The sequence below is a fragment of the Rhodopila sp. genome (assembly GCF_965277165.1).
Classification (GTDB): domain Bacteria; phylum Pseudomonadota; class Alphaproteobacteria; order Acetobacterales; family Acetobacteraceae; genus Rhodopila.
Genome location: NZ_CBDICE010000006.1, coordinates 1 through 56,189, shown reverse-complemented (window position 1 = coordinate 56,189; position 56,189 = coordinate 1). Strand labels below are relative to the sequence as shown.

Here is a 56,189-nt window from a genome sequence, read left to right as displayed (position 1 = left end):
CCCCCCCGCGCGAAAGCTCGCGAACACGCTCGTGACGAGATCGGCATAGGCCGCGTCGTCGGCGCCCTGCATGCCGGAGCGCGCGTTGTCGGCGAAACGGGTCTCCGGCGAACGCCCTGGCAGCACCAGGCGCACCCGAACATTGAATTGCTCGAGTTCCAGCGCAAGCACCTCGGTGAATGCGTTCACCGCCGCCTTGCTCGCGGTGTACGCAGCGAGCATGGGGATCGATTTCAGGGTCACGCTCGAGGTGACGTTGACCACAACACCGGCCTTGCGCTGCCTGAACTGCGGCAGCACCGCCTGCGTCACAGCCATCGTGCCGAAGGTGTTGGTCTCGAACAGTTCACGCACGGTCGCCATCGGGATGACCTCGAACGGCCACGCCGCGCCGAAGCCGGCGTTGTTGACCAGAGCGTCTATCGGCCCCGCAGCCTCGACGGCTTGACGAACGCTCTCCGCATCAGTGACGTCGAGCGCAAGCAAGCGCAGATGCTCTGAACCAGGCAGCAGGTTCCCGCGCGGCGTGCGCATTGTCGCGACAACCTTCCAGTCGCGATCAAGAAAGTATTTTGCGGTTTCAAGTCCGAAACCAGATGAGCATCCGGTGATCAGTATGGTTTTCATGGGGCCTCCTGAAGGTGGTTTGCGGTGCCGAGACATAGATTGCCAAAGCCGGACCTTCTATGCTCTAAAGTCCAATATCCGTTAGCAAGAGTCCGGAAATGATTGACCCACTCGCGGAGGTCGTCACGCTGCTTCAGCCGGGTGCCCGGTTCTCGAAGCTCGTTGTCGGCTCGGGGCCATGGCACATCCGCCGCTCGGATGCCGGACAGCCGTTCTACTGCGTGGTCCTCGAGGGCGCGTCCTGCCTCGTGCTCGATGAGCACGACCCGATCGAGCTTCGGTCGGGCGACTTCGTCCTGGTCCCGGCGGCTTATGGTGTCGCGATGTCCAGCCTCGTGGCTCCCTCGGCGGAGGTCCCCGAAACCGTGCCCGTCGCGCTGGCCGGCGGCGAATTCAGGATCGGCGACCCCGATGGCCCGACAGACCTGCGGATGCTGGTGGGCCATTGCAGCTTCGACTCCCCGGATGCCGGATTGCTGGTGTCGCTGCTTCCTCAACTCGTGCATGTGCGTGGCGAGCCGCGACTCGCCACCATCGTGCAGCTGATGAGAGGCGAGTTCCGCGAGCGGCGTCCGGCGCGCGAGGTCATCCTCGCCCGCCTGCTCGAGGTTCTTCTCATCGAAGCGCTCCGTTCGGCGACGGGGACCGCGGCGTCGCCCGGGCTCGTGCGCGGGCTCGCCGACGATCGGCTTGCCACGGCGATACGGCGCATGCACGAGAGCCCGACCAAGGCGTGGACGGTCGCGAAGTTGGCGAAGGAGGCCGCGCTCTCTCGTTCGGCGTTCTTTGAGCGGTTCAGCCGTGCGGTGGGTATCGCGCCGATGGCGTATCTGCTGGCCTGGCGCATGGCGTTGGCAAAGAACATGCTTCGGCGGAACGAAAATGCCATCGCCGAAATCGCCGAACGCGTAGGCTACGGCTCCAGAAGCGCGTTCAGCGTCGCATTCACCCGCCATGTCGGACTGCCGCCTGCGCGCTACGCGCGCGGGCCAGCGGAATCGTGACGCTTCCTATGCTTGTTCCAGCCGTTTTTCGCCGCTCCGCAATCGCCCGCGAACCACCATACGCCGCCCTCAAACCCACGGATTCCTCGTCCTGCCTGCCTCCGGAACAGCAGTCGGGTCGGCCAAATGCCGATCCAACGCCGCCGTCACCGAAGGCCGGCAAGTATCATCCGGCACGTATTAGCCAGCGAGTATCGTGCGGCCAGCGCCATCCGACCCCCATCCGGCCGGCTACGCCTTGCGGCATGCCCTCCCCGCATGCTTATCTCCGCCAATGCCCGGAACATTACCGGAACCATTCGCCACCTGGTTCGCCGCCCAGGGCTGGACACCCCGGCCGCACCAGTTGGCGATGCTGGATGCCGCCCGCGCCGGTGAAAGCGTTCTGCTGATCGCCCCCACCGGCGGCGGCAAGACGCTGGCCGGCTTCCTGCCCAGCCTGGTCGACCTCGCCGCCAACCCACGTCCTGGCCTGCACACGCTGTATGTCAGCCCGCTGAAGGCGCTGGCCACCGACATCGCCCGCAACCTGACCCGCCCGGTGCACGAAATGAGCCTTAACATCGGCATCGAGGCCCGCACCGGCGACACCCCGGCCAACCGCCGAGCCCGCCAGCGCGCCACCCCGCCGCAAATCCTGCTGACCACGCCGGAAAGCCTCGCCGTACTGATCTCCTTGCCGGACGCGCCGGCGTTCTTCGGCTCGCTCGGCTGCATCGTCATGGACGAGGTCCACGCCCTCGCCGGCACAAAGCGCGGCGACCAACTGGCGCTCGGGGTCAGCCGCCTGCGCACCATCGCCCCCGCCGCCCGACGCATCGGGCTGTCGGCGACCGTCGCCCATCCCGGCCCGATCCAGGCCTACACCGGCGCCCCAAGCCGCATCGAGGTCGCCGACGGCGCTCCACCCGAACTGCGCATGACCCTGCCCGATGGCCGGCTGTCCTGGTCCGGTCACATGGGGCTGGAGGCGGCCCCCAAGGTCATCGACCAGATCCGCCGCGCCGCCATGACCATCGTCTTCGTCAACACCCGCGCCCAGGCCGAGCTGATGTTCCAGGCACTGTGGAAGCTGAACGACACCACATTGCCAATCGCCCTGCACCACGGCTCGCTGGAGGTCGCGCAGCGCCGCAAGGTCGAAGCCGCCATGGCCGCCGGATCACTGCGCGCCGTGGTGGCAACGTCCTCACTCGATCTCGGCATCGACTGGGGCGGGGTCGACCAGGTGATCCAGGTCGGCGCCCCGAAAGGCGTTTCCCGCCTGCTGCAACGGGTCGGGCGCGCCAACCACCGCATGGACGAGGCGTCGAATGCCATCCTGGTGCCGGCCAACCGCTTCGAGGTGCTGGAATGCGAGGCCGCCATCCTCGGCGTCGCCGCGCACGAACTGGACGGCGACCCGCCCCGCCCCGGCGGCCTCGACGTGCTGGCGCAACATCTGCTCGGGCTGGCCTGCAGCACCCCCTTCCACCCCGACCAGGCCTACGCCGAGGTCACCTCCGCCGCCCCCTACGCGGCACTGTCCCGCACCGACTTCGACGACGTGCTGCGCTTCGTCGAGGACGGCGGCTACGCGCTCCGCGCCTACGACCGCTGGAAAAAACTGTTCCGCGACAGCGAGGGCCGCATGCACGTCCGTAACGCCCGCACCGCCGCCGCCCACCGGATGAACATCGGCACCATCGTCGAGGCGCCGGTGCTGAAGGTCCGCCTCGCGGCCAAGCGCGGCCCGGGCGCTTCGCTTGGCGAGATCGAGGAGTATTTCGTCAACATGCTGCGCCCCGGCGACACCTTCATGTTCGCCGGCCGCCTGCTGCGCTTCCTGCGCATCCGCGAAATGGCGGCCGAGTGTGCGGAAGGCGGCGACGGCGACCCGATGGTGCCGGCCTATGCCGGCGGCCGCCTGCCGCTAACCACAAACCTGGCCGACCGCGTGCGCGGACTGATGCAGGACCCCGACAAATGGGACCTCTTCCCCGACCAGGTGCGCGACTGGCTTCGGCTGCAGCGCGGCGTGTCCCGCCTGCCCGGCCGAACCGACTTGCTGATCGAGACATTTCCCCGCGGCGACCGCTGGTACCTCGTCGCCTACTGCTTCGAAGGCCGCAACGCCCACCAGACGCTGGGCATGCTGGTGACCAAGCGCATGGAGCGGGCCGGCTACGCCCCGCTGGGCTTCGTCGCCACCGACTACGTGCTGGGCATCTGGTCGGCCAACCCGCCGCGCAACGTCGCCACGCTGTTCGCCGAGGACATGCTGGGCGACGACCTGGAATCCTGGATGGCCGACAGCTCGATGCTGAAGCGCACGTTCCGCAACGTGGCGGTGATCGGCGGCCTGATCCAGCGCAACCTGCCGGGGGCGGAAAAGAACCGTCGGCAGGTGACGGTGAACAGCGACCTGATCTATGACGTGCTCCGCCGCCACCAGCCCGACCACATCCTGCTGCGCGCCACCCGCGCCGACGCCGCCACCGGACTGACCGACGTCGGCCGCATCGCCGGCATGCTGGCTCGGGTGAAAGGCCACATCGTGCACATGGTGCTGTCGCGGGTCTCGCCGCTGGCGGTGCCGGTGCTGCTGGACATCGGACGGGAAAGCGTGCGCACCGACGACGACGAGGAAGCCTTGCTGGCCGAAGCCGAAGCCATCATCGCCGAGGCCACCGGCGAGGCCGAACCGCCCGCGGCGGGGCGACAGGTGCCGGCGGTGCATCGCGCCAACCTCGCGCGCCGATCCTCCGGCGCGCAAAAAACTCTGGTCCCGCGCCGCGCCGCCACCCGCCAGTCGGACATGTTCTCATGACCACCGCCGCGCCGATCCATCTGGCGGGTGAGCGCCTGATGCTGGACCCGATGGGCGCCCTGTTCTGGCCCGAGCAGCGCCTGCTCGCGGTATCCGACCTGCATCTGGAGAAAGGGTCCTCGTTCGCCCGCCGAGGCATGCTGCTGCCGCCATGGGACACTCACGCGACGATCGACCGCCTGACCCTGCTGCTGCGCCGCTGGTCGCCACGCACCGTGGTGGCGCTGGGGGATTCGTTCCACGATGCGTTCGGGTCCGCCCGCCTGCCGGCCACCGAGGTCTCGCGGCTGAACGCGATGACCGGCGCGCACCGCTTCATCTGGGTGCAGGGCAACCACGACCCGACGCCGCCGGCTGGTCTGGGCGGCGAATGGATCGCCAGCTTCGAAGCCGGCCCGATGGTGTTCCGCCACCAGGCGATCGCCGCCGCCGACGCCGGCGAGGTGGTCGGTCACCACCACCCGAAGGCAACCGTCCCGGCCCGTTCCGGCTCGGTCTGCCGCCCCTGCTTCGTGTTCGACGGCCGTCGCCTGATGATGCCGGCGTTCGGCGCCTACACGGGCGGGCTGGACGTGCGCGATGCGGCGATCAACCGCCTGTTCCCGCGCGGCGGGCGGGTGTTCTTGCTGGGTCGGGACCGGTTGTTCAGTTTTGACATCAGCTGGGGAAGCGCGATGCGGGCGGGGTAGATTGGTCAGCCGCGGCTGCCGGTTCAACCTGTCGCGATTCAAGGAGCAGTGGGCAGAAGCGGGCGGGCGTTGCGGGCACCGTTGATCGCGCCCGTTTGGTGGTTTTGACCGCCGAGCTTTGCTAAGAGGTTGTGATGGGCGAACGTCAAACCAGACTCATCAACCGGGCCGCGCATAAGATCAAGACACGAGCGGTGACGTAGGAGAAGCCGATGAGCGACTATGACACAGACATTCTGATCTGGTCGGAACGCCAGAGCGGGCTGCTGCGACGGCTCGCCGGCGGCGAGCAGATAAACGACAAGGTTGATTGGGAAAACGTCATTGAGGAGATCGAAAGCGTGGGCAACGAGCAGCTTCACGCTGTCACCTCGCTTTTGGTGCAGGCCTTGGTCCACACGCTGAAGGCTGAAGCGTGGCCACTGTCGCGCGAGGTGCCGCACTGGCAATCCGAAGCGCGGCGGTTTCGCGACGATGCAGCAGACCGCTTCGCGCCGTTGATGCGGCAGAGGATTAACTTGGCAAAGCTTTATCGTCGGGCTCTACGCGTCCTGCCCGAGACCATTGACGGCCAGCCGCCGTTGCCGGTGCCGGCTATCTGTCCGATGTCGCTGGATAATCTATTGCAGGACGGCCCGTAAAACAGGCGTACTGATAGCTGATCCAGATGGGGGGGGGCGCTCGGGGCGCCTAGTCTAGGATGGCTGCTATCACACTGGGAAGGATTAGGAGTATTCCCGAGGGACTGACGACTACTGAAACTCCCTCGGAGAGGCGCCCCCATAAATTCTCGGGTCCGACCCCTTGTTGACCTCAAGTCACGTATTGCGTGGTGACAAAAGGCCCGCGACCTCATCATAAGGGACAACATAATCAACGGCAGAAATAATACGCCCATTAGTCACAGCGATAAACTTGAGGCTGATGTAGACCTTTACAGGAGTTGCCGAGTAAGTTCCGGTCAAAATAATGGCCGCGTTCTGGGGAGGCAGGATCGCCTTTTGATTTCGCGACAGCAGAAACTCGCCTTCATTTTTCTGCAGACTTACCGCATTTCGCAGTCGGATTTCCGAGGTAGCATATCCGTCCTGAACCAGGCGCGTCCGGGCCATGTCCGCCACAAGATTTCCCAGAGCGGAGCTTTGATCGAGGTTTTGCACATCTGAAAGCGACGTGACAACGAGTGGCGCGTCTCGGGGAACTTCCGGTGTCGCAGCTACGATCCGATCGACAGCGCGGTAGGTTAGGACGCCGAGGTCGCTAGTCCGGCTATCAGGAATCGCCGAAACGCTGCTTTCGCAACCGGCCACTGCCAAGCTGAGCATCAGCGGCAGGATCGCCACCAACCCCGAAATATTAACGCGCATTTATTGCCTCACTTTTAGTCTATTGATCGTAACGAAGGAGCCGGGTGGGCAGCGGTGGAGGTGACAGGTAAAGTGCCTCGTCACGATCGCGGACGTAAACCGGCTCAACCAATTTCATCACCACATTGCCGTCGACCTTGGCAGTCGCACGAAGAATAGCTTCGCTGTTCGACGTGTGGAGGTCTCGACCACTCCAATGCACCACGTCCACCCCGAGGCTTACGACAGTCGCGTTATATGGCGACGACGCGATTGTCCCGTGTCGTCGCAGGATGTCGGCTTGCAGTTCTTCCCCTGCCTGGCGGAGAAACATTGAATCTGGCTGCACAGCAATGAAAATTGGCCGTGGTGCAACGAAGCCTTGCGATGCGAGTTCTGAAGCAACCTCATGAGCGGCGTTCTTCCAATCTCGGACAGTGTTCTCGGTGCTCTGAAAGCTTGGAAGCTTAGGCTCGACCATGGGTTGATGGCAGCCCGCCAGCGTGCATGCAAAGGCCGCTAAATGAGATAGGCCACGAAGTCGCATTATCTCGCAAATCAAATAGTTACGGTATCAGTTTCATAACCATGATTGGTTAGCGATGGGTTAACGTTACGCAAAGAACGGTGAGAAAAGTTGCGCAAAGAACGGTGAGGCGAACCAAATGTTGCGTTGTATGCTCAGCTGAGTCCCTACTACTGCAGGCGCTCAATATGTTGAAGGCCGAGGCGTGGCCGCTGTCTCGCGATGTGCTGCACTGGCAGTCTGAAGCAAGGGTGTTTCGCGCTCAGGCGATCAACCGCTATACGCCGTCAATGCATCAGCGAATTGACCTCGCCCGGATCTACCGACAGGCGCTGCGGGTGACGCCTGAAACAATCGACTGCCAGCCCCCGTTGCCGGTAGCGGATGACTGTCCGATGATGCTGGACGATCCGCTAGGCGACGGCCCGTAGCGCCAACTGTCGCCGAAACGGGGCGCATCGGCTCGATACCTTGCGCGCTCGGTACGGGCTTATCCACCGGGCGTTGAGCCTGTCGACGTGGACCGTTATCGGTTTACCAGCTATGGGCAAGAGCATCCGCACAGACGAGATTTCCGTCTAACGACTGCTGGATGGTCTCGCCGCCGAACAATGGTATCTCACCGATGATATCTCACTCGCGCGCCAACTTGGTCGCTTCTAAGCGTATATCTCCCGCCAAGAGCCATCCGGCCGAAACGGTATTATGTAGCAGCAGCCGGCGGTTGCTACCTAATACCGGGCCGAAACCGCACCAAACTCGGCCGAGCGCGGGACGTTCGGCAGCACTAAACCCTGATTTCACCCCTCCGCGAACACCCCCTCCATCGCCCGCCGATACCGATAAGCCTCATCCCCCACATCCACCCGCACATCCTCCCACGTCACCGCCTGACCGGCCGCCACATCCCGCACCAGCGGCACCCGGCTCGCCAACCCGATCGGCAACCCACCGCAACGAACACTATCCCCCGCCGTCATCAGCTTGCCCCACACGCAAGCACCACCCTCACCATCCAGCACCTCCCCGGCCCGCAGATCCCGCTTCGCCGTCGAAACCACATCGCCGCGGAACCCGCTCGGAGCCCCCGTCGCCTCCTTGCGCAACGCCGCCGACAGGATCGAAACATTCAGCTCCAGCCCGATCAAATGAAACGGCCGATACAACGCCGAGACCCGGCCCGAGGCATCCGTCACCACCCCATACTCGGCAAAGCACCGCCGCGCGTATTCGTTCGGCGCCTCGAACACCACGAACACCCCCCAACGCAGGTCGTTCTTCACCGCACCGCCATCCCGATGCACACAGGAGATCACCTCCACCTGCCCGGCATGGTGCAACCCCCCTTCATTGCCCGGCCGCAGCCTTTCGGCCAACTCATGCGTGCCCACCGGGGGAAACACCAACCCGTCCGGCGCCGGCGTCAGTCCCGACGCGTTCGCCACCGCCGCCATCTCGATCGCCGACTTGGTACCGTCAAGAAATGAGTTGAACATCTGCGGGTTCATCCCGCCAACCTTCGCCCGCTCCGCTGTCAGCCCGTAATACGGCCACACCGTGTCCGGGGTCGAGGCATGATACTCCGGCAGATACTTCGTCCCCTTGCCGGCCGCCACGACACGGAACCCGCAAGCCCGAGCCCAATCCACCAGCTCGCAAATCAGCGCCGGCTGATCGCCATAAGCCAGGCTGTAGACCACCCCCGCGGCCGCTGCCTCGCGCGCCAGCAGCGGCCCGGCCAGCACGTCGGCCTCGACGTTGACCATCACGATATGCTTGCCTTCGCGGATCGCCCGCCGGGCATGGGCGATACCCGCCGGAGCGTGCCCGGTCGCCTCCACCACCACCTCCACATTCGGTGCCGCAATCATCGCCCCGGCGTCGTCGACGAAGCGCGTCGCCGCGATGCGCTCCTCGGTCCAGCCCACCCCCCGGCACGCCGCGCGGGCGCGATCGGGCGAGAGATCGGCGATCGCCGCGACCTCCAACCCCGGCGTGGTCGGCACCTGGGACAGGAACATCGACCCGAACTTGCCGGCCCCGATCAGCCCGACCCGCACCGGCTTGCCGGCCTCGGCACGCTGTTGCAGCAGACGATACAGGTTCATGACGGTGCTCCATCGGGCTGTTGGTCCGCCACTTCTACCCGCCGAGGCGCACGATGCGAACCGCCAAGATCAGGCCGCGCCATGGCCCGACGTCCAGCGTCGCGCCCAATAGCGTCAGGCCCAATAAGCCGGCTGGCGGCGGGATCGCTCGAACGCATCGACGATACGCGGTCGCATCCTCACCGCTCGCGCCGCCAGGAAGCCGGTGACCAGGCCAACCGCGTAGCCGTGGCGTCCAGCCGGCCCGCCCAGCTGCGTCAGCAGATGGCTCGCCGCCACGCCGTCGTTCAACACCCCTAGTCTCTCCTGCAACGCACTCAGCCGGCGGATAAAGCGATGCGACGCTTTGCCCTGATACAACGTCGCGAACATCTCGGCGGCATAGCGTGCCCGCTTCGCCCGCAGCCGCACCCCGTGCAAGCTCGGGATGTCCAGATCATCGATCTGCTTGCCTGACGAAACCAGCTTCTTCCAGCGCTGCTGCAACACCCGCCCGGCAAATTCCGCCAGGCTGGCGGCCCTGTCAGGGACGCTCCCAACCGAACCGGTCGCCGCATCGGGCACCGCGCCTATCGGTGAGCCACCCGCCGCATCATCGGCCGCCACCTCCGAAGCAACGTGGCAGAACCGCGCCGAGACGAGCCAGGCGAGCTCGACGCCCAGCAAGCGGAATGCGGCACTCTCCAGATACCCGGCCAACGCGGCCTGCGACTCCCGCCGCCGTCGTTCCGCCGCCGCGATCAGCCGCCGCAGGCGGTCATCCTCCGGCAGCGACTGCTGGATCGCCGGAATGGTCTCCTCGGCAAACACATCCCAGTCCCGCGTCGGCCCCAGCCGCGCACTCAGGTGCTTCAGCGCATCGTTGACCGGGCCCAAAGCGCCGCCGGGAAACGCCCCCTGAAAGATCGACACCGCCGACCGCGCCCGGCGAACCGCGACACGCATCTGGTGCACCGCCTCGGTCGCATCGCCATCGCGGCGCACCGCCAGCGGGGCGTTGACCAGCACCACGTCGATCAGGTGACCCAGTATGTGCATCAGGGCATCGGCCACGCTCAACGGCCCGGTCGGCAATTCCGGCGCACCGCCATGCCGAGCCGCGGCCGGGCGTCCGGTCGCCAGCGCCACCCCGTCCGCCGCCAGGGACGTCAGCGGCACGCCAGCCGGCACCGCACCGGCGATCAGCCGGGCAATGTCACCAACCGCCTGTTCCTCACCGCTCAGCCAGATCCGTGCCGCCGGCCGCTCCGCCGTCACCGACCGCAGAATCCCCTTCGCCACCGTCACCGTCACCGCCCGACCGCCAGATTGGTGCACGCTCGCGGTCTGCCGCCCCTCGAACGCCGCTAGCGGAGCCAGCGGCGAAGGCAGCGCAGCCAGATCCGGCGCTTCGGCCACCACCGGCACCGGTTGACCCGGCAGCCACGTCGCCGCCCCCGGATAGACCCGCTCGAGACGCTGCACGCCCCGGTGTTCGGCCAGAATCATGCCCTCGGCCAGCAACCCACGTTCCGGGCTGTCGTGCCAGACGATCTTCAGCGCCTGGCTGCGCGGCCGGCCGTCACGGCACGCCAAAAGCGGCTTCAGCCGCGACAGCGTGGCGACCGCCTCCGCGTCGGTGGCAAGCTCCAGTTCCATCAGGATAAACCGGTGCCCTCCAGCATCTGCGGCGTCAGGAACCGCACCAGCCGCCCGCCACCCTCGCGCAGGTCCCACCACGACCCGGCAACGACGAACTCGGCCAGCGCCCCGGTCGGAAACCCCGCCGCCAAGGCGCGCTCATGCTCGCCGCCGCCACGCATCGCCCGCGGCCCGACCAGGGTCATCGCCAGATCGTGCATGCCGGGATTATGACCGATCAGCAGCACACTGCGCACCGTCTCGGCCACCCCGTGCAGCGCCGCGGTAAGCTGCACAGGGTCGGCCAGGTACAGGCTATCCATTGGCTCGACCAACGGCGTGTCGTCCCACGGCTCCAGCGCCTCCAGCGTCTCGATCGTGCGCCTTGCGGTGGACACCAGCACCACATCGGGCGCCAGCCCAAGGTCGCGCATGGCATGGCGCATCACCACCACCGCGCGCCTGCCGCGGGCATTGAGCGGACGCTCCCGGTCGGGCACCGAGGCGTCGTTCCACGACGACTTCGCGTGGCGCAAAAGCAAGAGTTGCCGCATGACAGTCCCATCCTGCCATGCTCGCTGCGTCTTGTCCTCCCCCGAGTTGTGCCGGTCCTGCGATGTTCAAACCCCGAATCAGCGCCATCTGCGATCGATAACCGAAGGGCAGCGACATGGCGGTCGATACGTTGCGAATAATACTGGGCGACCAACTTTCCGCCTCGCTGTCAGCGCTATCCGATCTCGATCCGGCGGCCGACATGGTGTTGATGGCCGAGGTCATGGGCGAATGCACCCATGCGCCGTACCACCTGAAGAAGCTGGTACTGGTGCTGTCGGCGATGCGCCATTTCGCCCGCGCTCTGACCGAACGCGGCGTGCGGGTGCGCTACGTCGCGCTGGATGATCCCGACAACACCCAGACGCTGCGCACCGAAGTCGGGCGCGCGGTCGCCGCCCTGAAGCCGCGCCAGGTCGTGGTCACCGAACCCGGGGCTCACCGGGTGGTCACCGACATGGCCAACTGGACCGAATGTCTGGAAATCCGCCCCGACACCCGGTTCCTCTGCTCGATCGCGCAATTTCGCCGCTGGGCCGCCGGGCGCAGCGGCTTGCGCATGGAGTTCTTCTATCGCGAGATGCGCCGGCGCAGCGGATTGCTGATGACCCCGGACGGCCCCGAGGGCAATCGCTGGAACTTCGATGCCGAGAACCGCAAGCGCCTGCCGCCCGGATTACCGGTCCCCCCCATTGCCGAATTTCCCCCCGACAGCATCACCCGCGACGTGATTGCCCTGGTGCGCGATCGCTTCACCAACGGCTTTGCCGACACCAAAGGCTTCGCTTTCCCGGTCACCGCCCACGACGCCGAGGCCACGCTGGCCGACTTCATCGCCCACAGGCTGCCTGGGTTCGGCGACTGGCAGGACGCGATGCGTAGCGACGCGCCGACGCTGTTCCACGCGGTGATCTCGCCGGCGCTGAACCTCGGCCTGCTGGATCCGCTGGCGGTCTGCCAGAGGGTCGAGACAGCATACCGAAGCGGCGCGGTGGCGCTCAATGCCGCCGAGGGGTTCATCCGCCAGATCATCGGATGGCGCGAATACGTGCGCGGGATCTACTGGCTGAAAATGCCGCAATACGCCACGCTGAACGCATTGCAGGCGACCCGCCCGTTGCCCGACTTCTACTGGAATGGCGCGACCCCGATGGCGTGCATCAGCCAGGTGGTGGGCCAAACCCGCCGCGACGCCTACGCCCACCACATCCAGCGCCTTATGGTCACCGGCAATTTCGCACTGCTGGCCGGACTGCACCCCGATGCGGTCGATGAATGGTACCTGGCGGTCTACGCCGACGCCTATCAGTGGGTGGAGATGCCGAACACCCGCGGCATGGCCCTGTTCGGCGACGGCGGCATCGTCGGGTCGAAGCCGTATGCCGCATCCGGCGCCTACATCAACCGAAACAGCAACTATTGCGCCGGCTGCGCCTATGATGTGAAGCAGGCGACCGGTCCGGCGGCCTGCCCATTCAACTTTCTATATTGGGATTTCATCGCCAGGCACGCCCAGCGGTTCGCCTCGAATCCCCGGATGGCGATGCCGCTCCGCAACTGGCAGCGCATGGCGCCGCAACGACGCGACGCGATCCGCGCCCAGGCCGCGGCTTTCCTGGTTCGGCTGGACCATCCGCAAACCCCGCGAGACCAAACCGTATAACGCCGCTCAGGTCACCCCAGATCGATCCACGACAGGTGGCCGCCCTTGCCGGCGCCGGTGTCCAGGAACACCGCGGTTCCACCCAGCGCACCATTTCGCATATACGGCCGGCCGTCGCTGCTGCGGCGATCGTGGCCGCAATAGACCGTCAACCCATCCGGGATCCGGTCCACCCAGCGCAGACTTCGCTCAGGGTAACCATCGGACTGCATGCGACCCGTCGGCTCCCCGTACAACGCCCGCGCCAGCGGCCCGTGCGGCCGGTCCAGCCCGTGTTCGGGCGATGGCTGTTGCAGCATCTCGGTGTGGAACCCGCCATGCACGAACAACGCCGAACCATCACGCAGCCAGGCCGGGGCCTCGGCGACCAGGCGCACCGTTTGTGCCTTCAGCGTATCGTCGAGCTGGCCGATGGTGGCCTGCACCACCGGATCGATCCGCACGTTATCGCCGGACAGCGCGCGCGCCAGCTTCAGATCGTGGTTACCCAGCAGGAACAGACCACGGCCGCGCTCCACCAGCGCAAACATCATGCGCAGCGTCGCCGCGCTGTCCGGGCCATGGTCCGCCAGGTCACCCAGCTGCACGATGAACCGGTCGGTGGCGATGGCGTAGGCGAAGCCCGTGGCATCACCATGCACGTCGCCGACGACTCGAACTTGCGCACCAGCAGGGATGGCGGGATTGGTCATCGAACTATCATGTAGATAGATCGAAATGGCCCACCATCCAGGCAATTGGTCGCGACCGCTGATTTCAGCCCGATGAACGAATATCCACGTATGCGCTGAGCGCGCGGTTTCGCCCCGCCGCGAGATCAACGATCGGGTTGGGATAGGTTTCGCCCAAAGTCACGCCGGCCGCCTCCAGCACCTCCGCCGGGGCTTGCCAGGGGGCATGCAAATGGCGGCTGTCCAACCGGCCCAGCTCGGGCACGAATTGGCGAACGTAGTCGCCGTCGGCATCGAATTTGCGGCCCTGCAGCACCGGATTGAAAATGCGGAAATACGGTGCGGCGTCGGCGCCGCAGCCAGCGACCCACTGCCAGTTGCCGGCGTTGCTGGCCAGGTCGGCATCGACCAGCGTGTCCCAGAACCAGGCCTCGCCGTCCTGCCAGGGGATCATCAAGTGCTTGATCAGAAAACTGGCGACGATCATCCGCACGCGGTTGTGCATCCAACCGGTCCGCCAAAGCTGGCGCATCCCGGCATCGACGATCGGCACGCCGGTGCGGCCCTGCTGCCAGGCCGCCAGCGCCGGCTTGTCGTCGCGCCACGGCATCTTGCCGAATTCCGGCTTCAGCGGCGCCTCCGGCAGGTCGGGATGGTGCCACAGCAGGTTGGCACAGAACTCCCGCCACAGCAGTTCGCGGATGAAGATCTCGCGGCCTTTGCCGCCGCTTCCCCGATGCGCCATGTGCCAGAGTTGAACAGGGGAGATTTCGCCGAAGTGCAGATGCGGCGACAGCATCGACGTGCCGTCCCCCGCCGGCCGATCACGCGCGGCGGCGTACCCCCGCAGGCCGTGTTCCAGGAACGCCTCGGCCCGTTGCATCGCACCCGTCTCGCCGGGCGTCCAGGTGTCGCGCAGACCGCTGGCCCAGTCTGGCTTGGCGGGCAGCAGGCCCCAGTCCTCCAGCCGCTCCGAGCGCGGCGGTTTGGCAGCCTTGATCGCGGTTGGCGCCGGCAGCGGCGACTTCGGCCCGCCCAGCGCCAGACAGGCGTTGGCGAACGGGGTATAAACGCCATAGGCGCCCCCGCTCTTGGTGCGCACCAGGTCGGGATGGAACAGCGTGGAGGTGCGCATGCGAGCCACCTTGCCGCCAAACGCCTCGGCCACCGCCTGGTCCACCCGGCGCGCCCACGGATCGCCGCTGCCGCCGGTGAAAAGGTCGGCCGCACCGGTCTGACCGGCAATTTCGCTAATGATCGCGATGCTGTCGCCGCGGCGCAGCGTCAGATGGCCGCCGCGCTCGGCCAGCGACTGGCGCAACGAGGTCAGGCTGTGGTGCAACCACCAGCGCGACGCGCCGCCCAATGCCCAGCGATCGGCGGCGGAATCGTCCAGGATGAACAGCGGCAGCAGCGGGCGCCCGGACTCGATGGCTGCATTCAGCGCGGCATGGTCGGCCAGCCGAAGGTCATTGCGAAACCAAAGGATGGCGGGGGAGGTTGTCGGCATCGGGCGGATGTGGGGACGCTTTCGCGCGCGTCCACATCGAGGGTCCACTCTCTCCGGCGATCCGTGCCCCCCGCCCCAGGGCGCCCGCCTCACATCGCGCGCAGCAGACCCAGGCGCCGAATCAGCCACGGCATCGTCAGACCCTGCACAAAGATGGAAAACGCCACGACCGCGAACGACACCACCAGGATCTCCTGCCGTTCCGCCAGATTGAACGGCAGCGCCAGTGCCAGCGCCAGCGCCAGCGCGCCGCGCAGCCCGCCCCAGACCAGCACGTGCTGATAGCGGGCATCGATCCTGGTGCGACTGCGGGCAAACAGCGCGGCAAGCGGATAGACCGCCAGCGCCCGCCCCAGCAGCACCAGCGCCACCGCGACCGCAGCCGCTCCGGCCATCGGCAGGATCGGCTGCCGCGCCTCGTTGCTGCCGATCAGAATGAACACCAAGGAATTCGCCAGGAACGCGGCGTATTCCCAGAACGCCAGCAGATGGGTTCGGCCGCCTTCCGAGATTGCGCGCATCCAGCCAACATTGCCGACCAGCAGCCCAGCGGTCAGCGACGCCAGCACACCCGACATATGGAAGTGTTCGGCGGTCAGGAACGATCCGTAGGCAGCGATCGTGGTCAACGTAATCTCGACCAGATGATCCTCGGTCCGCCACGCCAGCAGCAGAACCGCGCCAGCCACCGCAAGGCCGCATATGACGCCTCCGGCCACCGTGAACAGCAACGAACCGGCAATCGCCAGCGGCGTCATCGACGCTCCGGCGGCGATCGCGGCAATCAGCGAGAAGCCCACGGCGGCGGCGCCGTCATTCAACAGGCTCTCGGATTCGACGATCATGCTCAGCCGCGGCGCCACGTTCATTTCCCGGAACGCGGCGATGACCGAGACCGGGTCGGTGGCCGCGATCAGCACGCCAAACAACGCGGCGCCAGGCCAGGCCCAGCCGACGGTGTAGTGCATGCCCGCGGCGACACAGGCCGCGGCGATCACGACGCCCGGAAACGCCAGCCCGAGGGTCAGCGGAAGTTCCCGGCTAAACGCTGGCCATTTCAGTTGCAGCGCTGCCTCGAACACCAGCGGGGGCAGAAAAATGTTGAAGATCAAGTCACGCGTCAGCGGCAATTCCACCGTCTTCGGCAGCAATGCGAGGCCGATACCGGCGATCACCAGGCCGACGCTGTACGGCAGCCTGAGCCGACGCGATAACATGGCAACCACCGAAGCGATCAGCAAAAGTAGTCCCAGGCTGTAGATCGAGAAGTGTGGCAAGCGACCCTCCGATTTGCGGCCACGCCTTATCGAGTAAACCAGGCCCGCTGTCTGCGCCCGACCGATTTTTCGCCCGTCACCACGATGCCGGCGCATGGGATTGTCGGATGACGATGACGATTATTCATTCTATCGCGCCCGGCCCCCCCGATCACGAGCGCCGCTCGGTCTCCAGTCCCAGGTAGATCCGCTGCACGTCCTTGTCGTCGGCAAGCGCGGCGGCCGGTCCGTCCAGCACGGTGCGCCCAGTCTGCAGCACATAGGCGTAGTCGGCCACCTCCAGCGCCAGCTCGACAGCCTGCTCCGCCAGCAGCAGCGTCAGGCCCTCCTGCCGTAGCCGAGCCAGCGTCTGATACATCGACTCGATGACCGCCGGCGCCAGCCCCAGGCTTGGTTCGTCCAGCATCAGCAGCTTCGGGTCGCTCATCAACGCGCGCCCGGTCGCCAGCATCTGGCGCTCGCCGCCCGACAGCGTTCCGGCGCGCTGCCGGCGCCGTTCCGCCAGCCGGGGAAACAGCGTGAATACCCGATCCAGCAGCGCCGGCACGCGCCGCTTATCGGCCAGCACGGTGGCCCCCAGCCGCAGGTTCTGCTCCACGGTCTGCTGCACGAACAGCCGCCAGCCCTCGGGAGCCAGCGCCAGGCCAGAAGCAACGATGGCGAACGCCGGCGCGCCGGTGATCGCCCGCCCCTGCCAGGTCACACTGCCCCCGGCCGGCGGCACCAACCCGGCAATCGCGTTCAGCGTGGTGGTCTTTCCCGCGCCGTTCGACCCAAGCAGGGCGACCACGGCGCCCGCTGGCACCGCCAACGAGACGTCGCCGACCCCGACAAGATCACCATATCGGACCTGCAGCCCGGATACGCTGAGCAAGGGCACGCTGAGCAAGGGCACGGTCATCGGGCTTGGCCCACCCGTGTCATCGCCTGCCCAACCCGTGCCGGCGCCATCACATCCGCACCCGTTTCATATGGTGGCCGAGATAGGCGTCCACCACCGCGGGATCATCCACCACCGCCCGAGGCTTGCCCTGGGCGATGACCTTGCCTTGATGAAACACCACCGCCCGTTCCGCCAGCGACAGGATCACCTCCATGATGTGCTCGACGATGACGATGGTGATCCCCAGCCCCTGGATCCGACGCACCAGTTCGATCGCCAGCCGCACCTCAGCCGGAGTCAGCCCAGCCAGTGCCTCGTCCAGCAGCAACAGCCGCGGTTCGGTCGCCAGCGCCCGCGCGATCTCCAGCCGCTTGCGCCCCGGCGTTCCCAGCGACCGGGCCGGCGACCCGGCCACAGGCGCCAGACCGGTGAACGCCAGCACCTCCTGAGCTTTGCGCACCGCTTCGGCACGCCGCGGATAGCGCAGGAAGGCGCCGACCATGACATTTTCCACCACCGTCATGTCCTCGAACGTCACCGGCACCTGGAACGTCCGAGCCATGCCCAGCCTGGCGTGCGCCTCGGGGCTGGTCCGGGTGACGTCCTGATCGAGAAAGCGGATGCTCCCTGCCGTGGGTTCGGCATCACCGGCCAGGCAATTGAAGAACGTGCTCTTGCCAGCCCCGTTCGGCCCGATCAACCCGACGATCTCGCCTTCGGCCACATCTAGGTCGGCCGCATCCACCGCACGGAACGCGCCGAACGCCTTGACGATGCCGCGCGCTTCAAGGAACACGCACCACCCCCCTGGAAGCCCGACGCTCGGTCAACCCATCCCACAATGCCGCCACCCCGCCCGGCTGGAACCGCGCCACCAGCAGAATGATCGCGCCGTAGACGATGAAGGTGATGCCGGTGCCGCCGCCGCCGAACATCGCGTTGGTGGTTTCCTCCAGCGGGATCAGGATCACCGCGCCGACCAGCGGCCCGAACAGCGTCCCCGCCCCACCCAGTGCCGCGATGATCACCATCTTGATCGAGACCAGAAGACCCAGCGCGCTGTCCGGATCGATGAAGCCGACCATCACCGCATAGAGCGACCCCGCGATCGAGGTGAACCCCGCCGACAGCAGCAGCGCATACAGCTTATAGCGCAGCACCGGCACCCCCAGGCTGCTCGCCGCGCGGTCGCCGCCGCGGACCGCCGCCAGGTAATACCCCATCCGGCTGCGCTGCATTTGCCACGTCAGCGCCAGCAGCACCACCAGAACCGTCAGGAACAAATAGTGGTAGGGAATCGGGCTGATGAACGACAGGTCCCACCACCCGCGCGGCACCGGCGGCCCCATCAACCCCACCGCCGCCCCGGTCAGCGGCCAGTTGGCCACCAGAATGTGGAACAACTCGGCCGCCGCGATCGTCGCCATCGAGAAATAGTGCCCGCGCAGACGGAACGTCGGCGTGCCCACCAACGCCGAGATCGCCATCGAAACCACCACACCGATCGGCGCCCCCGCGATCGGCGGCCATCCCAACTTTGTATAGACAACTAGCGATGCATAGGCGCCGGCACCGAAATACACCGCATGCCCCACCGAGACCTGCCCGGCATAGCCTCCCAGCAGATTCCACGCCGAGGCCGAGATCGCCGCCAGCAACACCAGCGCCCCCACGCGCTGCAGGAACACGTCCTGCACCGCCAGCGGCCACGCGGCGATGGCCAGGAAAGCGATGACGATCAGCGGCCAGTTCCGCATCGCTCAGTTGGTTCCCAACAGGCCCTGCGGCCGCACCCACAGCACCACCAGGAACAGCGCATAGACCACCACATCCTGATAGACCGCGCCGATCAGGTAGGCCGACAGCGCCTGGATCACGCCAATGCCCAGACCGGCGATCAACGCCCCCGGCACGCTGCCGAAGCCACCCAGGCAGACCACGACGAAGGCGATCAGCGACAGCGATTCGCCCACCGTGGGGGAGATATAGAAGAACAGTGCGATCAGCGCCCCGGCCACCCCGGTCGAGGCCCCCCCGATGCCCCATGCGATCGCCTGCATGCGGTCCGGCCGGATGCCCATCAGCATGGCCGCGCTGCGGTCTTCGGCCACCGCCAGCAGGCGGCTGCCCAAGGCGGTTCGGGTCAGCACCAGATGCATGCCGGCGGTAATGACGAGCGCCAATACGCCCCCCAGCAGCCGCGACGCCTCGATCCGCAGACCGCCGATGGCGAACGTGCCGCCGACCAGATTGTCCGGCAGCGAGACGAAATTGGCGGTGAACGCCCAGAACGCGGCATAGCGCAGCACCAGCGCCAGCCCGAACGTGCCTAGGATCTGCGCCAGCATCGGGCCCTTGGCGACATGGCGGATCAGCCCGAGATAGACCACGACACCCAGCACGAACATCAGCGCCGCCGCGCCAGGAATAAAGAAGATCGGCCCCAGCTTCAATAAAGTGAAAGCGAAGAACGCCGCATACATCGCCAGCATGACAAAGTCGCCGTGGGCGAAGTTGACCACGTTCATCATGCCCCAGATCAGCGTCAATCCCGAGGAAAACAGAGCGTACACCGATCCCATCAGCAGGCCGCTGACCACCACCTGCAGCAGGATCACTGGGTTAAGCCCCCCTGGTTTGCCAGCCGCTATGATGAAGGATGACGAGTGTGGCGACAAGCCATTCGCGCGCGCCACAAAACACCGCGTCAGTGGCCATTTAATATGATCACGTCATTGTTGCTTTATTGGCAAAACCATCTTCGCCAAATTCGGCAACGAGGCGACATGGTGTGTCCTGCCGTCGTCTCGCGGGTTGTGGTGGCCCAGGCTCGGAAAGACCGCTCGAAGGCGCATTGCCCGCTCGGGCGGTCTTTTCGTGCCCACAGGCGATGAACATCGCACCGCATCCTGTGTATGCTATCCGCGGTCGAAACCCGCTGCCCGGATAGGAATGCCGCCCTGATGGTCCTGCCCGCCGAGTTCTCCCTGATCGCCCGCCACTTCCGTCCGCTAGCCGGCCCCGGCGCACTGGACCTGCGCGACGACGCAGCACTACTGACCCCGCCGCCCGGACGCGACCTGGTGCTGACCGCCGACGCCATGGTGGGCGGTGTGCATTTCCTAGCCGACGATCCCGCCGACCTGGTCGGGCGCAAGCTGCTGCGAGTGAACCTGTCCGACCTCGCCGCCAAGGGCGCGACGCCGTTGGGCTACCTGATGACCGTCTCGACCCCCAAGGACACGCCGGACACATGGTTTGCCTCCTTCGCGGCCGGACTCGCCCAGGACCAGGCGCATTACGCCGTCACCCTGCTCGGCGGCGATACAACATCCACGCCCGGGCCGATTTCGCTGTCGCTGACCATCATCGGCCACGTCGCGCCAGGCGAGGCAGTCCACCGCTTCGGCGCATCGGCCGGCGATGAAATCTGGGTAACCGGCACGATCGGCGACGGTGCCCTGGGACTGGCCGCGGCGCACAGCCGCCTCGCCGACCCGACCGGATTTCTGTTGGACCGCTACCGCCTGCCGCAACCGCGGGTCGGGCTGGCGCTGGCCGGCGTCGCTTCGGCCGCGATGGATGTTTCCGACGGGCTGGTGCAGGACCTTGGACACCTTTGCGGCGCCAACCGGCTGGCGGCCGAGATCTTCGCCGATCAGGTGCCGCTATCCGATGCGGCCCGCGCAGCCGGGGCGGATTGGCTGGAAACCTGCCTCACCGGAGGCGACGATTACGAGCTGCTGCTGGCAGTCCCGCCCACCCGCGCCGACAAGCTACGAGCGGCGGCGGCGGCGCGCGCCATCCCGCTCACCCGGATCGGCCACTTCCATTCCGGCCCGGCCGAGGTCATGGTGCGCCAGGCAGGCGGAGAACCGCTTGCTCTGAAACAGCGGGGCTGGAGTCACTTCTAGAGTGCGATCGCTTTTGGTGGCATTAGCAAACGCGTGAGTCGCTCTCTCGAACAATGAGCAAAGCATTATCGTTCAGTCTGAACCGACAATGCTCCGGCCGAAACTGCGCGTTCGAGAGGTTAGACCGGCTGCAATGAACAAGAATGTCTGGCTGCTGTTCGCCTGTCAGGCGCTGACCAGCGCGGTGATGTCGGGGCAGACCGTGATGGCCTCGCTGGTCGGCTACAAGCTGTCCGGCACCGCGCTGAACACTTTGCCAATCGCGATCCAGATGGTCGCGGTGATGGCCGCCTCGGTGGTCGCCGGCTATGCCTTCCCCCGCTTCGGCCGGCGCGGCGGATTCTGGCTGGGCTGCGCGATTATGATGTGCGGCAGCATGACCTTCGCACTGGGCATCTACACCGGGAATTTCGTCATTTACTGCCTGGGCGCGATCCCCGCAGGACTGGGCTTCGGCATCGCCCAGCACCTGCGCTTCGCCGCGGCCGAGGTCGCCGATCCGCACGCTAAGGCCCGAGCCATCTCGCTGGTGCTGGCGGGCGGCGTGGTGGCGGCCATCATCGGGCCCGAGGTGGTGAAGCGCACCAACGCGCTGATCCCGGACGACGTGTTCCTGGCCACATATCTTTGTCTGCTGGTGCTGCCGGTGATCACCGCGGTCCTGCTCAGCTTCGTGCGGGTCCCGCCGGCGCCGATCAGATCGAGCGTTCCGGTGCCGTTCCGCGCGATCTTCGCCCGGCCCGACTTCGTCACCGCGGTGGTCAGCTCGCTGGTCGGCTACGGCACGATGATCCTGGTGATGGCGTCAACCCCGCTGCAAATGCTGATGTGCGGCCTCGGCGTCGGCGCCAGTGCGGACGTGATCCGAGTGCACTCGATCGCGATGTATTTGCCCGGTTTCGTCACCGGGCGGCTGATCCAGAAATTCGGCGTGCACCAGATCATCATCGCCGGCGGCGTGCTGACACTGGGCTGCGTGGCGGTGAATGTTTACCAGCCGCCGCTGCTTGCAACCTTCATGATCGCCCTGGGGCTGCTCGGCCTGGGATGGAATTTCATGTTCGTCGGTGGGACGACGATCCTGACCACGGCGTATGCACCCGAGGAACGGGTCCGGGTGCAGGCAACCCACGATTTCATCGTGTTCGGCAGCGTCGCGCTGACCGCGGTGACCTCGGGCGCGGTGCAGGCGACCGCGGGCTGGGAAGCGTTGAACCTGACCGCCGTGCCCCCGGTGCTGATCGCGTTTGCCGTGGTCGGCTGGCACTGGGTGGCGCGATCCCGTCCGGCGGTGCTCAGACCATCAACATTCTGACCAGGCCAGGGCACCGCGGCAAGTTGTTCCGTATTCGGTTTACGCCTGATCTGCCCCTTGAACACCCGAGGCGAAGCATGAACCCATACCTTGCTGATATCGTGGTCTAGGCAGAGCGCCCAGGTGAGCTCCGGCTCCGCCGCGCGGCCGGCAACCTGGTCAATGACGCGCAAGGCGATATCGCCCGCGACGCGTCGCCACCACCGGTCAGGCCAGGAACTGCGCCAGCGCGACATAGGCGCCGAGCAGCCCGACGATGGTGGCAACGACCTCTATATAGATCCGCATCTGAAGCCTCCGTCTGACAGTCCGGCGATGCTATCGTCGGTTGGCTCGCCGGTTCTGTGACCTGCGCCACAGCACAGAGGTAATCCCGCCTGGTGTCGGAATCTGGGGCGGCCAGCGGTATGATTAAGGCGGCACGCCACACCAAGGCCGCGTTTCAGGTCGCCGGCCGCGAGCTAAAGCCTGATATCGCGGCCGCCAGGACGTTCAAGGCGCAAGCATCAGGCGAGCAAAAAACTCAGCCGCCAAGCGTGGCATAGACCGCGGTCTCGAAACCCTCGAACGCCCGCACAGCCTTGGCATCATAGAACGGCAGCACCTGGGTCGCGTACACCCCCGCCACCTGACGCTTCGGATCGATCCAGTAATAGGAATTGGCCATCCCCGCCCAGGACAGGCTGCCGGCCGAACGCCCGGTCGGCAATGGCTCCGGGTTGATCAGGAAACTCAGGCCCCACTGCATGCCGTCGACGAAATCGACGTCGTTGCTCGCCGCCGGCACCGCGGTCTTCATCGGATTACACACCAACGCACCCATCGCGTTCGCCGACATCGCCGCCACCGTCTCCGGCCGCAGGATCCGCGCGCCGTCCAGGCGCCCGTCATGCAGGATCATTTGCGCGAACTTCAAATAATCCCCCGCAGTCGAATACAGCCCGCCGCCGCCCATATGGAATTCCGGCTCCTGCGGGATTTCGGTATCCGTCGATACCAATCCATCAGCGGTCCTGGCGTGGATTTTCGCCAGCCGCCGACGCTGCGCCTCGCCGATCTTGAAGCCGGTGTCGGTCATGCCCAACGGCGTGAAGATGTGATCCTGCATATACTGGGCCAGGGTTTGCCCCGATACCGCCTCGACCGCCTTGCCGGCGAAGTCAACGCCGATGCCGTACTCCCATTTCTCGCCCGGATCGGCCGTCAGCGGCAGCGCCAACGCCGCGTTCCGGCACGTGGTAATGGCGGGGGTTCCGGTCGCCTGCACGTACCGCCCGATTCCGGCGTTCCACATCTCATAGGCGTGGCCCGAGGTATGGGTCAGCAGATGGCGCAGCGTGATCGACCGCCTCGGAGCCCGCAACCGAGGCGCGCCCTGCGCGTCGAAGCCGTCCAGAACCTGCACCCGGCCCAAATCGGGCAGCACCTCGGCGATGTCCCGGTCCAGCGACAGCCTGCCCTGCTCGACCAATTGCATGGCACAGGCCGCGGTGACCGCCTTGGTCATCGAGGCGATCCAGACCACCGTATCGGTGGTCATCGGCACGCCGGTCGCCAGATCGCGCGTGCCGAACGCCGCCTCGAACATCACCCCGTCGGCGTCGGCCGCCGCCGCGACCACCCCCGGCACGTCACCGGCGTCAGCCGCCTGGCGCAGCGGGGCAGCGATCCTGCTTGTATCGACCATGGTTTCCTCCGATTTTTTTGTTTGTTGGGCCGCCACAACAAGCCCAATAGCGGCGTAAAAACGCAGTCATACGGAGCCTAAACCGGTTCGCCACCGGACGCCAAGGCGACCGACCGCCTCGACGCCGGCACAAACACAGCGGCAAACGCGATACGGGGTAAAAGCGTCAGCCGACTCCGGACGCCCGATCCCGCAGCGCGTCTCCCACGCGCTGAATGACACCCTTCCAGTCGCCCGGACTGCTCTGACGGAACTGCCGCATGCTGGGATACCAAGGGCTATCATCGCGGTGCATCAGCCAGCGCCAACACGAATCGAACCTGTTCAGCAACCAAACCGGCCGGCCCAGCGCGCCTGCCAGATGAACCACGGCGGTATCCACCGCGATCACCAGATCGAGGCCCGCGATCAGATCGGCCGTATCACTCCAGTCGGTCAGCCGGTCCGAAACGTCCCGCAAGTTGACCCAATCGGGCAGACACTCCATCTGCCCCGCCGGAGGTCCAAGCTGCAACGATACGAAACTGCACCCACTAACCTCCAGCAGCGGCACCATGTCGGCCAGGCGCATCGACCGGCGCTGGTCGATTGCCACCGCATGAGGTTGCGCGGTCCGCGATTTGCCGGCCCACACCAGGCCGACCTTCATTCCCGGACAGGCCGCCAGGAAATCGGCCCAACGGCCCGGATCGGCCCGCAGATAGGATCGCGGCGCCGGGATCGTCGCCAGCGTCGTGCCGAACGCGGCCGGCAGGCTCAGCAGCGGGCTGTGATAGTCGAACGCCGGAAGCAGCGCGTCATCCTCGCACCGCACCTCGGCCACCCCGTCCAGCGTCGTCATCAGCCGGCGCAGCGGCTTCGGCACCACTAGCACGACGCGCCCGCCCGCCGCCGCGACCATCGGAGCGTAACGGCAGAACTGCAGCGTATCGCCGAACCCCTGCTCCGCGTACAGCAGCACCGTCTCACCGTTCAGCGCCTGGCCGCTCCAGCGCGGTTGTCGCAACGCCGGCGCCGGCCCACCCATCGCCTCGACCTGCCAGCGCGCCTCGTATTCCCGCCAACCCTCTTCCATCCGGCCCATCAGCAGCAACGCCAGCGCCAGGTTGGCACGCGCCTCCGGGTTTTCGGGACGCGCCACCAGGGCTTCCCGACAGCACAGTTCCGCCTCCTCGGGACGCATCCGCTGCAGCAGCGCCAGCGCCAGGTTGCTGTTGCCCCGCGCCGGGTCCACCCCAAGCGCCAGCGCGCCGCGGAACAGCGCCTCAGCCTGCTCCAGATCATTCAGGATATGCCGGGTCGAGCCCAGGTTCAGCATCGCGTTGGGATACTCGGCGCGCAGCCGCAGCGCCGCCCGGAAGCAATTCTCCGCCTCCGCGACATGCCCCATCGCGTAGTGCGCCATGCCCAGATTGTTGTGCGAATCCGCACAGTCGGGATCGAGCCGCAGCGCCTGGCGCTGGCACGACAGCGCCTCCTCCGCCCGGCCCTGCGTCAGCGCCGCCAGCCCCAGATTGATACAGGCCTCCTTGAACGCCGGATCGAGTGCGACGGCTCGGTGGTAGAACGGCTCCGCCTCCTGCACCCGGTTATGCAGGTGCAGGTGGAACCCGTGATTGTGTTCGGCTTGTGCGGCAGCGCGGATCATACCGCCGCAAGTTGTGTGGACTTAAATCCTAGACAAGACCTCGTGGTGGAATTTTTTCATGTCAGCGGCGGATTTCGTTGTATCCCGGCCTTCAAAGTCGAAATCCAACGCGGTGACCCCGATCGCACGCACCGCGGTGATGTCCTCGATGGTGTCGGCCACCGAACCGGTGAACAGTTTCCGATGCCCGTCGGTCGCCGCCGGACCCGGCTGGCCGTGCCGCTTGACGCGATAAACCACGCCCATGGCGGCGGGATCGCGGCCCGCCGCCCGGGTCAGCTCGCGGATGCGACCGATGCCGGCGGTCAGCCTGGGCAGCGTATCCAGCAGATGGGCGTTGTTGCTGCCGATCGGATACCAGGCATCGCCGATCCTGGCGGCTCGGCGCATCGACGGGCCGCTCTCGCCGCCGACCCAGATCGGCGGATGCGGCTTCTGCAGCGGCTTCGGGTCGGTCAGCAGCCCATCAATGTGGACGTATTTGCCGTGAAACACTGGCCGCTCCTGCGTCCAGATGACACGCATCGCGTCCAGATACTCGTCCGTCACCGCGCCACGCTCAGCGAACGGTGTGGTCGACACCGCATCCAGCTCCAGCTTCAGCCAGCCGGCCCCGATACCCACCACCAGGCGCCCGCCGGACAGCACGTCGATCGTCGTCAGCATCTTCGAGGTCACTACCGCCGGCCGGTGCGGCACCACCATCACCGCCAGCACGATGCGGATTTTGCTGGTCTTGGCCGCCACCCAGGCGGCGGTGGTGAGTTGCTCCACCCGGTGGCCCGGATCGGGCGTGTAGAACTCCCCGGTGGTTGAGTACGGATAGCCCGGCGTGCTGGTATCGGGCAGCGCGATATGGTCAGTCAGGGTCAGGTAGTCGAAGCCCAGCGATTCACCCAGTTGGGCGATGTTGGCGATGACCTCGGCCGAGGCCATCGGCCCGCTGACCGGCAGGTTGAAGCCGATTTGCATGGTGGTTCCCTCTCTCGGGCAAAGACCTCGTAACAGCGCGACGACAACCGTACGGCGCGACGCCGGTTCGACCACGGATTTCCGCCCGATTCAAACCGGCCCAGTTGCGCGATCACGCCGGATCGGCAGGATGCACCCGATGACCGAACCGATCACCCTGCGCGCCGCCATCGCGGACTATCCCCATGTCCGGGCGATCAAGCAGGGCGCAGTGGCATCCGAACGCGTTCGCTTCGACTTCGAGGAAGTCCCCCTTATCACCCGCGCCTTCCGCCGCATGGTCCGCACGCTCGATTTTGACCTGTGCGAGATCGCCCTGACCACGCTGGCCCAGGCCCACGCCTTCGGCAAACCGATCAAGGCGCTGCCGATCGTCTTGATGCGCGGCTTTCATCACGCCGCGCTGGTCTGCCCGGCGCAGTCCGCGATCCGCCACCCGGCCGATCTGCTCGGCAAACGAATCGGCGTGCGGGCATGGTCGCAGACCACCGGGGTCTGGGTGCGCGGCATCCTGCTCGACGAATACGGCGTCGATCACCGCGACATCACCTGGCTGACCGACGAAGACGCCCACGTCCAGGAATACACCGACCCGCCCAATGTGCATCGCATTGCCCCCGGCGCCGACCTCAAGGCGATGCTGCAAGCTGGCGAAATCGACGCCGCGATCGCTCTGCCCGGACTCGATCCTTCGGCGGTGCGACCAGTGATCGCCGACCCGATGGCGGCGGCGTCGGCCTGGTTCCGCCGGACCGCAGCCTATCCGGTTAACCATCTGCTGTGCCTGCGCGCCGACTTGGTGCGCGCGCACCCCTGGCTGCCGGACGAACTGATGCGGCTGTTCACCGCCGCCAAGGCCGCCGCCACCGAAACCAGCGCCGAGGCTCGGTTCAATACAATTGTCGGGACAAACGTTCTGCCATACGGACTTGAAGAGAACCGGACCGGCATCGAACTGTGCCTCCGTTACGCCGAAGAACAAAAACTGCTGCCGCGAAGCTACTCGATCGAGGAAATTTTCGCATGATGGGAAGCCACCCATGACCGACCTGCCAAAACGCGTCCAGATCCACGAAGAAGGCCCACGCGAGGGTTTCCAGATCGAACCCGGACCGATCGCAACAGCCGACAAGGTTCGCTTCTGCGAGGCCCTGGCCGAAACCGGCCTGCGCGACGTGCAGTGCGTCTCCTTCGTCGATCCGCGCCGCGTCCCCGGCATGGCCGACGCCGCCGACGTCGCGCAGTCCATCCGCCGGCGCCCCGACGTGGCCTACACCGCCATCGCGCTGAACCTGCGCGGCTATGAACGCGCCATCCAGACGCCATTGCACATCGCCAGCGACCTGCAAATGAGCGCCTCGAACACGTTCTCGATCCGTAACACAAACAAGGACAACGCCGAAACGCTGGCCGAACAGCGCCGCCAACTGGAATTCTTCCGCGACCGCCAGATACCAGTCGAATCAGCCATCGTGATGACCGCGTTCGGCTGCAACTTCGAAGGCGCCATCGCCCCCGAAACCGTGCGCGACTGCGTCGCCTCGCTGCTCGCTTTGGCCGACGATTTCGGCATCACCCTCGATCGGGTGCGACTGGCCGATACCGTCGGCTGGGCGTCACCGGCATCGATCGAACGCGTCGTCGGCATCGTCCGCGACCGCTATCCGGCGCTGCGCCTGGCGCTGCATCTGCACGACACCCGCGGCACCGGCCTGGCCAACGCGCTGACCGGCCTGCGCATGGGCATCGATAGCTTCGATAGTTCGTGCGCCGGCCTCGGCGGCTGCCCGTTCGCCGGCCACAAGGGCGCGGCCGGAAACATCTGCACCGAGGACCTGGTGTTCATGTGCCAGGAAATGGGCATCGAAACCGGCATCGACCTCGACGCCCTGATCGACTGCGCCCGCCTGGCCGAGGATATCGTCGGCCATCCGCTGCCCGGCAAGATCATGCACGGCGGCAGCCTGTCCAAATACCGCAACCACCAGGGACCAAGCGCATGAACGATGTGCTGATCGAAAAGCGCGGCATCGTGCAGTGGATCACCATCGATCGCGAGGCCCGCCGCAACGCCATCAACGATGCCGTCACCGACGCCATCGCCGCCGGCCTCGGCGCAGCGTCGGCCGATCCCCACATCCGCGCGGTCGTGCTCACCGGCGCCGGCGACAAGGCGTTCTGCGCCGGGGCCGACCTGGCCGCCGGCTCCGGCTCGTTCAAATACGACTACTCGAAAGTCGGGCTGTCCTTCGTCAAGCTGATGAAGCAGGCCCGCGACCTCACCCTGCCGCTGATCGCCCGGGTCAACGGCCACGCCATGGCCGGCGGCCTGGGGCTGATCGGCATGTGCGACATGGCGATCAGTGTCGAGACCGCCCGCTTCGGCATGCCGGAGGTCAAGATCGGCATCTTCCCGATGCAGATCATGGCAGTCCTCCAACGCCTGATTCCCCCCCGCAAACTATACGAGATGGCGCTGACCGGAGAACCGATCGACGCTGCCGAGGCGCTCCGGATCGGGTTGCTGAACTACGTCGTTCCCCCCGCCGAACTCGATGCCAAATTGGACTGGCTGCTGTCCCGGCTACTTGACAAAAGCCCGACAGCGATCCGTCGCGGCAAATACGCGATGCGCACCACCGAGCAGTTGAATTTCGACCAATCAGCGGTGTTTATGGAGGCGCAGATCGGCACCCTGGCACTAACCGAGGACGCCGCCGAGGGACGCGCCGCATTCATCGAAAAACGCGCCCCCATCTGGCCGGGACGATGACGAAAATACCAAAGCAAGGTCATGGAAGATAGCCGCGTTGCGTCATCGGTTTGCACCGGGCCGCCCTTGGCTGACCCGCCATCATGGAACTGATCGCTCGGCTCCTTCTCGTGGCCTTCCGCCACAGCATCAAGGAACCCAACCGCGAAAATGGACTTGTCCGAGTAGCGATGATCGCCGGCCCGGACATCGACCCGAATGCCTTGCACGCGGTCCTCGATCGAGCGCTCGCCGACGGCTATATCCACGATCCCGTTCAATTGCTGCCGGGCGCGCTGCAATGTCATTGGCATCTCGAACTTACGCCACAAGGGGTAGACCAAGTCCTCGGGTTACTTCTGAAACACGGCAAAACCGCCGAACTATTACTTGCCGACACCACTGACGACCCTTGAATCTGTGCTCGGCACTCAGAAGTACCTACGCTGATGGCGGTCTGGTTCACCGCAGATACCCATTTCGGCCACGCCGGCGCTCTGTCGCTCTATCACCGGCCATTCGCCTCGGGCGCCGAAATGAACGCGCAAATGATCGATCGCTGGAACCAAACCGTTCGACCAGCCGATGACGTCTGGCACCTGGGCGATTTCGCACTGCGCACCAGCCCCGAGGCCGCCGCTGCCCTGCTGCGCCAACTGCGCGGCCGAAAGCACCTGGTCACCGGCAACAACGACACGCCCGAAATCGCCGCGCTGCCCGATTGGGCCAGCATCCAGACCTATGCCGAGCTCACCATCGACTCCACCAGGCTGGTGCTGTGCCACTACGCCTTCCGCACCTGGAACGGCATGGCAAAGGGCGCGCTCAACCTGCACGGCCATAGCCACGGAAGGCTTAAATCGCTGCCTCGGCAAACCGACGTCGGCGTCGACTGCTGGGATTTCCGCCCGATCGCCGTGCACCAGATGCGTGGTGCCTGAGATCGCGCTCTACTCGCAGGAGCAGCCGTCGGTCGGGCCAGTCGCCCGGCGCACCAGATGATGGTCGATCCATTCAGCAACCAGTCGCCGGGCTTCGTTGATCGACGCTTCAGGGTGGTGAATTCGATACAACGCGGTGCAGGCCTGAAACGCCGACATGTCGTCGGACCCAATCTCACGCAGTTCGCTATAGGCGGTCACTACGGCACGTTCACACCGCCGGGCGATAAGGCTTTCCTGCGCCATAACTGGGACGTGCTCCTTAATTGCGAACCATTCGCATTCGTAGTTCAGCATAGAGGCAACCGAATCGAACGGCAAGGGCGAGCGCCGGGCCGCCTGTTCAACGCGGGCGGATGCCTCAGATGGCGGAACCGTCCCCTGCAACGTTGCGGCCAAGTCAACGGTTGCTACCGCCCCGGCCCGCGGTGACGGAATGCCAGCGCCTCCGCGATATGGGTCCGCGCAACCATCTCGGCGCCCGCCAGATCGGCGATGGTGCGCCCCACGCGCATCGCCCTGGTATAACCCCGCGGCGACAGACGCAGCCGCTCCATCGCCTGTTCCAGCAGGGTCTGTGCCTCCGGCAGCAACCGGATCAGCTTGCCATCTGCCTCGGCATTGCACACCGCCCCTTCCGCCCCATAGCGCTCGGCCTGCACCCGGCGCGCCCTGGCCACTCGCCCAGCGATCGCGGCACTCGCCTCGCCCGGCGCCCCACGCGACAGGTCCGCCGCGGTCGCCGGCTGCACGTCCACCGCCAGGTCGATGCGGTCAAGCACCGGCCCGCTGACCCGGTTCTGGTAATCCTCGCCACAGCGCGGCACCCGCCCGCACTCCCGGCCAGCATCGCTCAGATAGCCGCAGCGGCACGGGTTCATCGCGGCAACCAATTGGAACCGCGCCGGATAGGTGATGTGGGCGGCGGCGCGCGACACCGTGGTGCGCCCCGACTCCATCGGTTGACGCAACGACTCCAGCGCCTGGCGGGGAAACTCCGGCAGTTCGTCCAGGAACAGCACCCCGCGATGCGCCAGGCTGACCTCACCCGGCCGAGCGCGCAGCCCGCCGCCGGTCAGCGCTGCCTGCGAGGCGGAATGGTGCGGCTCACGAAACGGCGGCCGCATCACCAGCCGCCCGCCCGCCAGCAGCCCGGCGACGCTGTGAATCATGCTCACCTCCAGCGCCAGCCGAGGCTCCAGATCCGGCAGCAATCCCGGCAACCGCGCCGCCAGCATCGATTTGCCCGCCCCCGGAGGCCCCACCAGCAGCAGATTGTGGCCGCCGGCGGCGGCGATCTCCAGCGCCCGTTTCGCCGTTTCCATCCCGCGCACGTCGCTCATGTCGGGCGACGCCCCGACCTCGGCCACCCCGGCGGTGTCAGGCGGCGTCAGCACCTGGGTGCCGCGAAAATGATTGATCAGGCTCAGCAAGTCAGTCGGCGCCAGCACCTCGATCCGCCCCGCCCAGGCCGCCTCGCCGCCCTGGCTAGCGGGACAGATCAGCCCCAGGTCGCGGGCCGAGGCAGCGATCGCCGCCGGCAGAATCCCCGCCACCGGGTTCAGCGACCCGTCCAGCGACAACTCGCCCAGCGCGGCATAGCCGGCAATCTCGTCGCGCGGCAGCACCTCCATGGCCGCCAGCAGCCCAAGCGCCAGCGGCAGATCGAAATGGCTGCCTTCCTTCAACAGATCAGCAGGTTTCAGATTGATCAAAACCCGCTTCAGCGGCAGCGACAGGCCGATCGCGGCGAACGCGGCACGCACCCGTTCGCGCGCCTCACCAACCGCCTTGTCGGGCAGCCCGACCAGCACCAGTCCAGGAGAACCCGGCGCGATCTGCACCTGCACCTCGACCGGCACCGCCTCGATGCCGCTGAATGCGAACGTGTTGGCAATCGCCATGGTGGAGGATTGAATGCGCTTGGCCATGGCGGCATTGTCACCGCCATTGGTAAACAAACTCGTAAGCACCCCCATAAGCAGCAAGGTATCCGCATGCCGTTCGATGAAACCGGGCGCCGCCCGGGCCGCCGCCCCTCACGCAACGTGCTGGGCGGCCCGGTCGGTGTCTGCTCCAACGATCCGATGACCGGCTTCTTCCGCAACGGCTGCTGTGAAACCAGCCCCGAGGACATCGGCAGCCACACCGTGTGCGCGGTGATGACGGCGGCGTTCCTGGCGTTCAGCAAGGCGCAGGGCAACGACCTCTCGACGCCTCGGCCGGAGTTCGGTTTCGCCGGGCTGAAGCCCGGCGACCGATGGTGCCTGTGCGCGCCCCGCTGGCAGGAAGCCTTCGAGGCCGGGGCCGCGCCGCAGGTAGTGTTGCACTCCACCGAGGAAGGCGCGCTGCGCCATTGCCGTCTGGCCGACCTGACGCGCCACGCCATCGATCTGGCCTAGATCGCGAAGCGTCAGGTAGCGGGCTGCTCATCGGTCGGTGGAGCGGGCGGGCGAGCCCGGCGTTCGGCCATGAACTGGTCGAACTCCGCCTTGTCCTTAGCGAAACGAAGGCGTTCCAGGAACGATCCGAACTCCTTCTGCTCCTCCTCCATGCGGCGCAGGGTCTCGGCCTTGTATTCATCGAACGCTCGGTTGCCCGAGGTCGAGGCGGCACGACCCGAAGGCCCGCAGCCCCAGGTTTTCCAGTTCGCCCACGGGCCGGCGTCCTGCCCGTTGTGTTGGCTCATAGCTCGTCTGCGACGACCGAAGCATCCCATGCGACCACTCCCTTTCGTATAAATGAGCAAAGCGAGTCCGACCGGCCACCAGAACAGGAAGCCGAGTATGGTAAAGGCGATGGCAGCCGGACGGCTGAGCCCCGCCGGGTGCCAGAATGGCGGACCACCCCAGGCCGGATTGTCCCAACCCGGACCCGAGTTCTGGGGTCCCCCGTTCTGGCCAGTATAAGCGGCCCCGTGGTTGGATTGTTGCCACTGTGGGCCCTTGGTATTGCCCCAGGGGCCTTGGTTCCAGCCACGCGGGCCATAGGCGTCTGGATTGGCAGCGCTCGTCATCGAGGGCCTCATGTGAATGTAAAGCACATTTACATTGGGGCTGGCGGCGCTGAACGTCAAGCGGTTAGCCGGCCGCTCGCAACGAAATCGACGGGGAGCAATGAAAGCGCGGAGCGACGCCCTCAGGGGACCCATACGCACGTGCTGGGACCCTCGGGTTCGGCCCCCGCGCCGCCGACCGGCGAACCCGCCGCTCAGCCCTCCTGATCGGACGCCGCGCCGGAGTTCAACAACACATAGCGCTCGATGCCGATCTGCTTGATCAGGTCGAACTGGCGCTCAAGGAAATCGACATGCTCCTCCTCGCTGTCGAGAATCCTCAGCAGCAGGTCCCGGGAAACGAAATCGCGCACGCTTTCGCAATAGGCGATGCCGTCGCGCAGATCGCCCAGCGCCTTTTCCTCCAGCGCCAGATCGGCTTTCAGGATTTGTCCGACGTCCTCGCCAACCCGGATCGGATTGAGTCGCTGCACATTCGGCAGCCCATCCAGAAACAAGATGCGTTGGATCAGCTCGTCGGCGTGCTTCATCTCATCGATGGATTCGCCATATTCATGCGCACCCAGCTTCGTCACACCCCAATGCTGCAGAGTGCGCGCGTGCAGGAAGTATTGATTGACCGCGGTCAGCTCATTGGTGAGTTGAGTATTCAGATATTCAATCACCTTTGGGTCACGCAGCATCACTGTCCCCGCTGTCTGTTTCGCGGCACCGACCTAGCCGCTAACCATGCCCGCTTGCAAGCAAGCTGACCGCGCGATCAGTCCGCGCCCTGCAGGTCCGCCACCGCGCCATCCTCACCCCGCAACAGCGCGACCATCGCCCTGACGCACTGCCCGCATTGTGCCCGGCAGCCACACGCGGCATAGACCCCGCTCGGGTTGGTAGTGCCGGCGGTCACGGCAGCCTGCTTCACCTGGCGGTCGGTCAGCGCGTTGCAAAGACAGATATACACGCGATTTAATCCTCGCTTGCGGCGAAGCCCCCGGTCGGAAACGCCAGTTTCGCAACCCCAGGCCCACCTCACCCTCGTCTATGCGATCTGGCCGATGCGCACATGCGAATGAATCGCAGTGCTGATGCCCAGAGTCATCTGACAATACCGTTATCGGCAGACCGTTACCGGGCTCGCGCCAGCCCGGCGCTCACTCGCGGCCGCCATCAAAGTGCCAATGCCCCACAAAAAACGTCCCGCTACTGTTCCTCCAACGGCGCCAGCAGCGCCGCCGCGTAGGCCGCCGGGTCGGCGATCAGTCGACGAGCCGCCGCCAGATCCCATTCCCGCCCCTCCGAGGCCGGGCACGGCGCGCGAAGTTCCCCAACTACCGGCGCCGGCACCGGCAACCGGGCGGCGCGCGACCGCCCGATTGCCCCGGCCATCGGTTGAAAGCCGGCGGCAAGCGCTGTCATCTGCCGGTTCAAAGCCTCCGGTCCCAGGCTGGTGCAGACCTGCGGCATCACCCCCAGCCCCTGGATCGGCCAACCCAGCGGCGCCAGCGTCTGACTCCAGGTAACAAACAGCTCGCCGCCGTCCGGCAGCGGATCGATCGTCTGCACCATCCCCTTGCCCACCGTCTCACTGCCGACCACCACGGCGCGTCCCCGGTCGGCCAGCGCCGCCGCCAGGATCTCCGCCGCACTCGCCGTGTGGCCGTCGACCAGGATGACCAGCGGCACATCCTCGGCCAGTTCGCCCTCGACCGAGCGCCAGACGTTCATCGAGTCCGGATCGCGCCCCACCGTGGTCGCCACCACCCCCGCCGGAAGGAACGTATCCGCTGCCGTTACCGCTTGGCGCAGCAACCCGCCGCGGTTGTCACGCAGGTCCAGCACAATGCCGTCAACCGGATGCGGAGTGGCCAGGGCGTCCTGCACCGACAGCGCCAGATGCGACGCGGTGCTGTTGCTGAAACCGCTGATCCGAACCACCAAAACATCGGCAAACCGCTGCGCAAACACGGTCTCGGGCGGCACCATCACCCGCACAAACTCGGCTTCCCGGCTGTGCCCGACGCGGCCGCGCCAGGTCAGCGAAACCCTGGACCCGTCGGGCCCCGACAGCAACGCCGCGATCGTCGCCGGATCCTGGTCCCGCGTCCGCTGCCCATCGATCGCCGAGAGGATATCCCCCGCCCTGATGCCGGCAATCGCCGCCGGGCTGTCGCGCACCACCGAACTCACCGCGATCAAGCCGCCGCGCAGACCGACCACCACGCCCAGCCCCGCCCGTCCGCCCCGCCCGGCTCGATCCTCACTCGCCTCGGCCGGCGGCACATAGCGCGAATAGGGGTCCAGACGACTGAACATCTGGTTGAAGAAAGCTTGCACCACCGCCTGGGTCCCCGCCCGCCTGATCGGCGGCGAAACCGCGAACCCGGCCGAGGTCAAAGTCGCGGCCGCCGTCGCCCACGCCGCCGGCACCTGATCGGCCGGTAACGCGATGTCGAGCACCAGTTGATCCGCCCGGAACAGCCGCAGCCGCCCATCCTTTGCCACCACGCGCATGTCGGCATCCAGCGTGCTCAGCCCCTGCAAACCCCACAGCGTCAGTTGCGGGACGTCGACCGGGTCCAGAATCCGTGGCGCGACGAAGCTCAGCGCCTCGGTGTAGACCGCGGCCACCCGCTGCTGATCGAACGCCCCCGCTGCCGGAGGTTCGGCGTGCGCCCGGCCAACAACGAACAGCACCAGAAGGACGCCAATTCGCATCACCAGCCGGAATGCCGCTTTCCCGAACCACGCGTCCCAGAACCAAGCGTCCCAGAACCACGCGTCCCAGAACCACGCGTCCCAGAACCACGCGTCCCAGAACCACGGGTCCCAGAACCGTGTGTCCCAGACCCACCTGTCCCTGCCGGGTTCGCTTTCGCCCGGGTCTGGCCGGGCGCTTGCTCCGAACGCGGTTTCCCCCCGCCGGAGCCCGCGCCCAGAACATGAAACACCATCCCGCCAGTCACCGGATTGGCTTCCGACAGCAACACCTCCACCTCTTCCGCCAGCCGAAACACCCGTTGCGTGCGCCGACCGGTCAACGTCTGCTGACGTTCGTCGTATTGCCAATAGTCGTCCGGCAGCGAGGCGAACGGCACGATGCCGCTGGCACCGGTCTCGCTGACGGTGACGAACAGCCCGAAACGAGTCACCCCGGAGATGCGCGCCGCGAAACGGCCGCCGATCCGCCCGGCCATGAACGCCGCCAGATAGCGATCGATCGCGTCCCGTTCTGCCTGTTGCGCCCGCCGCTCGGTCGCGGTGATGCGGTCGCCGATTGCGGCGAACTCCGCCACCTGATCGTCGCTCAGACCGTCGCGCCCAAGCCGCAGACCGCGGATCAGGGCGCGATGCACCAGCAGATCGGCATAGCGCCGGATCGGGCTGGTAAAGTGTGCGTAACGAGGCAGCGCGAGGCCAAAATGACCGATATTGTCAGGGCTGTACACCGCCTGCGACTGACTGCGCAACATTACCTCGCTGATCAGTTGCGACTCCGCGGTGCCGGCATAACGCCGCAATATCCGGTCGAAATCACCGGGATGCAGTTGGTTGCCGGCCGGCAGCGAGATCCCCAACGTCGCCAGAAACCCGCGCAGCGCTTCCAGCTTTTCATCCGACGGCGGCGCATGCACGCGATACATACACGGCATATGCAGCGCTTCCAGTTGCTCGGCGGCCGCGACATTGGCCAGCACCATGAATTCCTCGATCAACCGGTGGCTGTCCAGCCTGGGCCGTGGCGCCACGCTGGCCACCCGGCCCTGCTCGTTCAGCACCACCGCGCGTTCCGGAAGATCGAGGTCCAGCGTGCCACGCTGCACTCTGGCGCCCAGCAGCGCCCGATACGCGGCATACAGGTGGACCAGCGGCGGCCCCAGCTCGCGCCCAGTGTCCGCCGCCGCCTGAACCTGCTCGTAGGTCATTCTGGCGGCACTGCGCATCAGTCCGCGACCGAACCGATGACCGGTCTTGCGGCCGCCGCGATCGATCCGCATCTCGACGAACAGGCAGCCGCGATCCTGCTTCGGGCGCAGGCTGCACCAACCGTTGGACAATTCCTCCGGTAGCATCGGCACGACACGGTCGGGGAAATACACGCTGTTGCCGCGTTCCGCGGCGGAAACATCCAGCTCCGAACCCGGCTTCACGTAATGCGCCACGTCGGCGATCGCCACCAGCAGGCGAAAGCCATCGCCACCATCGGGGTCCGGTTCGGCGAACACGGCATCGTCGAAGTCGCGGGCATCCACTCCGTCGATGGTGATCAGCGGCATCTCGCGCAGGTCGGTGCGGCTGCCCAGGCGGACCGCCCGCGCCCGCTTCGCCTCGTCCAGCGCGGCATCGGAAAATTCCTGCGGGATGTCGTGGCCGTGGATTGCGATCAGGCTGATCGAACGGGCATCCCCCAGTCTGCCCAGCCGCTGCAGCACCCTGGCCGGCTTCAATCCCAGATGCCGATGCCGCGCGAGTGGTTCGGCCAGCACGATCTCGTCTGCCTGGGCACCCGCCTCCTGCCCCGGCGGCACGATCCACTCGGCGTTGGATCGCCGATCGGTCGGCTCGATTCGATTGTCGCGCCCGCGCCTGAACACCCCAAGGATACGGCCGGGCGCCGCGTCGATGCGCCGCACTGTCCGGCCCTCATAGCGGCCCGACCCGATCGGTGTGAGCCGCGCCAGAACCCGTTCCCCAGGCGCCAGCGCCGGCGTGCCGGGGCGTTCGGGCTGCATCAGCACCATCGGCGCCGGCCCGGCCGAACGCTGCCAGTCCACCGGGCGCCCCACCGCGTCGCCATCGCGGTCGGTGCCGGTGATCAGTACCACCGTCGTATCAGGAAGTTTGCCATCGCCGGACTGCCTCGGCGAGCGCTCCCTGGGCGACACACCGGCCCGAGGGACAGGCTTGCCTCGAGCTCTGTTTCGTTTCGCCACTGAATTCGCGACCGCCACACTAGACCGCGACACAGTGCCACAACGTTCGGGCCAGTGCCATGACAGCTTGACCCGTGTCGTCGCCCGATCGACGGCGGACCTGGCCGGTCACCCTGAAATCAGACCCGCCGTCCCGCCGACGTGGCCCAAGGACCGGTCTGCGCGATCACCGGTCTGCGCGATCAATCGATCCGAAGGTCTTCCGCTGCCAGGGCCGCGGCAATCCCCGGCATCTTCGCTTCGAAGCCAGCCGGCGTGTTCAGACTGATGAAGCCTGCTCTCACCGCGCCTCTATTCTCAAAATCGTGGCGGGTGCCTCCCGGGATGAGGGCGTACCCGCCCGTCTCCAGAGTGGACCACCGGCCATCGACCGCTAAGCTCAGCGACCCTTCGATCACATAAAAGATATGGTCGTCGCTGTGAGCATGAACCCCGGGTCCTCGTGTATGGGGTTCAAGCCACCACTCGGATATTGAGTAGCGCCCCGCGGTCTCCTCTCGGTCCGCTTTGAAAATGGCCCGCATGCGACCCATCTCATAAAGCCGACCGTTCCCGGCAGGAACGAGAACCGGCTTTCTAAGTGGCTCAGTCAAGGCGATCTCCTCTCTGCCACTCGCGATACCCTGAATGCATCCAACGAAGCCAGCCGCCCAACCCGACGCTATCTGATTATCCTATCGCAACCTTTGCACCGTGTAGTCGGCGACGTCGGCCAGAGCGCGCCGGATCGCGCTGTCGGGAAACACCAAAAGCGCGGCCTTCGCCTCCTGCACGAACCATTGCGCCCGCTCCAGCGTGGCCTGGATCGCGCCGTGGCCGGCGATCAGGCGCATCGCATGGTCCAGGTCGGCGTCGGTCTGCTCCAGCGCCTCGATGGTACGTTGCCAGAACGCTCGCTCGCGCTCGTCGCCGGCCAGGAACGCCACCAGAACCGGAAGGGTTATCTTGCCCTCGCGGAAGTCGTCGCCGATCGTCTTGCCCAATGTCGCCTGGTCGGCCACGTAGTCCAGCGCGTCGTCGACCAACTGGAAGGCGATTCCCAGCTTCATGCCATAGGCGGCCAGCGCCGCTTCCTCGCGTTCGGGGCGATCCGCAACCACGGCGCCGATCCGGCAGGCGGCGGCGAACAGCGCCGCGGTCTTGCCCTGGATGACCTCCAGGTAACGCGCCTCGGTGGTGGTCAGGTCGTTCTGCGTCACCAGTTGCAGCACCTCCCCCTCGGAGATCGTCGCCGCGGCGCCCGACAGGATCGCCAGCACCTTCAGCGAGCCATCCTCGACCATCAGTTGGAACGCCCGCGCGAACAGGAAATCGCCGACCAGCACCGACGCCTTGTTGCCGAACACCGCGTTGGCCGACGCCAGGCCGCGGCGCAACTGGCTCTCGTCCACCACGTCGTCGTGCAGCAACGTGGCGGTGTGGATGAACTCGACGCAGGCCGCCAGTTCGACGTGACGCGCGCCGCCGTCGCGCCCCGGATAACCGCACAGACGCGCCGCCGCCAGCGTCAGCAGTGGCCGCAACCGCTTGCCTCCGGCGGCGACGATATGCGCCGCCATTTGCGGGATCAGCGCGACCGGGCTGTCCATCCGCCTGACGATGACGTGGTTGCAGGCTTCCAGGTCCGCCTCGACCAGGTTGACCAGGGCCGACAGCGCATCCTCGCTCGTGTGTTCGGTCGAACCGGACACGAGCGCCACGCCTGGATCGAGGGGGCTGGCGACGTTGCCCAATGGGTTCTCCCGACTTGCCTTGGGGACGAAGCCTTCATATCGGTGGGTATCAAATCGGGTCAACCCAGCCCTCGTCAGCGATGCGCCGCGCGAAACTCCACCGCGATCCCGCCGCCACGCCGCTGCCGCTGCGCGATGCAAGCCGGGATTACGCAGCCAAATCAACGCCCCGGGCAGCCTAGACCCCGCCGCCCACGCCCCCCATCGCGGTTGCGCCCGCGTTTCATCCGGCCCACCATCCAGCCATGCGCGTGGTCGTCACCTCGAATAATATGGTCAGGCTATCGTTTCTGACCGTGCTTCTGGCCGATGCCGGGATCGAGGCCGTGCTGCTCGACACCCACACCAGCGTGCTGGAGGGCAGCGCCGCCGCCATCCAGCGTCGGCTGGCTGTCAGCACCGAGGATTACGACCAGGCCTGCCGAATATTGGAAGAAGCCAACGAACGGTGACCGCCGAGGCTCGCCTGCTCGGCGGTCGGGTCATCCATCGCCAGCCAGCAACCGGCTTCCGCAGCGGCATCGAGCCGGTGCTGCTCGCCGCGTCCGTCCCGGCGCGACCGAACCAGCTTGTGCTGGAGGCGGGCACCGGCTCCGGCGCCGGTCTGCTCTGCCTGAACGCCCGCGTTGCAAACCTGCTGACCACCGGTGTCGAGGTCGACTCCGCGCTGGCCGAACTGGCGGTCGAGAACGCCCGCGCCAACGGCTTCAGCGGCATCGAGATCCTGGCTGAGCGTATCGAAACCGCCTTGTTGCCACAACCGTTCGACCATGCGTTCGCCAACCCGCCCTACCACGCAGCCGACGGCACCGCCTCCCCGGATCCGGCCCGCGACACCGCGAAGCGAGGCTCCGACACGCTGCTCGCTGCTTGGATCGATCGGCTCAGCGGTGCGTTGCGCGACCGCGGTAGCCTCACCCTGATCGTCCCGGCCGCAAGGTGCCCGGCCTGCGTGGCCGCCATGGCCGCCAGCTCCTGCCCCTGCTCAGTGCTGTTTCCGCTCTGGCCGAAGCCGGGACGCAACGCGAAACTGGTTCTGCTGCGCGGCATCAAGAACGCTCGCGGCACAATGCGGCTGGCAGCCGGACTTGTCTTGCACGACCCCGATGGCGGTTTCACCCAGGCCACCCAAGCGATTCTGGCAGGGGGCGAGGCATTGGTCCTGGACGGTCAGACCAGACGCGACCCCGCCGGCAAAAAAAAAGTCTGAAATGAAATCAAAGCCGCCAATTGGCTCAGTCGTTACCCCAAGCAACGGGCCAGCCCAGTGGACGTTGGCGCAGGCCTGCTGCTGGCGCCTGTCCGGCGCTGCGTCAGCGGTAGCCGCCGCCTAAAGCTCATCCGCGTTGGGATGGCGCAAATGCCACAGCCGTTCGTGCGCGGCGATCAAACTCTCCATGTTGCGCCGCCGTGTTCCGTCCGGCGTCAGCGGACGGCGGGTCAACATCATCTCCAGGATATGCAGAAGCTGTTCCGCCACCTCGAAATCCGCCTGATCGCAGGCATGGTGGAACGCGATCAGGATCTTGTCGGACAATCGCCGACTGTAACGAGGTGCTGTCCCCGTGCCGATCTCCCGACCGATATCGTCACCAATCTGGCCCACGCCCGAACCCGACAACCCAGACCCGGACCCTGACATGATGGTATTCATCATCGAAGCCTCCAACCGGTGCAACGGCACACCCTCCTGCTGTGAAACACTTGGACCAAGCCTGTGCGGACTGGACCACAAGCCAAATCATGCACGTCGGAGAAGCGAGGCACGTTAAAATCTCGTTAACTGCGGCGTGAACATCGTCAAAAATGCTGTCGAGTCAAAAATAACTGGTCCTTTGATACGATTTCGCGTGGTTCAAAGCGAGCCTACGAAGCTGCGGCAGAGGAAACCCGCCGTCCGTCACGTTGCCGACAAAGCGAAGGTTCTGACAAGGGTTTTTCTCCGCAGGCGTCGTTGCAACCGAGTCGCGCGCCCTGGCATCGTCTGCTGATCCGTTCCGATTTTGATCCAAGGGTCCTGGAATCGCACGCGCCAAATTCCGGGATCAGCGCGGCAGGAACAGCCCAGCGTTGTACGCCAGCGGCGCCTCGCCGAACCGCCGGACCGAGCCTCGCAGCCCCAACTCCGCGGTGTGCGAGACTCGCCGGCCAAGAAATGGCCCGGCTGCATGGCGCGGCGGCACAGGCGCACGGTCATAAAGCCTGCTTCGTCGCCCGGTCAGCCTCGAAATACCCCGCAAACGTCGTCAGCGTACAGGCCAGTCCGGCCGCCGGATTAAACCTGGCATAGCAGTGGTTGCCATTTAGTGCCGGACCGATCGGCTAAACACTCAGCCTGGAAGCGCGCCTGGTGTCCTGCCCCAGAAGTTCGCCGCACGTCGCGGCGGACGGATGGGATCAGCAGGCCACTGAAAACAAAGAGCGAGTGTCGCCAGACTGATGTTCGCCCGAGATGGCGAACTTCGGACGCGGGACACTAGGTCAGTTGTTCATTGAACTGGATCGACGGCTGTGCATCGGTGAAGTTGGCGATATCGCCCATCAGCTTGGCGCCGTTCTGTTCCATCCCGGCCGCGAATTCCGCCAGCGAATCGAACTCCAAAAGCGCGATCAGCTTGGCCGCCGGCGCCCCGCTGGGCGCGCCGGTGCCATGCAGGAACTGTGCCCGCTTCAGCCCGCACGGGCCCAGCAACGAATCCACCAGCGGCACATGCGACTTCACATAGTAATCCAAATCGAACTTCTGGCCGGCGGCAAGATGATAAATTACCGATACGATCATGTCTGCTCTCCCGTTGTCGTTTGCATACCAGTCAAGAAACCGAACTGCCCTACCAGCCTGGCATGCAGCGCGGCATCACCGCCATCCGGCACCGTGACGTCCGCGTGCAGAGTCGCCGGCACGCCGTCCAGGATCAGCAGCCGCGAGGCCGCCCGCATCACCTGCGCCAGGTCATGAGTAGCGGCGATCACCGCCGCCCCGGTGTCGCGCGCCCAGCCCGCCAACCAGTCCGCCAGCGCCGCTCCCAGCCGGGCATCCAGCGACGCAAACGGTTCATCCAGCACCAGCAGGTCCGGTGCCACCGCCAGCGCCCGAGCCAGCGCCACCCGTCGCGCCATGCCGACTGACAGTTGCCCGGGGCGTAGCGCGCCGGCCCCACCAAGCCGCACGCTATCAAGCAGGCCATCAATGTCGGGCGGCTTCGCCCCGTCGGGCACCACCAGGCGGATATTCTCCGCCACCGTCAGCCACGGCAGCAGCCTGGGCTCCTGGAATACCACGCCGACGCTTCGCCAGTCGCGCCGAACGCGGCCTTCATAGCCGTCGTCGAGCCCCAGCAGCAGCCGCAGCAGCGTGGTCTTTCCCGCCCCCGAGGGTCCCAGCAAGGCAACCACCTCGCCACGTCGGATCGAAAACGCAACATCGCGCAGCACGATCCGCCCGGCGGACTGCTTGCGGATGATATCAACCTCAAGCATTGCAACGCCACGCTGTCGCTTTCCGCTCCAGCGGTTGCAGCAATGCGCTCTCGACCAGCAGCATCAATCCGGCGAACGCCAGGCCATAGGCCAGGATGCCGGTCACGTTGAAGTCCTGGAAAAACAAATTGAGCTCGTAACCAACTCCGCTCGGCCGGCCCAGCAGTTCCACCAGCAGCACGATCTTCCAGGTGATCGACAGGCCGCTGCGCCCGGCCGCGGCCAGATACGGCAGCATCTGCGGCAACACCACGAAGCGCAGCCGACGCCGCGCCGGCAACCGGAACACCCGCGCCATCTCCGCTAGCCCCGGATCCAGTGCCCGCGCGCCCTCGCGCACCGTCACCACCACCGTCGGCGCCTTGGCAAGCACCACCGCCAGGATCGCCGCTGCATCGTTCAGCCCGACCCAGACATAGGCCAGCACGACGATGACCAGCACCGGCAGATTGAGCGCGATCACCACCCATGGATCGACCCAGGCATTGATCCGCCCCGAACAGCCGGCGACGTAGCCGAGGACACCGCCGCCAATCATCGCAATGACGAAAGCCACCACCACCCGCGCCAGCGTTGCGGCGAACGCCGCCGGAAGCGCGCCCGAGACGCAGGCATGCCAGGTGAACGTCGCGACGCGCACCGGCCCCGGCAGCAACCCAGGCGAGGTGGCCAGATGCGCCCCGACCCACCAGATCGCGATGAACCCGGCCAGCGACAGCAGCCGATCGCGGCTGATCGCGGGCGCTGCGCGTACCTCCGCGGGCGCCACCTCGGTCCCCACCGATACCATCCGGGACCCAGGCGGTGCCATTCGGGTCTCAGCCCGTGCCATCCGCATCCGGCCAGAACACCCCGGGCGGCAGCGCCTCGACACCCCCGGTCGCCGCCGCGCCGCCGGTCCGCCGCAGCACCGCCAGCAGCTTGGCTGCGCCCCGCGCCTGCTCGGCCGGATCCGCGCGATTCATACCTGAAACGAAATCATCGCGCAGGCGAGCGAACAGCGCATCGTCATCCGCCCGCATCAGCGGGCGCACCGCATCCCATTCCCCAGCCGAGTGCGCCAACAGCCCCTCGGCATCGCCCACCGCCGCCAGAAAACCGTCGATCGCTGCCCGGTTGGCATCCGCCCAGTCCTGATGGAACACAAACCCCACCATGCTGATCCGCGGCGAGATACCCAGCGCGTTGACGCAGTCGGCAACCGAGACCGCCCGGCGAAACCCCTCGGCCTGCAGCATGGCGACGAAATTCCAGTAGGTCAGCACGGCATCGAGTTCACCCTGCCGCAGCTTGGCCCCGAGCAGCGGCGGCGCGCCGTAAACGCAACGAGCGCTGGCCGCGAGGTCCACACCATCCTTCGCCCGCGCCGCTGCCCGCACCACCAACCAGGACTTGTCGGCCGGTCCGCCGGCGATGCCCAGCTTGCGTCCGGCCAGGTCGGCCAGGCCACGGATCGGCGAACCCTGAGCGGTCACGATGCCGCCGCTGGCACTGGAGAATCCGGCGAAGCAAAGCTTGCTGCCGGCCGCCCGCTGCGCCGCGACGAACGGCCAATCCGACAGAATGACATCGCTCGCCCCCGCCATCAGCGAGATGCGGCCGGCACCGGTGTTCGCCAGCATCGTGCCCCGCAGCGAAAACCCGTGCCGTGTATCCAGGTCGTGCCGCCGGATCACGTCGGCCACCCACTGCACGGTGCCGAATTGCAGGATGCCCAGCCGCACCATCGGCGGCACACCTCCAACCAGCGTCGCCGCGCCCGCCATCAGGCCGCGCCGCCCGATCATCACGCCGGCCCCCCGCCGCCGCGCCGCACCAGCAGTCCTCGCGACGGGTCGTAGGCCAGGATCGCCCCGGCCATGAACACCACCGTCACCGCGACGACCACGATCAACGCGGTGACGTCCAGCTTGCCGTAAAGCGTGAACCGGATCAGCTCCACCCCATAGGTGAACGGATTCAGCCGGCAGACATAATACACCACCGGGCTGGACTGCTGCAGCAGCCACAGCGGATACAGCGCCGAGGAGGCAAAAAACATCGGGAAGATCACGAAGTTCATCACCCCGGCGAAATTTTCCAGTTGCTTGATCAGCGACGACAGCAGCATCCCAAGCGCACCCAGCATCAGCCCGCACAGCACCAGCGCCGGCAGCACCGTCAGAAACGACCAGGGCGGCAGGTCCACCCCCCACAGCGTCGCCACCAGCAGAAAAGCCGCGACCTGCAGGATCGACACCGCGGTGCTCGCCAGCAGTTTGGAAACCAGCAGGAACCAGCGCGGGAACGGACTGACCAGCAGCATGCGCATGTTGCCCATCTCGCGGTCGTAAACCATCGACAACGATGACTGCATGCCGTTGAACAGCTGGATCATCGCGATCAGGCCCGGCGTGACATAGACCTCGTAAAGCACATAGGTGTCGTACGGCGGGATGATCGATACGCCCAGGATCTGGCGAAACCCGGCGGCGAAGATGAACAGCCACACCAGTGGCCGCACCAGCGCCGAAACGAATCGCTCGCGCTGATGCACGAAGCGCAGCGCCTCGCGCCACATGATACCGCGCAGACAGATCAGATACTGCCCGACGGTGAAACCACGCCGCAGGGCAAAGTCGCTCATGCCGACTCGGTCATGCCGGCGAACGCCGCGCGTAAAGTCTCGGCGCCACTGGCCGCGACCACCTCGGCGGTGACCCCGTGGGCCAGCGCGCTTCCTTGGTGCAGAATCAGAACATTGTCGTCGGGCTCGACCTCATCCAGCAGATGCGTGGTCCACAGCACCCCCACGCCACGTTCGCGCACCAGCCGGCGCACGTGGCGGACGATGGTTAGCTTCGAGGCGATGTCCAGACCGACGGTCGGTTCATCCAGCACCAGCAGGCGCGGTTCATGCAGCAGCGCACGGGCGATTTCCACCCGCCGCATCTGTCCGCCCGACAGGTTGCGCGCCTTGTCGCGCCGCCGCTCCAGCAGATCGACGTCGGTCAACACCGTTTCCGCTCGGCGCCGCGCCTCGCCGCCACCGATGCCGTGCAACGCGGCATGAAACAGCAAATTGTCCATCACCGACAAATCGAGATCGAGCGTGCGCGCCTGGAACACCACGCCCAGGCGGCGCAACGCCTCGCCCGGCGCACGGTCGATGCGATGGCCGAACACACTGATGGTGCCGCTTTGCGTGTCGAACAGGCGAGTGATCAATGACAGCAGCGTGGTCTTGCCCGCGCCGTTGAGCCCAAGCACCGCGGTGAACTGGCCTTGTGGAACGGTCAGCGAAACGCCGTGCAGCACGCGGCGGGAGCCGTAGGCATGACTGACCGAATCGACCGCGAGCGCTGATGGCTTGATGCTGGAAATAACGTTCATCGCGCCGTCACGCAGCGCTGGTTTTGCCTGATCGGCCGGTCGACCCCGAGCAGCGCCGTTGCCTGCTCCGTGGATCGGCGATCGTGCCGCGCCGGCTGATGCCGTTGCGCGCGCTGCAACGTGGTCCTTCCCATGGTCGCCAGCCTATTGAAACCCGCAGTGCGCGACAAGCCGCTTAGCCCAATGCCCCCCGAGTCCCTTGGCCACGCGCGGTCGCCACGCCCGCGCCGGCGAGGCAGCCCGCCGGCCGCGACGTTATTCCGCGATCAGGCCGCCCGAGCCGCCGAATTCCTTGGGAAAGTCCTTCATCTTGGGCAGCCCATCCTTCATCGGCAGCACTGTCTCGGCATAGTTGACGTGCAGCACGGGGGTGAACGTCAGTGTCGGGATGGTCGCGGCGAAGACGTCAGCCAGCGCAAGCGGCGGATGGTTGGCCATCACGTGGCCACCGCACTTCTTGCAGAACTGCCGCTGGCTCACCTCGGTCTTCTGGAACATGCCGAGGTTCTCAGCCCCGGACACCACCCGCACCGCGTCGGGCTTCCACAGGGTGAACGCATTGACCGGACCGCCCGACCACGACCGGCACGACCGGCAATGGCAATACCCCATCGCCTCGGGCTCGCCCGAAACCTCGATCCGAACCGCGCCGCAAAAGCATTCGCCGGTGTGTGTTGCCATGATGGAATTTCCCCTGAACGCCACTTCGCGTGGTCCGATTGGTCGGCGTCGGCTGACATCCCAGCCAATCCCAGCGCCGTTGCCGCATGATCACGCCAGACCAAACCATTCAACCGCCCCAATCGAATGTCAATCGCCCGTTTCCTGGGCGAACGGCAGCCCTACCCGAGCGCCCCTACGCGCGCCCCCTCACCCCGCCGCGCGCATCACACCCAGGCTTCCTCCCAGGTGCCCGTAGTCGACGCCTTGCTGTATTCCGTCGCTCGGTTCTCAAAAAAATTCGCGTGCTCGACCGCGTTCAGCATCTCGTCCAGCCAGGGCAGCGGATTCTTCGCCACATGGAACAGCTCGTTCAAGCCCAGCTCGATCAACCGCCGGTCCGCGATGAAGCGGATATACTGCTTCACCTCGCGCGGCGTCAGTCCATCGACCGGCCCCTGCTCGAACGCCAAATCGATGAACGCATCCTCATGCGAAACGATGGTGGCGCAGGTCAGGTAGATCTCCCGCCGCAACTCCTCAGTCCAAAGATCGGGATTTTCCTGGATGAAGGTGCGGAACAGCTTGATCACCGAGGCACAGTGCAGGCTCTCATCGCGCACCGACCACGTCACGATCTGCCCCATCCCTTTCATCTTCCCGAACCGCGGGAAATTCAGCAGGATGGCGAACGACGCGAACAGTTGCAGCCCTTCGGTGAAGGCGCCAAACGCCGCCAGCGTCTTGGCGATCTCGAACCGAGAATCGACCGAGAAGCCGTGCATGTAGTCGTACTTGTCCTTCATCTCCTTGTATTTCAGAAACGCCGTGTATTCGATCTCCGGCATCCCGATCGTATCCAGCAGGTGACTGTAGGCCGCGATGTGCACCGTCTCGATGTTGGAAAACGCCGACAGCATCATCAGCACCTCGGTGGGTTTGAACACCTGGCTGTAGTGCTTCATGTAGCAGTTGTTCACCTCGACATCGGCCTGGGTGAAGAAGCGGAAGATCTGCGTCAGCAGGTTGCGCTCGCCGTCGGTCAGGTTGCGGTGCCAGTCCTTGACGTCGTCGGCCAGCGGCACTTCCTCGGGCAGCCAATGCACCCGCTGCTGGGTCAGCCACGCCTCGTACGCCCACGGATAGCGAAACGGCTTATACACCGGGTTCTCGGTCAGCAGGTCGAATCGGATCGGATGCTCGTCGGCCGCCCGGGTTAGCCCATCCATGTCGGTCCCTTCCTGAAAGCCTGTGCGGCACCGAATCGTCTCCGATCCCGCTCCCACCCATTGTGGTCAGATGACCGCACTGGCGCAACCTCTAGTATCAAAGGCCCCGCAATCGCGGACCATGCCACAACCGCCATCGATGTGGTGACGCAACCGGCGGCTGCCAACGTTGCCAGATCACCGGCCCGGTCGTACCGTCCGTACAGCAGGCGGCGGTGCCCGGTGCCCGCTGTGATCAAAAGAGGGAATGTAACGATGAAGGTCGGCCAGGCAGTCGCGGAAATCATGAAGCGCGAGGGCATCGAGATCCTCTGCGGATACCCCGTCAACCACCTGCTGGAGTTCGCCGCCGCCGCCGATATCAGACCGGTCATCGTGCGTCAGGAGCGCATCGGCCTGCACATGGCCGATGCGATTTCCCGCGTCACCTCCGGGCGCAAGATCGGCGCCTTCTGCATGCAACACGGCCCCGGCACCGAGAACGCCTATGGCGGCATCGCCCAGGCCTATTCCGAATCGGTGCCGATGCTGGTGATCCCGCAAGGCTACCCGCGCCGCATCGCCCATATCGACCCGAACTACAACGCGGTGCGCGACATGCGCGGCATCTCCAAGCTGGCCGAACCGGTCGGCCTGCCCAGCGAGGTCGCCCACGTCATGCGCCGCGCCTTCAGCGCCATCCGCAACGGCCGCAGCGGCCCGGCGATCGTCGAGATCCCCACCGACATCTGGAACGAGGAGGTCGGCCAGCACTTCGAATACACCCCCGTCGGCGTGCACAAATACGCCCCCGACCCAGTCGACATCCGCAAGGCGGCCGCCGCCATCCTGCAGGCCAAGCGTCCGGTGATCTACGCCGGCACCGGCGTGCAATGGGCCGAGGCCTGGGCCGAACTGCGCGAATTCGCCGAGCTGCTCGGCGCCCCCGTCACCACCAGCCTCGGCGGCAAGAGTTCATTCCCCGAGAACCACCCGCTCTCGCTTGGTTCCGGTGGCAACGCGGTTCCCAAGCCGGTGCATCACTTCGTGCACAACGCCGACGTCATCATCGGCATCGGCTGCTCGTTCACCGAGACCAATTTCGGGATCAAGTTCCCCAAGGACAAAACCTTCATCCACGCCACCCTCGATCCGAACCACCTCAACAAGGACGTGGTCAGCTCGATCGGCCTGGTCGGCGACGCCAAGCTGACGCTGGCCGCACTGATCGGCGAGTTGCGCCAGACCATAAAGTCGAACCGCGACTCCAAGCCGGTGGTGGCGGAAATCACCAAGATTCGCGAAGAGTGGATGGAACACTGGCGCCCGCTGCTGAACTCCAACGAGGCCCCGCTCAGCCCCTACCGGGTGATCTGGGAGCTGATGAACACGGTGGACCTGAAAAACACCATCATCACCCACGACGCCGGCAGCCCACGCGACCAGATCTCGCCGTTCTGGGTCTCCACCGAACCGCTGTCCTATATCGGCTGGGGCAAGACCACCCAGCTCGGCATGGGCCTCGGCCTGGCAATGGGCGCGAAACTCGCCAAACCCGACAAGCTCTGCATCAACCTGTGGGGCGACGCCGCGATCGGCTTCACCGGCATGGACTTCGAGACCGCGGTGCGCGAGCGCATCCCCATCCTGTCAATCCTGCTGAACAATTTCTCCATGGCGATCGAGCTCAAGGTGATGCCGATCTCGACCGAGAAATATCGCTCCACCGACATCTCCGGCGACTACGCCGCGATGGCTCGCGCCTTCGGCGGCTACGGCGAACGCGTCACCCAGCCCGGCGACATCAAGGCCGCGATCCGGCGCGGCATCGAGCAGACCCAGGCCGGCAAACCTGCCCTGCTGGAATTCATCACCGCCAAGGAGACCCGCGTTTCCAAGTTCTAGAAAGTGATCGCGCTGAGCGGAACGTTCCCAGCGCGCGAATTACGCGATCAAACAAACAGTCAGAGCACGTCAGCATGCATAGTCAGGCTGAACGTGCTCTGACGAACCGGGCACGACCGGCCCCACCTTTCCAACGCGCCACCACCGGGGGCGGCCCATCCGGTGTGTCTTGACTGGACGTGGCCGGTCGACCGACCGGCATGACCATCGCTGGCGATCCCGTTCGCAAGACCGCAACGCCCCAATGCCCAAAGGCCGCAACGTCCAAAGCCGCAACACCATGGAAATCCGCCCGGCCAATGCATCCGACCTGCCGGCGATCACCCGGATCATCGCCGCCGCTTACCAGAAATACGTAACCCGGATCGGCAAACCTCCGGGCCCGATGCTCGACGATTATGCCACCCACATTCGCCGCCACACCGCCTGGGTCGCCGAGACCCAGCACGCCATCCTGGGCCTCATCGTGCTAATTCCGGAACAAGACCATCTCGCCCTCGACAATGTCGCCGTCGATCCGCAGCACCACGGGCGCGGCGTCGGGCGCGCCCTCATGACCTTCGCCGAACAAGAAGCCGCGCGGCGCGGCTACACCGAACTGCGTCTCTACACCCACGAGAAAATGACGGAAAACCTGGCCATGTATCCCGCCCTCGGCTGGCAGGAGACCGGCCGAGGCGAACAGGCCGGCTATCAGCGGGTGTTCTTTCGCAAGCCGGTTTAGGCGCCGCTCCCGAAACCTGAATCGCCGTCCCTTGGCCTCCGGGTAGCCGCTGTCACGCCACCACCATCAAGCTCACGGCTTCGGCTTAGGCTTCTCCTCATGCTCCCACTGATGCGCAGTTTCCGTCGCGTGGCGGTCAGACGTCGGCATTCCGGTCGGCTGCTCCTCGATGCCGCGCTGATGCGACGGCTTGTCCGGCTTCTCGGCACCGGGCGTGCCCGAGTTGGCCGGCGGGTTGCTGGCCGAAAAACTGTCCTTCTGTGCTCTGTCCCGGTAAGTCTCCAAAAGGAGATGCAAGTGCTGCAGTGGTTGCTGTAGCGAGGCTCGATTACTGTAATTTTTATATGTTCTATTTCCCGGGCGGGAAAAGACCCTAAAAATATCCACGAGGTTGGCAAGTGAACCCACGGCAAAAGATTCACTTCAACATTCACATGTGGTGAATCATGTGGCATACAGTAACGATCTACCACTTGATCAAACTACAAATACAATGATGCCAAGAGTACGCGTGAATCTGGCGCGCAAATCCATTTCCTCCATTCACTTCGACCCACCAGCAGGATTCAACCACGAAAAAGCCGACCCCCCTCCTATAGGATTCGACTTCGTCTTCGGCGGCGGCCCCGACGCAGCAGCAGCAGCAGCAGCCTGGCCATCCCTCTTCAGCTCATTCCCAACAACCTTCCCATCAACCTCGCTCTTCCTGCGTCCCTCGTCGAAGAACCTACTCTTGCCGTCCGCAGAACTACCTCCAGACGTACTCGTAGTAGCGGCCGACGAGAAGGTCCTGCTCGCAATTTTAGGTTTGAGCACTTTCATGCCGGATTCCTTTCGCTGGTAAGGGGGTTCGCGGGTTTTGCTTGTGCTGGCCCAGTCTAGAGCCGCGTTTGCTGAGGGAGTTGTTGCGGAGGTGCCGCCGTCTCGGCGCCAGTTGCTCCAGATTGCGGGACTGCTGCCGGATCGTAGAGGTGTCGTCTGTGGCCCGGCATCCGAAGGGAGGTCTTGAGAGTCGCGTGTGTTCAGTAAGCTGAGGGATGGCCGCGAAGTGTTAGACTGGCGGCTCGCCGGGCGAGCATCACTGTCAGAACCCGCAGCGCCGCCTTTCATCGAATCCGCGCTGCCTGCCTCAGATGCGATGATGCCGGGTGGTCTGTACTTGCCTGGTGGCGGACTCGCTGTTGTCGATGAGACGGATGCTCCTGAGCTACCCTGGCCTAGGCCATTCAGGTACGGCTGCTCTTTGGCCAGCTCCTCAGACTTCTCCGTTGCCGAATTGGGTGCGCCACTTGATATGAAGAGACTCTTGAACGCAGCTTCGTTTTCCGGCCGCACAAGAGGTATGCTCAGCTTGCTCCGATCATCATCGAACAGCGTCATGCTGTTCGAAGAGAAGAGTATGTCAGCGCTGTGTTGCTTCAAGACATCAGATCCAATGAAGATCTGAATGCTTTTCTCGTTCTCACTCGACGCCTGCTGTACAACGTTGAAGTCGACCGTCAAAGTTGGCAGCTGCGGCGCCGGGCTGCTAGATCTTGAAGATGCTGGATGAGGCACCGCTTCTGGAAAGTACACCGGGAGCTCAACAGTGCGTTGTCCATCGGCATTGGTGTTGATGTTGCTCTCGAATCCCAGCTTCAGTATCAAACGCAAATCCAGGTAAGACTTGTAAGAGCCAGAACAGACAGCAGCATAGAGCAACGCATCGTGTTTAAAGTTCGTATTCATCCAACACCGAATGATCGCTGGGACAGGCCCGAGCAAGAGTAGACCGGGTGACAGGCCAGGATGATCCAGCGGAGACCGTCCTGCGTCACCAATGCCATACGTCGTATCGAGGTTCAAGCTACTGGCGCGTCCGGAAGCCGCAGATCGAATGGAGTGGACAGAGCTCGCGCGGCCTTCCGACTTATGCGAAGCCGTGCGCTCATTCATCTGGAACCCGCCCAGACCGCTACTCGTCCGGGACATAATATCCATAGACGGCCGCGACGAATGCGAAAAGTGGTTCTGGTTCGCCGTCTCATCAAAACGCACGCTGTTCGCTCTCGAAGTAGCGCTCATCCTACTCCTCGGCTCCTCGTCGGCATCCAGGTGCAGACTACTCATCAGATTATTGGCCTCGTCGTCGAAATTGCGGAATTGATCGGATGGCGGCTGTTGGAGAGGTGCTAGATGCGACAAATCAACATTTCGCTCTGCAAACCGCTTGCACGCACGAACTCACCTTGCTGCGGCGTCCCACTCAGCACGCTGGGAAACGGTGAACTATTGCCCCACACACTCTTCATCCTGGCATCCTCGTCCTGCCGCCTTTCCAGCCTTGCAATCCGCTCCGAGTGCTCCGACTGCACTTGCTGGATCCGCACCACGTCGGACTGCAGGCGCCAATTGTCGTGGTTCGTACTGTAGGGGCTGAAAGGTTGGCTCTGCGGATCCATGGCACGGCGGCCGCATTCGAGGAAAGACTTATTCTACACCGAATGGCCGCAGTCGGCGTCTCGTGTTCTCCCCTGGATGGAGGTAATCCGCAAAGGTATCCAGCGTTCTTCCTCCTCCTCTCCACCCTTCCTACCTACCTGCCAGCCCCGGACTACCGGCACCCGCCGTTATTGTCTTGAAGCTACGCCAAGTTTGCGTTGTCGTCCTTGCAAAAGTTGCGAGTGCTTGTGTAGTGACGGTGGAGATTGTGAGGGATGCTCGAATGTCGTTGCGAAGACGCCGCTGCTGATTGAAGTACGGAGGCTTGTCAAGATGTAAGCGAGGAAGTGCGTTTGCTGGACAAAGGAGGAGTGAGGACTGGAACACAGGTAGTCGGCGACTCCGGTGGTATGTTAGACAGGATATGTACACGTTGGAGCCGCCCAGATGACTAGACGGTTGCGAGGCTTCCTTAGACAGTCGAAGAACGAATTTGCGATGGTCAGACCGGAAGGAGGCAATCTCAACGCAGAGTGGATGAAGTGTGCTTCATTGACTTCTCGCGTTCCTGTCAAGGTGGACAAGCCTGGCAGTTACACTAGTGCTCGATCTGGTATAGTTGGATCTGAGAGGCGTTTTCACGTGGGCCGGACATAAAGTGACGTGAGACATCTCTTCAAACTTTACTCTTGAAACTATTGAAGGTCGTAGGCTGAATCGCAGGTATGCAAAATGGTCTAGAGTGTGCCCCCATCCATTCTCCCTGTTCTATTGTCTGTTCCATACACCTCACAGCCTTTTAGTAGTACCATCAAAAAATATTGCCATAGGCGATCGATCTCTCACAGATAGCGCATCGCGTAGAAACCGGCCACAGCAACCAATAAACCAATCGCAATCGCTCTGTGCACAACAGTCAGTTTTCTCCCGCATGAAGATCAGATCAGATAGACTCACATGACATTATTCCTCCCCCCAACCCTCTCCACCGCACTCTCAATCGTACTCTTCCGTCTGTCGACAACTTCAACAACAATCGTCTCCTGAATTTCAACCACCTCCACCAGCTGAGTCTTCGGCTCAAAATCCGCATCTTCCGGCTCCCCAGGTCGCAATGGGTCCATCTCCTCCCCACTCTCCTCTTCTTTCTCGTACTCCTCTTCCTCCGCCTCTCGGATCTTCTCCAAGACCTCGTCGGCTTCTTGCAAGCTCGGCAGTGAATGCACTGAGCCCGAAGACTCGCTCAGCGCCTGTGAGTGCGGCGAGTGGAGCCCGCTGTGGTCGAGAGTCTCGTCTTCAGTGAGTGAAATGGAGGTACGGCGGATCTTCTCCAGTATACCGGCGTGATCGGTTGGGAATTTCTCGAGAGTTGGGTCGTTTGGATCTGCCTTAACGGGAGTGGAGGAAGGACTACCGGCAGTCTTGATAGGCGTAGTGGTGGTGGCTGCATGCTCGTGGTGGTTGTATCCCAGCGCGATAGACTCGTGGCGGAAAAGAGGTGCGTGGTCTTGCTCAGTTGAGTGTGGTCCCACTGACTCATGGCGTAGGAGAGGTGAGTTGGTTGCTTCGTCTTCACTGTCAGAGCTCGAGGAGGAGCCGTTCTCTGTAGACTCGGAGTCGTCGGCGGTGGTCGAGGCGAACGTCTCGTGCTTCATCATGGGAGAATCAACGTCGTCTGGAGATGCTTCATCTGCGAGTGGATCTTCCACCTCTCGGTCGGGAGTTTGCTGCGACTCTGAGCCCTTGTTTGGGACGAAGGTTTCGTGCTGCAGGAGCGGTGCTGGAGGAGCTGATTCATGTGCAGGCGTCACAACAGTCTGAGGTTGCGCGTGAATCTCAGGGACAGGTGCCGCTGGAGGCTTCGATGCCACAGGAGACGCTGGTCGAAGTGGTGCTGGATTGGAGGATTCATGTGACGCCGGTGCCACAACAATCTGAGGTTGTGGATGTGGCTCAGGAGACGCAGCCTTGCTGTCTTTCCTCTCGTCCAGAAGCGGCGACGAATCAAAATACTGCCCCTTCACAACCAACAAATTATTCTTATTGCCCGTGCCATCATCAACGGTCGGCAGACTCTCATCGCAAGTCCACCAATCTCCCGGTCCCAGTCGGAATTTATACTGGTACTCCCCTTCCTCCACATCAAATCCCTTGGAGAAGCTATACTCTCCTCCCTTCTTCTCGGCCACCATCTCGACGGCCTCCCATTGCGGATCGCTGAGACTGGT

Annotated in this window: 54 protein-coding genes and 1 pseudogene (1 of these 55 running past the window's edge); 18 read left to right on the top strand and 37 right to left on the bottom strand. The window is 65.1% G+C overall.

The annotated features are described in order from the left end of the window. Positions 1–627 carry the 5' portion of an SDR family oxidoreductase gene (locus tag ACQY4Y_RS11880; RefSeq protein WP_428490830.1) on the bottom strand. Its footprint begins 117 nt before the window's first position, so the window shows 627 of its 744 coding nt (coding positions 1–627); the start codon lies at positions 625–627; its stop codon lies beyond the left edge, outside the window. A gap of 98 nt (positions 628–725) precedes the next feature. On the opposite strand from ACQY4Y_RS11880, the gene ACQY4Y_RS11875 reads away from it, so the two are divergent. The 4 genes from ACQY4Y_RS11875 (at position 726) to ACQY4Y_RS11860 (ending at position 5,770) form a co-directional block, all read left to right on the top strand. Beyond that, on the top strand, positions 726–1,631 hold the full coding sequence (locus ACQY4Y_RS11875; RefSeq protein WP_428490829.1) for an AraC family transcriptional regulator: 906 nt from the start codon (positions 726–728) through the stop codon (positions 1,629–1,631). A gap of 274 nt (positions 1,632–1,905) precedes the next feature. Then, positions 1,906–4,440: a ligase-associated DNA damage response DEXH box helicase gene (locus ACQY4Y_RS11870; RefSeq protein ID WP_428490828.1), complete on the top strand. Its 2,535-nt coding sequence runs from the start codon at positions 1,906–1,908 to the stop codon at positions 4,438–4,440. Then, on the top strand, positions 4,437–5,129 hold the full coding sequence (gene pdeM, locus ACQY4Y_RS11865; RefSeq protein WP_428490827.1) for a ligase-associated DNA damage response endonuclease PdeM: 693 nt from the start codon (positions 4,437–4,439) through the stop codon (positions 5,127–5,129). Before ACQY4Y_RS11870 ends, pdeM begins: the two co-directional genes overlap by 4 nt. Before the next feature lie 212 nt (positions 5,130–5,341). Then, positions 5,342–5,770, top strand: coding sequence for a DUF29 domain-containing protein (locus ACQY4Y_RS11860; protein WP_428490826.1), 429 nt, complete (start codon positions 5,342–5,344; stop codon positions 5,768–5,770). 177 nt (positions 5,771–5,947) lie between these two features. Here the strand turns inward: ACQY4Y_RS11860 and ACQY4Y_RS11855 are convergent, their stop codons facing one another. Continuing rightward, on the bottom strand, positions 5,948–6,496 hold the full coding sequence (locus ACQY4Y_RS11855) for a FlgO family outer membrane protein (RefSeq protein WP_428490825.1): 549 nt from the start codon (positions 6,494–6,496) through the stop codon (positions 5,948–5,950). A gap of 19 nt (positions 6,497–6,515) precedes the next feature. Continuing rightward, positions 6,516–7,022: a hypothetical protein gene (locus ACQY4Y_RS11850; protein WP_428490824.1), complete on the bottom strand. Its 507-nt coding sequence runs from the start codon at positions 7,020–7,022 to the stop codon at positions 6,516–6,518. A gap of 167 nt (positions 7,023–7,189) precedes the next feature. Between ACQY4Y_RS11850 and ACQY4Y_RS11845 the strand changes: the two genes are divergently transcribed. Further along, entirely contained in the window at positions 7,190–7,432 is a 243-nt protein-coding gene (locus tag ACQY4Y_RS11845; RefSeq protein ID WP_428490823.1) for a hypothetical protein, read from the top strand. 369 nt (positions 7,433–7,801) lie between these two features. On the opposite strand, the gene ACQY4Y_RS11840 is transcribed toward ACQY4Y_RS11845, so the two are convergent. The 3 genes from ACQY4Y_RS11840 to ACQY4Y_RS11830 form a co-directional block, all read right to left on the bottom strand. Continuing rightward, positions 7,802–9,109, bottom strand: a complete 1,308-nt coding sequence (locus ACQY4Y_RS11840; RefSeq protein ID WP_428490822.1) for an NAD(P)H-dependent oxidoreductase — start codon at positions 9,107–9,109, stop codon at positions 7,802–7,804. A gap of 114 nt (positions 9,110–9,223) precedes the next feature. Then, positions 9,224–10,747, bottom strand: coding sequence for a CHAD domain-containing protein (locus ACQY4Y_RS11835; RefSeq protein ID WP_428490821.1), 1,524 nt, complete (start codon positions 10,745–10,747; stop codon positions 9,224–9,226). Beyond that, positions 10,747–11,283, bottom strand: coding sequence for a SixA phosphatase family protein (locus tag ACQY4Y_RS11830; protein WP_428490820.1), 537 nt, complete (start codon positions 11,281–11,283; stop codon positions 10,747–10,749). The genes ACQY4Y_RS11835 and ACQY4Y_RS11830 overlap by 1 nt, the downstream gene beginning before the upstream one ends. A gap of 116 nt (positions 11,284–11,399) precedes the next feature. Here ACQY4Y_RS11830 and ACQY4Y_RS11825 point away from each other — a divergent pair, with 116 nt between their 5' ends. Continuing rightward, positions 11,400–12,947 (top strand): cryptochrome/photolyase family protein, encoded by a 1,548-nt coding sequence (locus tag ACQY4Y_RS11825; protein ID WP_428490819.1) that lies wholly within the window; start codon positions 11,400–11,402, stop codon positions 12,945–12,947. 11 nt (positions 12,948–12,958) lie between these two features. Here ACQY4Y_RS11825 and ACQY4Y_RS11820 read toward each other — a convergent pair whose 3' ends face one another. The 7 genes from ACQY4Y_RS11820 to ACQY4Y_RS11790 all read right to left on the bottom strand — a co-directional run bounded on the left by ACQY4Y_RS11820 (position 12,959) and on the right by ACQY4Y_RS11790 (position 19,906). After that, the gene (locus tag ACQY4Y_RS11820; protein WP_428490818.1) at positions 12,959–13,639 is read right to left on the bottom strand and encodes a metallophosphoesterase; all 681 of its coding nucleotides are present in this window, start codon (positions 13,637–13,639) and stop codon (positions 12,959–12,961) included. A 64-nt stretch (positions 13,640–13,703) separates the two neighbouring features. Beyond that, a complete protein-coding gene (locus tag ACQY4Y_RS11815; protein WP_428490817.1) occupies positions 13,704–15,128 on the bottom strand; it encodes a cryptochrome/photolyase family protein in 1,425 nt (474 codons plus the stop codon). A gap of 89 nt (positions 15,129–15,217) precedes the next feature. Continuing rightward, positions 15,218–16,405: a cation:proton antiporter gene (locus ACQY4Y_RS11810; protein WP_428490816.1), complete on the bottom strand. Its 1,188-nt coding sequence runs from the start codon at positions 16,403–16,405 to the stop codon at positions 15,218–15,220. 151 nt (positions 16,406–16,556) lie between these two features. After that, positions 16,557–17,306: an ABC transporter ATP-binding protein gene (locus ACQY4Y_RS11805; RefSeq protein WP_428490815.1), complete on the bottom strand. Its 750-nt coding sequence runs from the start codon at positions 17,304–17,306 to the stop codon at positions 16,557–16,559. 49 nt (positions 17,307–17,355) lie between these two features. Then, a complete protein-coding gene (locus ACQY4Y_RS11800; protein ID WP_428490814.1) occupies positions 17,356–18,084 on the bottom strand; it encodes an ABC transporter ATP-binding protein in 729 nt (242 codons plus the stop codon). Next, the gene (locus ACQY4Y_RS11795) at positions 18,074–19,045 is read right to left on the bottom strand and encodes a branched-chain amino acid ABC transporter permease (protein ID WP_428490813.1); all 972 of its coding nucleotides are present in this window, start codon (positions 19,043–19,045) and stop codon (positions 18,074–18,076) included. Before ACQY4Y_RS11795 ends, ACQY4Y_RS11800 begins: the two co-directional genes overlap by 11 nt. A gap of 3 nt (positions 19,046–19,048) precedes the next feature. Then, a complete protein-coding gene (locus tag ACQY4Y_RS11790; RefSeq protein WP_428490812.1) occupies positions 19,049–19,906 on the bottom strand; it encodes a branched-chain amino acid ABC transporter permease in 858 nt (285 codons plus the stop codon). A 345-nt stretch (positions 19,907–20,251) separates the two neighbouring features. On the opposite strand from ACQY4Y_RS11790, the gene thiL reads away from it, so the two are divergent. Next, complete coding sequence (gene thiL, locus ACQY4Y_RS11785) at positions 20,252–21,202, top strand: thiamine-phosphate kinase (RefSeq protein ID WP_428490811.1); 951 nt, start codon at positions 20,252–20,254, stop codon at positions 21,200–21,202. A 133-nt stretch (positions 21,203–21,335) separates the two neighbouring features. Next, positions 21,336–22,517, top strand: coding sequence for an MFS transporter (locus ACQY4Y_RS11780; RefSeq protein WP_428490810.1), 1,182 nt, complete (start codon positions 21,336–21,338; stop codon positions 22,515–22,517). Positions 22,518–23,040: 523 nt separating this feature from the next. On the opposite strand, the gene ACQY4Y_RS11775 is transcribed toward ACQY4Y_RS11780, so the two are convergent. From ACQY4Y_RS11775 to ACQY4Y_RS11765, 3 genes are all read right to left on the bottom strand, one after another. Further along, complete coding sequence (locus ACQY4Y_RS11775; RefSeq protein ID WP_428490809.1) at positions 23,041–24,204, bottom strand: serine hydrolase domain-containing protein; 1,164 nt, start codon at positions 24,202–24,204, stop codon at positions 23,041–23,043. 166 nt (positions 24,205–24,370) lie between these two features. Beyond that, complete coding sequence (locus tag ACQY4Y_RS11770; RefSeq protein ID WP_428490808.1) at positions 24,371–25,852, bottom strand: tetratricopeptide repeat protein; 1,482 nt, start codon at positions 25,850–25,852, stop codon at positions 24,371–24,373. 21 nt (positions 25,853–25,873) lie between these two features. Continuing rightward, positions 25,874–26,824 carry a TIGR03619 family F420-dependent LLM class oxidoreductase gene (locus ACQY4Y_RS11765; RefSeq protein WP_428490807.1) on the bottom strand — a complete coding sequence of 317 codons (951 nt, stop codon included), beginning with the start codon at positions 26,822–26,824 and terminating at the stop codon, positions 25,874–25,876. Positions 26,825–26,963: 139 nt separating this feature from the next. Here ACQY4Y_RS11765 and ACQY4Y_RS11760 point away from each other — a divergent pair, with 139 nt between their 5' ends. From ACQY4Y_RS11760 to ACQY4Y_RS11740, 5 genes are all read left to right on the top strand, one after another. Then, complete coding sequence (locus ACQY4Y_RS11760) at positions 26,964–27,851, top strand: ABC transporter substrate-binding protein (protein ID WP_428490806.1); 888 nt, start codon at positions 26,964–26,966, stop codon at positions 27,849–27,851. Between the two features lie 13 nt (positions 27,852–27,864). Beyond that, complete coding sequence (locus tag ACQY4Y_RS11755; RefSeq protein WP_428490805.1) at positions 27,865–28,827, top strand: hydroxymethylglutaryl-CoA lyase; 963 nt, start codon at positions 27,865–27,867, stop codon at positions 28,825–28,827. Then, positions 28,824–29,597: an enoyl-CoA hydratase/isomerase family protein gene (locus tag ACQY4Y_RS11750; RefSeq protein WP_428490804.1), complete on the top strand. Its 774-nt coding sequence runs from the start codon at positions 28,824–28,826 to the stop codon at positions 29,595–29,597. Before ACQY4Y_RS11755 ends, ACQY4Y_RS11750 begins: the two co-directional genes overlap by 4 nt. Positions 29,598–29,680: 83 nt before the next feature. Next, positions 29,681–29,992, top strand: a complete 312-nt coding sequence (locus tag ACQY4Y_RS11745) for a hypothetical protein (RefSeq protein ID WP_428490803.1) — start codon at positions 29,681–29,683, stop codon at positions 29,990–29,992. Between the two features lie 33 nt (positions 29,993–30,025). Further along, the gene (locus tag ACQY4Y_RS11740; protein ID WP_428490802.1) at positions 30,026–30,517 is read left to right on the top strand and encodes a metallophosphoesterase family protein; all 492 of its coding nucleotides are present in this window, start codon (positions 30,026–30,028) and stop codon (positions 30,515–30,517) included. Between the two features lie 9 nt (positions 30,518–30,526). On the opposite strand, the gene ACQY4Y_RS11735 is transcribed toward ACQY4Y_RS11740, so the two are convergent. Further along, complete coding sequence (locus tag ACQY4Y_RS11735; RefSeq protein ID WP_428493626.1) at positions 30,527–30,763, bottom strand: hypothetical protein; 237 nt, start codon at positions 30,761–30,763, stop codon at positions 30,527–30,529. Positions 30,764–30,927: 164 nt separating this feature from the next. Then, positions 30,928–32,421 carry a YifB family Mg chelatase-like AAA ATPase gene (locus ACQY4Y_RS11730; protein WP_428493625.1) on the bottom strand — a complete coding sequence of 498 codons (1,494 nt, stop codon included), beginning with the start codon at positions 32,419–32,421 and terminating at the stop codon, positions 30,928–30,930. A gap of 93 nt (positions 32,422–32,514) precedes the next feature. Here ACQY4Y_RS11730 and ACQY4Y_RS11725 point away from each other — a divergent pair, with 93 nt between their 5' ends. Continuing rightward, on the top strand, positions 32,515–32,919 hold the full coding sequence (locus tag ACQY4Y_RS11725) for a DUF2237 family protein (RefSeq protein WP_428490801.1): 405 nt from the start codon (positions 32,515–32,517) through the stop codon (positions 32,917–32,919). 11 nt (positions 32,920–32,930) lie between these two features. Here ACQY4Y_RS11725 and ACQY4Y_RS11720 read toward each other — a convergent pair whose 3' ends face one another. The 7 genes from ACQY4Y_RS11720 to ACQY4Y_RS11690 all read right to left on the bottom strand — a co-directional run bounded on the left by ACQY4Y_RS11720 (position 32,931) and on the right by ACQY4Y_RS11690 (position 40,158). Next, positions 32,931–33,533, bottom strand: a complete 603-nt coding sequence (locus ACQY4Y_RS11720; RefSeq protein ID WP_428490800.1) for a DUF2852 domain-containing protein — start codon at positions 33,531–33,533, stop codon at positions 32,931–32,933. A gap of 194 nt (positions 33,534–33,727) precedes the next feature. Beyond that, entirely contained in the window at positions 33,728–34,219 is a 492-nt protein-coding gene (gene bfr / locus ACQY4Y_RS11715) for a bacterioferritin (protein ID WP_428490799.1), read from the bottom strand. Between the two features lie 74 nt (positions 34,220–34,293). After that, positions 34,294–34,488, bottom strand: coding sequence for a (2Fe-2S)-binding protein (locus ACQY4Y_RS11710; RefSeq protein ID WP_428490798.1), 195 nt, complete (start codon positions 34,486–34,488; stop codon positions 34,294–34,296). Between the two features lie 239 nt (positions 34,489–34,727). Then, the gene (locus ACQY4Y_RS11705; protein ID WP_428490797.1) at positions 34,728–36,221 is read right to left on the bottom strand and encodes a S41 family peptidase; all 1,494 of its coding nucleotides are present in this window, start codon (positions 36,219–36,221) and stop codon (positions 34,728–34,730) included. 20 nt (positions 36,222–36,241) lie between these two features. After that, positions 36,242–38,350 carry a ribonuclease R gene (gene rnr, locus ACQY4Y_RS11700; protein WP_428490796.1) on the bottom strand — a complete coding sequence of 703 codons (2,109 nt, stop codon included), beginning with the start codon at positions 38,348–38,350 and terminating at the stop codon, positions 36,242–36,244. A gap of 290 nt (positions 38,351–38,640) precedes the next feature. Continuing rightward, on the bottom strand, positions 38,641–39,051 hold the full coding sequence (locus ACQY4Y_RS11695) for a cupin domain-containing protein (RefSeq protein ID WP_428490795.1): 411 nt from the start codon (positions 39,049–39,051) through the stop codon (positions 38,641–38,643). A gap of 81 nt (positions 39,052–39,132) precedes the next feature. Continuing rightward, complete coding sequence (locus ACQY4Y_RS11690) at positions 39,133–40,158, bottom strand: polyprenyl synthetase family protein (protein WP_428493624.1); 1,026 nt, start codon at positions 40,156–40,158, stop codon at positions 39,133–39,135. A gap of 278 nt (positions 40,159–40,436) precedes the next feature. Here ACQY4Y_RS11690 and ACQY4Y_RS11685 point away from each other — a divergent pair, with 278 nt between their 5' ends. Then, on the top strand, positions 40,437–40,643 hold the full coding sequence (locus ACQY4Y_RS11685) for a DUF2007 domain-containing protein (protein WP_428490794.1): 207 nt from the start codon (positions 40,437–40,439) through the stop codon (positions 40,641–40,643). Next, on the top strand, positions 40,640–41,401 hold the full coding sequence (locus tag ACQY4Y_RS11680) for a tRNA1(Val) (adenine(37)-N6)-methyltransferase (RefSeq protein WP_428490793.1): 762 nt from the start codon (positions 40,640–40,642) through the stop codon (positions 41,399–41,401). Before ACQY4Y_RS11685 ends, ACQY4Y_RS11680 begins: the two co-directional genes overlap by 4 nt. A gap of 120 nt (positions 41,402–41,521) precedes the next feature. On the opposite strand, the gene ACQY4Y_RS11675 is transcribed toward ACQY4Y_RS11680, so the two are convergent. From ACQY4Y_RS11675 to ACQY4Y_RS11635, 9 genes are all read right to left on the bottom strand, one after another. After that, the gene (locus ACQY4Y_RS11675; protein ID WP_428490792.1) at positions 41,522–41,848 is read right to left on the bottom strand and encodes a hypothetical protein; all 327 of its coding nucleotides are present in this window, start codon (positions 41,846–41,848) and stop codon (positions 41,522–41,524) included. Between the two features lie 819 nt (positions 41,849–42,667). Beyond that, complete coding sequence (locus ACQY4Y_RS11670) at positions 42,668–42,973, bottom strand: EthD family reductase (protein ID WP_428490791.1); 306 nt, start codon at positions 42,971–42,973, stop codon at positions 42,668–42,670. Continuing rightward, on the bottom strand, positions 42,970–43,671 hold the full coding sequence (locus ACQY4Y_RS11665; RefSeq protein WP_428490790.1) for an ATP-binding cassette domain-containing protein: 702 nt from the start codon (positions 43,669–43,671) through the stop codon (positions 42,970–42,972). The genes ACQY4Y_RS11670 and ACQY4Y_RS11665 overlap by 4 nt, the downstream gene beginning before the upstream one ends. Then, complete coding sequence (locus ACQY4Y_RS11660) at positions 43,664–44,482, bottom strand: ABC transporter permease (RefSeq protein ID WP_428490789.1); 819 nt, start codon at positions 44,480–44,482, stop codon at positions 43,664–43,666. Before ACQY4Y_RS11660 ends, ACQY4Y_RS11665 begins: the two co-directional genes overlap by 8 nt. Before the next feature lie 7 nt (positions 44,483–44,489). Then, positions 44,490–45,458, bottom strand: a complete 969-nt coding sequence (locus tag ACQY4Y_RS11655; protein ID WP_428490788.1) for an ABC transporter substrate-binding protein — start codon at positions 45,456–45,458, stop codon at positions 44,490–44,492. Continuing rightward, positions 45,458–46,297, bottom strand: coding sequence for an ABC transporter permease (locus tag ACQY4Y_RS11650; protein WP_428490787.1), 840 nt, complete (start codon positions 46,295–46,297; stop codon positions 45,458–45,460). The genes ACQY4Y_RS11655 and ACQY4Y_RS11650 overlap by 1 nt, the downstream gene beginning before the upstream one ends. Next, on the bottom strand, positions 46,294–47,043 hold the full coding sequence (locus ACQY4Y_RS11645) for an ABC transporter ATP-binding protein (RefSeq protein ID WP_428490786.1): 750 nt from the start codon (positions 47,041–47,043) through the stop codon (positions 46,294–46,296). Before ACQY4Y_RS11645 ends, ACQY4Y_RS11650 begins: the two co-directional genes overlap by 4 nt. Before the next feature lie 255 nt (positions 47,044–47,298). Beyond that, the gene (locus ACQY4Y_RS11640) at positions 47,299–47,724 is read right to left on the bottom strand and encodes a GFA family protein (RefSeq protein ID WP_428490785.1); all 426 of its coding nucleotides are present in this window, start codon (positions 47,722–47,724) and stop codon (positions 47,299–47,301) included. Between the two features lie 206 nt (positions 47,725–47,930). After that, positions 47,931–48,932, bottom strand: a complete 1,002-nt coding sequence (locus ACQY4Y_RS11635) for a ribonucleotide-diphosphate reductase subunit beta (RefSeq protein WP_428490784.1) — start codon at positions 48,930–48,932, stop codon at positions 47,931–47,933. A gap of 255 nt (positions 48,933–49,187) precedes the next feature. Between ACQY4Y_RS11635 and ACQY4Y_RS11630 the strand changes: the two genes are divergently transcribed. After that, a complete protein-coding gene (locus ACQY4Y_RS11630) occupies positions 49,188–50,816 on the top strand; it encodes a thiamine pyrophosphate-requiring protein (protein WP_428490783.1) in 1,629 nt (542 codons plus the stop codon). Positions 50,817–51,060: 244 nt separating this feature from the next. Beyond that, positions 51,061–51,540: an N-acetyltransferase family protein gene (locus tag ACQY4Y_RS11625; protein ID WP_428490782.1), complete on the top strand. Its 480-nt coding sequence runs from the start codon at positions 51,061–51,063 to the stop codon at positions 51,538–51,540. 72 nt (positions 51,541–51,612) lie between these two features. Here the strand turns inward: ACQY4Y_RS11625 and ACQY4Y_RS11620 are convergent, their stop codons facing one another. The 3 genes and pseudogenes from ACQY4Y_RS11620 to ACQY4Y_RS11610 form a co-directional block, all read right to left on the bottom strand. After that, positions 51,613–51,825, bottom strand: a complete 213-nt coding sequence (locus ACQY4Y_RS11620; protein ID WP_428490781.1) for a hypothetical protein — start codon at positions 51,823–51,825, stop codon at positions 51,613–51,615. A gap of 258 nt (positions 51,826–52,083) precedes the next feature. After that, positions 52,084–53,187: a hypothetical protein gene (locus tag ACQY4Y_RS11615; RefSeq protein ID WP_428490780.1), complete on the bottom strand. Its 1,104-nt coding sequence runs from the start codon at positions 53,185–53,187 to the stop codon at positions 52,084–52,086. Between the two features lie 1,727 nt (positions 53,188–54,914). Further along, positions 54,915–56,189 (bottom strand): annotated as a pseudogene (locus tag ACQY4Y_RS11610) (hypothetical protein); the annotation flags it as partial.

Excerpts from the sequence above, each read along its gene's own strand:
- ACQY4Y_RS11745 (WP_428490803.1), top strand. The coding sequence starts at position 29,681 with ATGGAACTGATCGCTCGGCTCCTTCTCGTGGCCTTCCGCCACAGCATC.
- ACQY4Y_RS11775 (WP_428490809.1), bottom strand. The coding sequence starts at position 24,204 with ATGGTCGATACAAGCAGGATCGCTGCCCCGCTGCGCCAGGCGGCTGAC.
- ACQY4Y_RS11870 (WP_428490828.1), top strand. The coding sequence starts at position 1,906 with ATGCCCGGAACATTACCGGAACCATTCGCCACCTGGTTCGCCGCCCAG.
- ACQY4Y_RS11795 (WP_428490813.1), bottom strand. The coding sequence starts at position 19,045 with ATGCGGAACTGGCCGCTGATCGTCATCGCTTTCCTGGCCATCGCCGCG.
- thiL (WP_428490811.1), top strand. The coding sequence starts at position 20,252 with ATGGTCCTGCCCGCCGAGTTCTCCCTGATCGCCCGCCACTTCCGTCCG.
- ACQY4Y_RS11650 (WP_428490787.1), bottom strand. The coding sequence starts at position 46,297 with ATGAGCGACTTTGCCCTGCGGCGTGGTTTCACCGTCGGGCAGTATCTG.
- ACQY4Y_RS11860 (WP_428490826.1), top strand. The coding sequence starts at position 5,342 with ATGAGCGACTATGACACAGACATTCTGATCTGGTCGGAACGCCAGAGC.
- ACQY4Y_RS11760 (WP_428490806.1), top strand. The coding sequence starts at position 26,964 with ATGACCGAACCGATCACCCTGCGCGCCGCCATCGCGGACTATCCCCAT.
- ACQY4Y_RS11835 (WP_428490821.1), bottom strand. The coding sequence starts at position 10,747 with ATGGAACTGGAGCTTGCCACCGACGCGGAGGCGGTCGCCACGCTGTCG.
- ACQY4Y_RS11640 (WP_428490785.1), bottom strand. The coding sequence starts at position 47,724 with ATGGCAACACACACCGGCGAATGCTTTTGCGGCGCGGTTCGGATCGAG.
- ACQY4Y_RS11635 (WP_428490784.1), bottom strand. The coding sequence starts at position 48,932 with ATGGATGGGCTAACCCGGGCGGCCGACGAGCATCCGATCCGATTCGAC.
- ACQY4Y_RS11825 (WP_428490819.1), top strand. The coding sequence starts at position 11,400 with ATGGCGGTCGATACGTTGCGAATAATACTGGGCGACCAACTTTCCGCC.
- ACQY4Y_RS11755 (WP_428490805.1), top strand. The coding sequence starts at position 27,865 with ATGACCGACCTGCCAAAACGCGTCCAGATCCACGAAGAAGGCCCACGC.
- ACQY4Y_RS11630 (WP_428490783.1), top strand. The coding sequence starts at position 49,188 with ATGAAGGTCGGCCAGGCAGTCGCGGAAATCATGAAGCGCGAGGGCATC.
- ACQY4Y_RS11675 (WP_428490792.1), bottom strand. The coding sequence starts at position 41,848 with ATGATGAATACCATCATGTCAGGGTCCGGGTCTGGGTTGTCGGGTTCG.
- ACQY4Y_RS11660 (WP_428490789.1), bottom strand. The coding sequence starts at position 44,482 with ATGGCACCGCCTGGGTCCCGGATGGTATCGGTGGGGACCGAGGTGGCG.
- ACQY4Y_RS11735 (WP_428493626.1), bottom strand. The coding sequence starts at position 30,763 with ATGGCGCAGGAAAGCCTTATCGCCCGGCGGTGTGAACGTGCCGTAGTG.
- ACQY4Y_RS11805 (WP_428490815.1), bottom strand. The coding sequence starts at position 17,306 with ATGACCGTGCCCTTGCTCAGCGTGCCCTTGCTCAGCGTATCCGGGCTG.
- ACQY4Y_RS11855 (WP_428490825.1), bottom strand. The coding sequence starts at position 6,496 with ATGCGCGTTAATATTTCGGGGTTGGTGGCGATCCTGCCGCTGATGCTC.
- ACQY4Y_RS11875 (WP_428490829.1), top strand. The coding sequence starts at position 726 with ATGATTGACCCACTCGCGGAGGTCGTCACGCTGCTTCAGCCGGGTGCC.
- ACQY4Y_RS11780 (WP_428490810.1), top strand. The coding sequence starts at position 21,336 with ATGAACAAGAATGTCTGGCTGCTGTTCGCCTGTCAGGCGCTGACCAGC.
- ACQY4Y_RS11830 (WP_428490820.1), bottom strand. The coding sequence starts at position 11,283 with ATGCGGCAACTCTTGCTTTTGCGCCACGCGAAGTCGTCGTGGAACGAC.
- ACQY4Y_RS11820 (WP_428490818.1), bottom strand. The coding sequence starts at position 13,639 with ATGACCAATCCCGCCATCCCTGCTGGTGCGCAAGTTCGAGTCGTCGGC.
- ACQY4Y_RS11685 (WP_428490794.1), top strand. The coding sequence starts at position 40,437 with ATGCGCGTGGTCGTCACCTCGAATAATATGGTCAGGCTATCGTTTCTG.
- ACQY4Y_RS11850 (WP_428490824.1), bottom strand. The coding sequence starts at position 7,022 with ATGCGACTTCGTGGCCTATCTCATTTAGCGGCCTTTGCATGCACGCTG.
- ACQY4Y_RS11730 (WP_428493625.1), bottom strand. The coding sequence starts at position 32,421 with ATGGCGATTGCCAACACGTTCGCATTCAGCGGCATCGAGGCGGTGCCG.
- ACQY4Y_RS11720 (WP_428490800.1), bottom strand. The coding sequence starts at position 33,533 with ATGACGAGCGCTGCCAATCCAGACGCCTATGGCCCGCGTGGCTGGAAC.
- ACQY4Y_RS11655 (WP_428490788.1), bottom strand. The coding sequence starts at position 45,458 with ATGATCGGGCGGCGCGGCCTGATGGCGGGCGCGGCGACGCTGGTTGGA.
- ACQY4Y_RS11815 (WP_428490817.1), bottom strand. The coding sequence starts at position 15,128 with ATGCCGACAACCTCCCCCGCCATCCTTTGGTTTCGCAATGACCTTCGG.
- ACQY4Y_RS11670 (WP_428490791.1), bottom strand. The coding sequence starts at position 42,973 with ATGATCGTATCGGTAATTTATCATCTTGCCGCCGGCCAGAAGTTCGAT.
- ACQY4Y_RS11765 (WP_428490807.1), bottom strand. The coding sequence starts at position 26,824 with ATGCAAATCGGCTTCAACCTGCCGGTCAGCGGGCCGATGGCCTCGGCC.
- ACQY4Y_RS11740 (WP_428490802.1), top strand. The coding sequence starts at position 30,026 with ATGGCGGTCTGGTTCACCGCAGATACCCATTTCGGCCACGCCGGCGCT.
- ACQY4Y_RS11665 (WP_428490790.1), bottom strand. The coding sequence starts at position 43,671 with ATGCTTGAGGTTGATATCATCCGCAAGCAGTCCGCCGGGCGGATCGTG.
- ACQY4Y_RS11645 (WP_428490786.1), bottom strand. The coding sequence starts at position 47,043 with ATGAACGTTATTTCCAGCATCAAGCCATCAGCGCTCGCGGTCGATTCG.
- ACQY4Y_RS11625 (WP_428490782.1), top strand. The coding sequence starts at position 51,061 with ATGCCCAAAGGCCGCAACGTCCAAAGCCGCAACACCATGGAAATCCGC.
- ACQY4Y_RS11840 (WP_428490822.1), bottom strand. The coding sequence starts at position 9,109 with ATGAACCTGTATCGTCTGCTGCAACAGCGTGCCGAGGCCGGCAAGCCG.
- ACQY4Y_RS11845 (WP_428490823.1), top strand. The coding sequence starts at position 7,190 with ATGTTGAAGGCCGAGGCGTGGCCGCTGTCTCGCGATGTGCTGCACTGG.
- ACQY4Y_RS11750 (WP_428490804.1), top strand. The coding sequence starts at position 28,824 with ATGAACGATGTGCTGATCGAAAAGCGCGGCATCGTGCAGTGGATCACC.
- ACQY4Y_RS11725 (WP_428490801.1), top strand. The coding sequence starts at position 32,515 with ATGCCGTTCGATGAAACCGGGCGCCGCCCGGGCCGCCGCCCCTCACGC.
- ACQY4Y_RS11770 (WP_428490808.1), bottom strand. The coding sequence starts at position 25,852 with ATGATCCGCGCTGCCGCACAAGCCGAACACAATCACGGGTTCCACCTG.
- pdeM (WP_428490827.1), top strand. The coding sequence starts at position 4,437 with ATGACCACCGCCGCGCCGATCCATCTGGCGGGTGAGCGCCTGATGCTG.